The organism is Spirosoma profusum (genome assembly GCF_014699005.1).
GTDB lineage: Bacteria > Bacteroidota > Bacteroidia > Cytophagales > Spirosomataceae > Spirosoma > Spirosoma profusum.
This window is the reverse complement of sequence record NZ_JACWZY010000029.1, coordinates 57,672-115,342: the sequence shown is the minus strand read 5'-3', so window position 1 is coordinate 115,342 and position 57,671 is coordinate 57,672. Positions and strand designations below refer to the sequence as shown.

General features: G+C 48.5%; 41 protein-coding genes (2 of these 41 cut by a window edge). 28 read left to right on the top strand and 13 right to left on the bottom strand.

Annotated elements, in window-relative coordinates; all coding sequences use genetic code 11:
* From hemL to IC229_RS26715, 4 genes are all read right to left on the bottom strand, one after another.
* Positions 1–409 carry the 5' portion of a glutamate-1-semialdehyde 2,1-aminomutase gene (hemL, locus tag IC229_RS26730; RefSeq protein ID WP_190890702.1) on the bottom strand. The gene continues 884 nt to the left of window position 1, outside the view, so the window shows 409 of its 1,293 coding nt (coding positions 1–409); its start codon is at positions 407–409; its stop codon lies beyond the left edge, outside the window.
* Between the two features lie 87 nt (positions 410–496).
* Positions 497–2,296: a tetratricopeptide repeat protein gene (locus IC229_RS26725; protein ID WP_190890701.1), complete on the bottom strand. Its 1,800-nt coding sequence runs from the start codon at positions 2,294–2,296 to the stop codon at positions 497–499.
* A gap of 92 nt (positions 2,297–2,388) precedes the next feature.
* Complete coding sequence (yidC, locus tag IC229_RS26720; RefSeq protein WP_190890699.1) at positions 2,389–4,242, bottom strand: membrane protein insertase YidC; 1,854 nt, start codon at positions 4,240–4,242, stop codon at positions 2,389–2,391.
* A 123-nt stretch (positions 4,243–4,365) separates the two neighbouring features.
* On the bottom strand, positions 4,366–6,063 hold the full coding sequence (locus IC229_RS26715) for a CTP synthase (protein ID WP_190890697.1): 1,698 nt from the start codon (positions 6,061–6,063) through the stop codon (positions 4,366–4,368).
* 651 nt (positions 6,064–6,714) lie between these two features.
* On the opposite strand from IC229_RS26715, the gene IC229_RS26710 reads away from it, so the two are divergent.
* The 3 genes from IC229_RS26710 to hemF all read left to right on the top strand — a co-directional run bounded on the left by IC229_RS26710 (position 6,715) and on the right by hemF (position 9,110).
* Complete coding sequence (locus IC229_RS26710; protein WP_190890695.1) at positions 6,715–7,197, top strand: hypothetical protein; 483 nt, start codon at positions 6,715–6,717, stop codon at positions 7,195–7,197.
* Positions 7,198–7,505: 308 nt separating this feature from the next.
* Positions 7,506–8,132, top strand: a complete 627-nt coding sequence (locus tag IC229_RS26705) for an AlbA family DNA-binding domain-containing protein (RefSeq protein ID WP_190890693.1) — start codon at positions 7,506–7,508, stop codon at positions 8,130–8,132.
* A gap of 57 nt (positions 8,133–8,189) precedes the next feature.
* Positions 8,190–9,110: an oxygen-dependent coproporphyrinogen oxidase gene (hemF, locus tag IC229_RS26700; RefSeq protein WP_190890692.1), complete on the top strand. Its 921-nt coding sequence runs from the start codon at positions 8,190–8,192 to the stop codon at positions 9,108–9,110.
* Positions 9,111–9,114: 4 nt separating this feature from the next.
* Here the strand turns inward: hemF and IC229_RS26695 are convergent, their stop codons facing one another.
* Complete coding sequence (locus tag IC229_RS26695) at positions 9,115–10,221, bottom strand: o-succinylbenzoate synthase (protein ID WP_190890690.1); 1,107 nt, start codon at positions 10,219–10,221, stop codon at positions 9,115–9,117.
* Positions 10,222–10,306: 85 nt separating this feature from the next.
* On the opposite strand from IC229_RS26695, the gene lpxK reads away from it, so the two are divergent.
* Both lpxK and IC229_RS26685 read left to right on the top strand, forming a co-directional pair.
* Complete coding sequence (gene lpxK / locus IC229_RS26690) at positions 10,307–11,362, top strand: tetraacyldisaccharide 4'-kinase (protein ID WP_190890688.1); 1,056 nt, start codon at positions 10,307–10,309, stop codon at positions 11,360–11,362.
* Between the two features lie 117 nt (positions 11,363–11,479).
* On the top strand, positions 11,480–13,501 hold the full coding sequence (locus IC229_RS26685; protein WP_190890686.1) for a putative porin: 2,022 nt from the start codon (positions 11,480–11,482) through the stop codon (positions 13,499–13,501).
* 217 nt (positions 13,502–13,718) lie between these two features.
* Here the strand turns inward: IC229_RS26685 and IC229_RS26680 are convergent, their stop codons facing one another.
* Positions 13,719–14,318: a CAP domain-containing protein gene (locus tag IC229_RS26680; protein ID WP_190890684.1), complete on the bottom strand. Its 600-nt coding sequence runs from the start codon at positions 14,316–14,318 to the stop codon at positions 13,719–13,721.
* Between the two features lie 185 nt (positions 14,319–14,503).
* Complete coding sequence (locus tag IC229_RS26675) at positions 14,504–15,118, bottom strand: trimeric intracellular cation channel family protein (RefSeq protein WP_190890683.1); 615 nt, start codon at positions 15,116–15,118, stop codon at positions 14,504–14,506.
* Positions 15,119–15,298: 180 nt separating this feature from the next.
* Between IC229_RS26675 and IC229_RS26670 the strand changes: the two genes are divergently transcribed.
* From IC229_RS26670 to IC229_RS26655, 4 genes are all read left to right on the top strand, one after another.
* Positions 15,299–15,820: a hypothetical protein gene (locus tag IC229_RS26670; RefSeq protein WP_190890681.1), complete on the top strand. Its 522-nt coding sequence runs from the start codon at positions 15,299–15,301 to the stop codon at positions 15,818–15,820.
* Between the two features lie 206 nt (positions 15,821–16,026).
* Complete coding sequence (locus IC229_RS26665; protein ID WP_190890679.1) at positions 16,027–17,772, top strand: GMC family oxidoreductase; 1,746 nt, start codon at positions 16,027–16,029, stop codon at positions 17,770–17,772.
* Positions 17,773–17,866: 94 nt separating this feature from the next.
* Positions 17,867–18,508 carry a gluconate 2-dehydrogenase subunit 3 family protein gene (locus tag IC229_RS26660; protein ID WP_190890677.1) on the top strand — a complete coding sequence of 214 codons (642 nt, stop codon included), beginning with the start codon at positions 17,867–17,869 and terminating at the stop codon, positions 18,506–18,508.
* Between the two features lie 303 nt (positions 18,509–18,811).
* A complete protein-coding gene (locus IC229_RS26655) occupies positions 18,812–19,462 on the top strand; it encodes an START domain-containing protein (protein ID WP_190890676.1) in 651 nt (216 codons plus the stop codon).
* Between the two features lie 31 nt (positions 19,463–19,493).
* Here the strand turns inward: IC229_RS26655 and IC229_RS26650 are convergent, their stop codons facing one another.
* The 4 genes from IC229_RS26650 to IC229_RS26635 all read right to left on the bottom strand — a co-directional run bounded on the left by IC229_RS26650 (position 19,494) and on the right by IC229_RS26635 (position 23,551).
* Positions 19,494–20,528: an MlaD family protein gene (locus IC229_RS26650; RefSeq protein WP_190890674.1), complete on the bottom strand. Its 1,035-nt coding sequence runs from the start codon at positions 20,526–20,528 to the stop codon at positions 19,494–19,496.
* Positions 20,529–20,733: 205 nt separating this feature from the next.
* A complete protein-coding gene (locus IC229_RS26645; RefSeq protein WP_190890672.1) occupies positions 20,734–21,519 on the bottom strand; it encodes an ABC transporter ATP-binding protein in 786 nt (261 codons plus the stop codon).
* 23 nt (positions 21,520–21,542) lie between these two features.
* Positions 21,543–22,274 (bottom strand): MlaE family ABC transporter permease, encoded by a 732-nt coding sequence (locus tag IC229_RS26640; RefSeq protein WP_394355988.1) that lies wholly within the window; start codon positions 22,272–22,274, stop codon positions 21,543–21,545.
* A 251-nt stretch (positions 22,275–22,525) separates the two neighbouring features.
* Positions 22,526–23,551 carry a sensor histidine kinase gene (locus IC229_RS26635; protein WP_190890669.1) on the bottom strand — a complete coding sequence of 342 codons (1,026 nt, stop codon included), beginning with the start codon at positions 23,549–23,551 and terminating at the stop codon, positions 22,526–22,528.
* A 180-nt stretch (positions 23,552–23,731) separates the two neighbouring features.
* Between IC229_RS26635 and IC229_RS26630 the strand changes: the two genes are divergently transcribed.
* The 18 genes from IC229_RS26630 (at position 23,732) to IC229_RS26545 (ending at position 51,304) form a co-directional block, all read left to right on the top strand.
* Positions 23,732–24,583 (top strand): CvfB family protein, encoded by an 852-nt coding sequence (locus IC229_RS26630; RefSeq protein ID WP_190890667.1) that lies wholly within the window; start codon positions 23,732–23,734, stop codon positions 24,581–24,583.
* A gap of 112 nt (positions 24,584–24,695) precedes the next feature.
* A complete protein-coding gene (locus IC229_RS26625) occupies positions 24,696–26,441 on the top strand; it encodes a GEVED domain-containing protein (protein ID WP_190890666.1) in 1,746 nt (581 codons plus the stop codon).
* A 110-nt stretch (positions 26,442–26,551) separates the two neighbouring features.
* Positions 26,552–27,034 carry a Crp/Fnr family transcriptional regulator gene (locus IC229_RS26620; RefSeq protein ID WP_262893410.1) on the top strand — a complete coding sequence of 161 codons (483 nt, stop codon included), beginning with the start codon at positions 26,552–26,554 and terminating at the stop codon, positions 27,032–27,034.
* Positions 27,035–27,089: 55 nt separating this feature from the next.
* Positions 27,090–27,818: an NADPH-dependent F420 reductase gene (locus IC229_RS26615; RefSeq protein ID WP_317171643.1), complete on the top strand. Its 729-nt coding sequence runs from the start codon at positions 27,090–27,092 to the stop codon at positions 27,816–27,818.
* Between the two features lie 166 nt (positions 27,819–27,984).
* Complete coding sequence (locus IC229_RS26610; protein ID WP_190890661.1) at positions 27,985–31,155, top strand: PD-(D/E)XK nuclease family protein; 3,171 nt, start codon at positions 27,985–27,987, stop codon at positions 31,153–31,155.
* A gap of 79 nt (positions 31,156–31,234) precedes the next feature.
* Positions 31,235–31,564 carry a hypothetical protein gene (locus IC229_RS26605; protein WP_190890659.1) on the top strand — a complete coding sequence of 110 codons (330 nt, stop codon included), beginning with the start codon at positions 31,235–31,237 and terminating at the stop codon, positions 31,562–31,564.
* A gap of 96 nt (positions 31,565–31,660) precedes the next feature.
* Positions 31,661–33,469: a glycoside hydrolase family 9 protein gene (locus IC229_RS26600; RefSeq protein WP_190890657.1), complete on the top strand. Its 1,809-nt coding sequence runs from the start codon at positions 31,661–31,663 to the stop codon at positions 33,467–33,469.
* 354 nt (positions 33,470–33,823) lie between these two features.
* A complete protein-coding gene (locus tag IC229_RS26595) occupies positions 33,824–34,465 on the top strand; it encodes a response regulator transcription factor (protein ID WP_190890656.1) in 642 nt (213 codons plus the stop codon).
* Between the two features lie 31 nt (positions 34,466–34,496).
* Positions 34,497–36,275 (top strand): sensor histidine kinase, encoded by a 1,779-nt coding sequence (locus IC229_RS26590; RefSeq protein WP_190890654.1) that lies wholly within the window; start codon positions 34,497–34,499, stop codon positions 36,273–36,275.
* Between the two features lie 89 nt (positions 36,276–36,364).
* Positions 36,365–39,592 carry a SusC/RagA family TonB-linked outer membrane protein gene (locus IC229_RS26585; RefSeq protein ID WP_190890652.1) on the top strand — a complete coding sequence of 1,076 codons (3,228 nt, stop codon included), beginning with the start codon at positions 36,365–36,367 and terminating at the stop codon, positions 39,590–39,592.
* Positions 39,593–39,682: 90 nt separating this feature from the next.
* Positions 39,683–41,251 (top strand): RagB/SusD family nutrient uptake outer membrane protein, encoded by a 1,569-nt coding sequence (locus IC229_RS26580; protein WP_190890651.1) that lies wholly within the window; start codon positions 39,683–39,685, stop codon positions 41,249–41,251.
* A gap of 18 nt (positions 41,252–41,269) precedes the next feature.
* Positions 41,270–42,364, top strand: a complete 1,095-nt coding sequence (locus tag IC229_RS26575) for an IPT/TIG domain-containing protein (RefSeq protein WP_190890649.1) — start codon at positions 41,270–41,272, stop codon at positions 42,362–42,364.
* Positions 42,365–42,442: 78 nt separating this feature from the next.
* A complete protein-coding gene (locus IC229_RS26570) occupies positions 42,443–43,546 on the top strand; it encodes a glycosyl hydrolase (RefSeq protein WP_190890647.1) in 1,104 nt (367 codons plus the stop codon).
* Positions 43,547–43,928: 382 nt separating this feature from the next.
* A complete protein-coding gene (locus IC229_RS26565) occupies positions 43,929–45,308 on the top strand; it encodes a Kelch repeat-containing protein (RefSeq protein ID WP_223834209.1) in 1,380 nt (459 codons plus the stop codon).
* A gap of 68 nt (positions 45,309–45,376) precedes the next feature.
* Positions 45,377–46,384 carry a DUF4249 domain-containing protein gene (locus IC229_RS26560; RefSeq protein WP_317171641.1) on the top strand — a complete coding sequence of 336 codons (1,008 nt, stop codon included), beginning with the start codon at positions 45,377–45,379 and terminating at the stop codon, positions 46,382–46,384.
* A 51-nt stretch (positions 46,385–46,435) separates the two neighbouring features.
* Entirely contained in the window at positions 46,436–47,749 is a 1,314-nt protein-coding gene (locus IC229_RS26555; protein ID WP_190890644.1) for a Kelch repeat-containing protein, read from the top strand.
* Between the two features lie 74 nt (positions 47,750–47,823).
* Entirely contained in the window at positions 47,824–48,879 is a 1,056-nt protein-coding gene (locus tag IC229_RS26550; RefSeq protein WP_317171640.1) for a DUF4249 domain-containing protein, read from the top strand.
* A gap of 55 nt (positions 48,880–48,934) precedes the next feature.
* On the top strand, positions 48,935–51,304 hold the full coding sequence (locus IC229_RS26545; protein WP_190890641.1) for a TonB-dependent receptor: 2,370 nt from the start codon (positions 48,935–48,937) through the stop codon (positions 51,302–51,304).
* Position 51,305: 1 nt separating this feature from the next.
* On the opposite strand, the gene IC229_RS26540 is transcribed toward IC229_RS26545, so the two are convergent.
* A complete protein-coding gene (locus tag IC229_RS26540; RefSeq protein WP_190890639.1) occupies positions 51,306–52,304 on the bottom strand; it encodes a cation diffusion facilitator family transporter in 999 nt (332 codons plus the stop codon).
* An 84-nt stretch (positions 52,305–52,388) separates the two neighbouring features.
* Positions 52,389–54,545 carry a glycoside hydrolase family 31 protein gene (locus IC229_RS26535; RefSeq protein ID WP_190890637.1) on the bottom strand — a complete coding sequence of 719 codons (2,157 nt, stop codon included), beginning with the start codon at positions 54,543–54,545 and terminating at the stop codon, positions 52,389–52,391.
* Positions 54,546–54,709: 164 nt separating this feature from the next.
* On the opposite strand from IC229_RS26535, the gene IC229_RS26530 reads away from it, so the two are divergent.
* On the top strand, positions 54,710–57,671 hold the 5' portion of the coding sequence (locus tag IC229_RS26530) for a PVC-type heme-binding CxxCH protein (RefSeq protein WP_190890636.1). 869 nt of this gene lie beyond the right edge of the window; only the first 2,962 of its 3,831 coding nucleotides appear in the window; it begins with the start codon at positions 54,710–54,712; its stop codon lies off the right edge, out of view.

The window sequence follows — 57,671 nt, the reverse complement described above, 5'->3', positions numbered from 1 at the left end:
TGATAAGCTTATCGCGCCCGGTGAACCCTCTGGCTACCCGAATTGCCGACATTGTGGCCTCTGTACCAGAGTTTACCATCCTGACTTTATCAACCGATGGCACCATCCACGTAATCAATTCGGCCATCTCGACTTCCTTTCGGGTGGGAGCCCCAAACGAAAACGAATGCTGAATGGCATCCCGAACTGCTTTTTCGACCGGTTCGAAAGCATGCCCCAGAATCATTGGGCCCCAGGAATTGATGAGTTCGATATATTGCCGACCATCTTCATCGTAAAGAAATGGCCCTTTGGCCGACTTGATGAAAAGGGGAGAGCCCCCGACGGCTCGAAACGCCCGAACCGGCGAGTTTACACCTCCCGGAATCAGGGTTTTTGCTTTTTCAAATAATTGTTCGCTTGTAGTCATGTGTCAAAGAGCGAAAGCGTAAAAGCGTGAATACCATCCGACAGGAAATTTTGCGTCAGTTATTCACTTATTCATTCACGCTTTCGCTCATTCAATTTTTACCAGCCGCCCGTCGGTGAATTTAACGATAGGGACGATCTGATTGTCGTTGGTTTGCGTGTAATCGAATCCGGAGAGGAGATAATCGTCGGTGTCGGAACGTAACATGCTTCGGTTACGTAATGAACTTCCGTTCTTGGCTAGCTGACGGCCGAAAAATAGCATCATGTCGTAACCCTGACTTGCAAAAACCGACGGTATAGTGTTACGTTTGGCAACGTATTGCTCCTGGAATGTAACAACAGGTTCCCGCGTTACGTCGATAAAGTCAGGGTAAAGCAGGTATAAATTCCGTTTGGTGAACGTAGCGGTAGCGTCACTGTACATGTCAAAAGCAGTGGAAGTAGCCATAACGGGACCGTTGATTTTCTTGCGGCTCAGGGCATCGAGCAACCGCTGACCATCGGTGTCACTGCTGCTGGCAAAGAAAATATGTCCCAGTGTGGCACCTGCCACCTGCGAACTATTGACTGGACGAGTTGTCGAACCGGGTTGCTGCAACATAGCGTCGGCCATAGCCTGGGCTGTCCCCGATAATTTTCTAAAATCAACAACCTGATAATTTTGCCGTTGCATCTCGGTCTGATAGGCCAGTGCCAGGAGCGAATCTTTTCGGGATGTACCGAAATAAATGGCTACCCGACGGCTACTGAGGTCGTTTGCCACTTTCACTTCCGAACGTATTAAAGAGGCTGCCTGTTTAGCCGCCTGTTGCGCCTGCTGATTTAGCGATGGCTGAGCTAGAAAAGCCATTGGCTGATTGGCTACCAGATCGCTGTTTGTAGCGATAGGATTAAGCAGTAAAATACTGTTTTGGCTGGCGTAAGCTGATGCTATTCGATTCGGTTCAACGTAGAGAGGCCCAATCATGAGGTCAGTCTGGGCAAAGGCTGGGCTGTTAACTAATTCGAGGGTTTTATTCGCGTCGTTCTCGATATCGTAAGCAAACAAATTGACCGTGATGCCTTCCTCCTGTAGCTTAGTCTTGGCCATTTTAATGCCATTGTACAGATCATAGACGTACTGATTTGTCCGTGCTCGTTTCTCTGCGTCGAATTCATCCAGCCGGAACGGAAATAATAGTGCTACGTTATAATAGCCTTTAGCGCGGTTAGCGCGAACAGGAACGGACGTAGCGGAAGCTGATGGTGTAGCCGATACGGGTGCTGTCGAGCGCGTTGAGGCAATGTTAGGTACGCCAAACCGATTTGTAAGTCGGTCAGACAATTCGAGGTCTTCTTTGTCAGTCGCGGTTTGCTGGAGTAAGTCGATGAGTGCCAATCCAACGGCACGGTCGTCGGGGAATTCTTTGTTTAATGCTTTTAGGCGCTTCAGGTCGGTGATACGTCCTATAAATGCCTGTTCCAGCTTAATTCCCTCGGCCCGAATTTTGGCGTCGCTAATAGACTGTAGTGCGGCTACTCCGTCTTCAAGGCGACCCATTTCCATACTGACAGCAGCGAGCAGGTACTGAGCGTCATCTACTTTGTTCCAATCGGAGAAACGGGTCTGCAACTGTTTCAGCATGGCCTGTGCCTGCGGAAAGTTCTTTTGTCGAAATGCGGCCAGAGCGTAGTAATAGTGAGCATATGGGCTGAGCGGCCCATCGCGCTGAATGAGTAGGTTCAGTTCGGTTTTGGCCTTCTCATAGTCGCCGGAACGTACCAGTTGCACGGCAGTTTTGTAGCGTTTCTGGTTGTCGGTTGATGGTTGCGCCATGGTAACCTGCCAGCTCAACAGACCCGTCAGAAAGACCAATCGTATACAACAACCCTTGCTACCACTCATGACTTGTTTGCGTTTTCAGTTTACTGTTATCCGTTTACAGTATTTGCGTCAGCCAACTGTAAACGGATAACAGTAAACTGAAAACAGTGGACTTATTTCTTCTGTTTAGCTCGTTTTTGAGCTTCGTCGGCCTGTTTGCGGGCTTCCTCGGCGGCTGCGAGTTGTTTCTGGAGCAGCGCCTGGAATCCACCGGGTTTCTTGCCCTGACCGGTAGCATTTTTTCGCCGATTTTCGTCCAGGAGCGCTTTGATTTTTTCTTCGTCAACGAAGCGCCGAATCAGTTGTTGCTGGGCGATGGTCACTACGTTCGATACAAAATAATAAAAAGTCAAACCTGCTGGATACGAGTTCAGCACAAACATAAACATTAGCGGGAATACGTAGCTCAACGCTTTCATATTCACCGGTCCTGGCTGGGTAGGCGTGGTCTGATTGTTATAATAGGCGTATGCAATCGACGATATCGTCATCAATACAGTAAACAGACTCAGGTGACCGCCAATAAAGGGAAGCGTCGGGAACGTAAGGAACGCATCGTAGGTCGAAAGGTCACCTGCCCACAGAAATGGTTTCTGCCGGAGTTCAATCAGATTTGGAAATAGCATGAACAGCGCGAACAGAATTGGCATGGTTGCCAGTACCGGCACACAACCACTCAGTGGACTAACGCCTACTTCCTGATACAACTTCATCTGCTCCGACTGCTGTTTAGTCATGTCGTCGCCGACTCGCTCTTTAATGGCTTCGATTTCGGGAGCCAGCACCCGCATCTTAGCCATACTGATGTATGACTTGTAGGTTAACGGTGTTAACAAAAGCTTTACAAAGATGACAAGCACAATAATGAGCAAGCCATAATTCGAAATACCCTTCTCCAGCAGGTTGAAAACAGGCACAAAGAAATACTTGTTGATCGGCTTCAGAATCGAATAACCCAGGTAAACGTTCCGGTCAAATTCGGGCGCTACGTCGCCCAATAACTGAAAATCGTTGGGGCCGTAGTAGAATTTGTATTGACCTTTTCCCGCTTTTACGTCGGCCAGCGGCAGTGTTACGTCGGCAACAGCCGTCTTCACTACGTTGCTGTCAGTCGGATCGACTAAAGTTTTGAAACTGGCTTTGGTGAGTGGCGCATTTTTAGCGACAAAGCCCGACAGGAAATATTTGTGCTTGATGGTGAACCACTGCACAGGTTCGTCAACGGTTGTTTCTTCGTTGCTTTCGCTTTCTTTCAGTCCGTCAAAATTTTCATCGCTCGAAAGGTAGTTGATCGTTGCCGCCCGACGGTTGTTGGCCAGATCATTTTCATATTGGCGCATCTTATCCTCCCAGAAGAACCGGATGTCGCCATTGCCAACGGAGTTTCCTAATCCGTTTAATTTCAAACCGTAATCCAATACGTATCCCTCAGCAGGTAAGGTGTAGGTTTGCTCAACAGATTGACCAGGTGCTACGTCGGCGCGGAACGTAATTTGTTTGGGTTGACCGTTATCCGGGCTATTCTGGCTGGTAGTCTGATAATAAAGTTGGTGCAGGTTAACTTTTCCTCGACTGGTCGGCAATTCGAGCAGCGTTTTACTACTCTCATTATCAATCAGTACCAGTGGTTTCTGATTGTAAGTCTTGTACTTCTTCAGTACAACCTCTTTCACGCGGCCACCCTGCGTGCTGAACGTTACTTTAATGTCTTTGTTTTCGAGAACAATATCGCGGGTTTCACCAGTAGCTGCTGCCGCAAAATCACCAAACTGTGCCTTAGCTGCGGCTGAATCGAGCGGTTGTCCCGCTTTTTCGACAGCGGCTGCGGCCGCCGAAGCCGTGGTTGGTTTGGTAGTCTGAGTTTGTTGAGCCGGTTCCTTTTCGGGCGCGGGTTTCGGTACCAGCAACTGGTAGCCGACCAGCATCGCCAGAATCAGGACAATGCCAATAATTTGATTACGATCCATTTAGTTTTAAGTCGTCGGGTACTAGTCAACAGTCGATAGTCGATAGTAATTCCTTTAAAGATCACTAACGATTATTGACTGACGACTAGCCACTTTTTTTGCAAAATTACGCCAATCCGTCGGTTAATCAACCACTTCGGCTGTTTCTACACCGGCGGTTGCCAGATTGGATGGAGCCGCATTTTTCTGCTGACTATAGGTAAGCGCAGCCCGTACGAACTGTACAAAAAGCGGATGAGGATTCATGACGGTACTCTTCAGCTCCGGGTGAAACTGCACACCTACGAACCAGGGATGCTGACTCTGAGCCAGTTCTACAATTTCTACTAACCCCGTTTCCGGATTCGTACCAGTTGGTCGTAGCCCTGCTTTTTCGAAGGCTTCCAGGTAATCATTGTTAAATTCGTAACGATGCCGGTGGCGTTCACTGATCTGGAGTTTTCCGTAAATCTGGTGCGCCAGCGAATCGCGTTTTAGTTTGCAGGCATAGGCCCCTAGGCGCATGGTACCGCCCTTATCAGTAATGCTTTTCTGCGCTTCCATCATACTAATAACCGGCGTGCCCGTGTGCGGCTCCATTTCGGTTGAGTGTGCTTCAGAAATACCCATTACGTTGCGGGCGTACTCAATCACGGCCATTTGCATACCCAGGCAGATACCCAGGAACGGAATACCCTGCTCACGAACGTAGCGAACAGCATTTATTTTACCTTCAATACCCCGTTCGCCAAAACCAGGTGCCACCAGCACACCATCCAACTGGCTCAAGACTTCCGCGCAATGGTGTTCGTCGACCAGCGTTTCAGACTGTATCCACTCCAATTCTACTTTACATTCGTTGGTAGCCCCAGCATGTATAAACGACTCAGCGATAGACTTATAAGCGTCGTGCAGCTCTACGTATTTGCCAACCAGTCCGATACGTACCACATCGCCGGGATTTTTGAGTCGCGCCAGAAAACTTTTCCAGACATCCAGATCGGCATCTTTGTCGTTGTAAAGGTCCATCATGTAAAGAGCGCGCTGGTCGAGTCGCTCTTTCTGCATCAGCAACGGTACGTCGTAAATGGTTTGGGCATCAATGGCTTCAATAACCGAACTGACCTGTACGTTACAGAACAGGGCAATTTTCTTTCGGATATCCTGCGGAAGTGGGTGTTCCGTACGGCAAACGATGATATCAGGCTGAACACCATTTTCGAGCAGCATACGTACCGAGTGTTGAGTCGGCTTGGTTTTTAGCTCACCCGCCGATTGCAGGTATGGAACCAGTGTCAGGTGAATCACTAGCGTATCGTGTTCGCCCAGTTCAAATTTTAATTGCCGTACTGCTTCAACAAAAGGCAGCGATTCAATGTCGCCCACGCAGCCGCCAATTTCAGTAATAACAATATCGTACTCACCAGTTTCGCCCAGCAGTCTGATATTTCGTTTGATTTCATCAGTGATGTGCGGCACAACCTGCACCGTTTTTCCCAGGAAATCGCCCCGGCGTTCGCGGGTGATGACGTTGTTATAAATACGTCCGGTTGTGATGTTATTCGCCTGTGACGTTGGCCGGTTCAGGAACCGCTCGTAGTGCCCGAGATCGAGATCAGTTTCGGCGCCATCGTCAGTAACGTAACATTCGCCGTGTTCGTAAGGATTGAGCGTGCCAGGATCGATATTAATATACGGGTCGAATTTTTGAATCGTTACCGTAAGTCCTCTGGATTGAAGCAGTTTGGCGAGTGAAGAGGCAATAATGCCTTTGCCAAGTGATGAAGTTACCCCGCCTGTAACAAATATGTATTTTGCGGATTTGGGTCCCGTAGCCGCCATGATTGAAACCTGTTTTGGTCGTTACGGGATGTAAAGATAAGGAGTCGAAAGGAGAAAATTGAGGAGCCCCCTCGGAAAAATCACCAATATTTTCTAATGCCCTACTGCTCAACCGGATACTGCATCGACTTTATCGCTACGTTGCCACCACAGCTCTTTTTGTGGAAATCATTTCGTAAATCTCAGGCCGTATATTCATATGAGAACGTAGCAAAATGGGTTTTTATAAGCATTGTTGGCAAATAGTTGCTGGTGAAATATCAGTAAAAATCGCCTGGCCAACTAAGCAGGAATATAATACGATTTACGGATTTGGTATAGGTATAAATACTGCATCTCACAGAATTATATGATGAAATAATGTTTTACTTTCTATTGCCGGAATAAGGATTTAGTTAGTGGTGTTGATTAATTAATTTGCTCATTGAAATCAAAGATCCTGTGCCATTAAATAACACTTAAGTTAGATATGCTACGTCGCTGGAATTGGCAATAGATATACTTACGGTCTATTGCATAACTGTTGAAAATGATATGTAAGCATCTAATAAGCTTATTTTAATAAAAGTTAAAAAATAAATTTGACTTTTTCGTTGGAACGTCCACTATATTTGTGTCGGAAGGATGTTTTAAACAATAAAGAAATTGAAAATGAAAGCTAAACAAATTCGGTTTTTTTCGCCAGACGAGAACAGCGAAGAAAAGAAAAAAGAGAAAAAGAAATCGGTTAAGCAAGCTCCTGTTACGGGCTATATTTCAACAGGCGGTAAACTTGTTTTTCCTGACAAATCGGCCTCTCAATTGGGCTTCGATCCAGAAAATAACCGTTTTAAAGTAGGTACACAGGATGGAAAGCGTAAAATTAAATCGCTCTATTTAATACCAGCGGGTGGCGAAGAAGGGGAGACGTTTGAACTGGCGAAAGCGGCTAAAAGCCACGCTATTTCATTACCCTTTATTCTACAGAAAGGCGGAATTGATTATGCTAAATCGAAATATAGTTTTACGGTTAAGTCATTTGATTATGATAACGGCGTAACGGGTTACGAACTTAAATTGGCGAGCGATAGTCCCAAACCTGAATATACCGGCAAGCCGCGCGGACGGAAACGTCAAAATCCGATTGGCGAATAAAAAACGTATCAACTAGTACGTACTATACCGATAAAACGACTGGTACGTTAAAAAAGCGGGCTAATTGGCTCGCTTTTTTTATTGCTCAGATAACGTAGCGTACTATTTTTAGTGTAGAAACTGTAGGGAAATTGTGTTAAAAACGCTCTTGTGAAAAGGCTACATTGTTTTCGTAACTTAAGAAAACGAACTAATTGATTTAATAGAATAAAAATGAGCTTACATGCAATTCACTCATTTTTATATTTATTCATATTCATGATTTTGGATGGTTAAAACATAGTTTCATGTACTGAAGTTAGTCCGCTATGACACGTAATCAATTAGATGATCTTATTGCATCAGGAGAAAATAATCGACTTGAATTTAAACGAGAACTATCGTCGGCGTATCGTATTGCGCGAACGCTGGCTGCGTTTGCAAATACAACAGGTGGTACGTTGTTAATTGGCGTGGCCGACGATGGTAAAATTGTAGGTGTGCCGTCAGAATTTCGTGAGGTAAGCAAACTTGAAGACGCAACTGAACGACTAATAGAGCCTGTATTATCGATTAGTTATGAAACCCTATCAGCCGATGGACGGCTGGTGTTGCTGGTCGAAGTGCCCGATAGTGATGAGAAACCACACTACGTTCGCGACGAAGTGGGCAAACGTATGCTCTACGTTCGAGTGAGAGATAAGTCAGTTCCAACCAATAATTTGATTCAGTCGACCAACCAGGCTACCCCTGAACTACTAAAATCGGCAACCGTTCGGGCGTTGATCCAATATCTTCGCAAAAACGATGATATTTCTGCCAGCCGATTTGCCAAACTGGTCAATATTTCAGACTATCGGGCCAGTAAGTTACTTCGGCAATTGTCGGTGCAGGGATTGTTGATCATGATCGATAAAGCGCGTCCGGTGCGTTTCGCATTGCAGGTAACCGTATAGTTACTAATTGGCCAACATTGCTGATAAATCAGCCATTCTTACGACATTTGCGGTGTTATGACCGTTCAAGAGCCCGTTACCCGAGAAACCATTACCGCTTTTTTTAAAGACCTTCAGGACCGTATTTGCCTGGCGCTGACCGAAGCTGATGGCACCGGTAGGTTTCAGGAAGATTTGTGGGAACGTCCGGGTGGGGGCGGGGGACGCTCGCGAATAATGAGTGGCGGTACAATTATTGAGAAAGGAGGAGTTGGTTTTTCGGCCGTTCATGGCGAAGCTACTGAAGCCACGTTACGTGTGCTGAATCTGACCGAACCCGCCGAATTTTATGCGACCGGCGTATCGATTGTATTGCACCCACATAACCCGATGGTCCCCATTATTCACATGAATGTCCGCTATTTTGAGATGAGCAGCGGCCATAACTGGTTTGGTGGAGGAATCGATTTAACACCCCACTACGTAGTGGCCGACGACGCCCGCTGGTTTCATCAATACCTCAAATCCATTTGTGACTTTCACCAGTCGGCATACTACGCAAAGTTTAAAGCCTGGGCCGACGACTATTTTTATATTCCGCATCGGCAGGAAACCCGGGGTGTTGGAGGCATCTTTTTCGATTATCTGCGTCCAGCCGACGATTCTCACAAAGCTTCACTATTTTCATTTGTTCAGGACGTAGGGAATGCTTTTGCCCCCATTTATACTCACTTCATGCGTAATAATCACGAATTGCCGTACGGGGAGCAGGAAAAAAACTGGCAATTACTACGTCGGGGGCGCTACGTCGAATTTAACCTGGTTTGGGATAGAGGCACCCGATTCGGATTGGAAACTAATGGACGTACCGAGTCTATATTGATGAGTATGCCACCTCAGGCCAACTGGCACTATAATTTCACAGTAGCACCTGGCAGCCGGGAAGAACAGACGCTGGAACTCCTCCGAAAGGGCGTAGACTGGGCCGAAGAGCTATAAATGGCTAAGAATGGTCGGAAACTTTCTCGGTTAGTACGTCCAGATTCCAGACCTGCGCCGGATCATAATAAAGAAACCCCTGATTCAGAGAAAGTGGGCTGCCGAAGTTATTAGTATACAATTGGCCAGTACCTAGCCCTTGCGGTAACAGATGCTTATGCTGCGCCGTGTACTGCGCAATGGCATTAAGCCCGATATTCGATTCAAGCGCCGAAGTAATCCACCAGCCAATATTAAGCCGATTCGCGACTTCTATCCACTCGTCGCAGTGGCGCAGGCCACCCAGTAAGGTTGGTTTCAGAATAATGAACTGGGGCTGAATTTTCTTTAGCAACCTGAATTTGTGAACGTACTCCATCTGACCAATCAGTTCTTCATCGAGCGCAATAGGCAGGGGTGTGTGCCGGCACAGTTCTGCCATTAGGTCAGACTGACCGGCGGCTATTGGCTGCTCTATCGAGTGTAAGTCGAACGTAGCGAGTCGTTCGAGTTTGGTCATAGCTTCGTTAGCATGGAAAGCGCCGTTCGCATCTACACGTAGCGTAATCTGCTGGGCAGTAAATCGCTCCCGAATCATACGTAGCAGGTCGCATTCCTGCTCAAAATCGAGCGCACCAATTTTTAGTTTTAACGTAGTGTAACCCGCCTGTAGCTTTTCTTCAATTTGTTGTTTCATGAAGGCAGGATTTCCCATCCAGATTAGCCCATTGATAGGGATGGGGTGGCGGCCTTCAGTGAAATCAGACGGCTGAATAATCCGTTTTCCACCTGACAGAAAGTCAAGCATGGCCGTTTCGAAGCCAAACAGGATGCTTGGAAATTGCGGACTGATTATCTGCGTGAGAATGATGGGCAGGTTCCAGGGAAACAACTCCAGATCCAACGCGTTGAACTCCCGACAGAATTGTGCCAAACACTCCTCAAAATCAGGGCGGTCGTCGTAACTAAGGCCCACCAATGGCCCGCTCTCGCCATAACCCACTACGTGTGGCTGCTCATCATCGCGCAGTCGGATGATGTACGAAGTCTTTTGCGTGAGGGTGCCACGCGACGTACCCGCTTCGAAGCGAAAGTGCAACGTATGTTTCAGGTAGTCGACTTGCAAACTCATTGGGTTAGTAAATTCTTGGCGGGCATTCTGAGCCTAAAAGTACTACATTTGACTTTTCAGAAAAGGCAATGTTACGAAATTATTAGTGAAGTATTTTAAAGGAAAATGGCTGCTGCTGCCAGCCAGTTGGCTATATGGTGGGATAACCGATATCCGTAATTGGCTATACGACAGTCAGTTAATCCGTTCGCTAAGACCGTCTTTGCCGACAATTTCCGTAGGTAATCTTACCGTCGGCGGAACAGGAAAAACGCCTATGATTGAGTTTTTGATTAAACGGTCGTTATCTCCAACCCTGAATGTTCCCAAACGTATCGTTTCCCTGAGCCGGGGATATGGTAGACAGACCAAAGGATTCCGAGTTGCTACCGACGCCGATACGGCAGCCACCATTGGCGATGAGCCTTTACAATTGTATCGCAAGTTTGGTCAGGCTATTCAGGTGACGGTGGGCGAACGGCGGGCCGATGCCATTCTCACGATTCAGGACCGTTTCCCCGAAACAAAGCAAATTCTGCTCGACGATGCGTTTCAGCACCGTGCTGTACAGCCGAAACTGAATATTCTGTTGATGGACTATAATCGGCCTTTTTACGAAGATTACCCATTTCCGGCCGGGCGACTTCGCGAACGACGTAACAGTGCCCGTCGGGCCGATGGTATCGTGGTGACAAAATGCCCAGCCAACCTGTGGGAAACGGAACAGCAACGTATCACCAGCCAAATTCGAACGTATTGCCGACCCGAAACACCCGTTTTTTTTGCTGGCCTACAGTATGAAGATCCCGTTTCGTTTGCAACAAAGCAGACCGTTACGTCCCTGCCGCCGGTCGTGTTGGTGTCGGGGCTGGCCAGGGCTGAACCGCTGGAACAATACGTTCGTCAGACGTATCAATTGATTCACCATGAGCGATTTGCCGACCATTACGCTTATACCCGAAACGACCTGGACAAACTGATTACTGCGTTACCATCGGGAGCGGCCCTGCTGACGACTGAGAAAGACTGGGTGAAACTGGATACTCTATTGACAACCGATGAACGAAGCGCATTACCTCTTTACTTCCTGCCTGTGGCCATGCAATTTTTACCCGGCCAGGATTCAGCGTTTACGCAGTTTTTAGAAAGAGCGAAAGAATGAAAGAGCGAATACCATCCGGCAGCTCACTCTTTCGCTCTTTGAAGTCCTCGTTAAAAATCCTTAAGCCGCGAAACGTAGTATATCGTGTATCCGGGGTTTTGGCGTACTTTTGATCTGATGAAGCAGTGTTTTTTGGTCTTATTTATTAGTGTTGTTCTATCGATGAAGGGCTGGGGACAGCAGCTTCCGGGGGGCTTTCCTGCCGGTTTTGGCGGACGACAGGCACAACCGGGTTCATTCTCAGGTAATACGGGTTCTAGCAATAACGGAATCGATGATTCAACAAAAGTTATCTACGGTCCAAAATCGACCCGATACGTACTCGAAGACGACATTTTCAACAATCGCCGGAAACTTTATACCCTCGACACGACGATGGACGATGTTCATCGATTTACCTACGTTCAACGTAATCAGAATTTATACCAGGATTTGGGTTCGCTCGGTACGCCGATGCGTTCGATATACCTGCCCGTTCCACAGCAGTTAGGCGCACAACCGGGCTATTCGGTCTTTTCGCCCTACGCGTTTCAGACGATGGACGTGAAGTATTTTGATACGAAATCGCCCTTCACCGATATGTATCTCGCGCTGGGTGGGAATGATCAGAATATTCTGCGGTTCGATATGGCGCAGAACATTTCGCCCCGCTGGAACGCCGGTTTTAACGTCCAGCGATTTACGGCTGAAAAACAGTTCGGTACCAGCGGCTCCGCCAACCCATTTAAATTTCTGGCGCAAAACTGGGGCGTATTACTGCACACGAATTATCGCTCGAAAAATGATAAATACACGCTGCTGGCGCATTTTATCAACATGAACCACAGCGTCGACGAGCAGGGGGGGGTGTTGCCTGGGCAGGCTGTGGATGGTTCCACCATTGTGTACAATTACACAGGTGACCCCCGCTTACGTAGTGGTAGTTCGGCGGTACAGGGGCCGCACGGCTGGGAAATCCGAAACGACTGGCACGCCTATCACCAGTACGTGCTTCAAAAAGGGTTTCAGCTCTATCACCGGTTCGATTATCAGACGCACCGGAATTTTTACCAGGATGATACGTTGGCGCTGAACCGATATGCCCGTACTCCCACCGGCGATACGTTGCAATTTTACCCGGATATTCTCGGTGATACGTCACGTATTGAACACAAGGCCCGTTTTCGACTCCTTGAAAATCAGTTCGGTATAAAAGGTGTTGCTCAGTTTAAAGGCGCATCGTTCAACTATCGGGCTTACCTTCGCATCCGGAATTATCGTCAGCAGTCGCGCTATAATATTTCCCGCAGTGCTTACAATGAGTACGAAACACCGAGAACAGAAACGTTTGTGGGCGGATGGGCAGGCTATTATTTCCCCGACAGTTTGTCAAGGTTTACGGCTGAGGCTGAACTTGGAACGCGAGGTAGTTATCGCGTACAGGGTCAGCTTGAGAGTAAATTTCTGACGGCCGGTGGCTCCATTCTGCAAGTTGAGCCAACGTTGTTACAGGAACGTTTTCAAAGTAAAGTGTACTTCTGGAACGGCGTCGATAAAAATTCGAATCCGCTAACACTACGTAACTACTACCACGCTTATGGAAAACTGAATCTTGGTAACAACCGCATTCGCCTGCAACCGCAACTGGATTATTATCTGGTAAAAAACTTCATTTATTTCGATACGGCGGGCGTAGTAACTCAGGAAAAGGCTCCCTTAAGTATCATCAGAACCGGTCTGGGCTACCACTTTCAACTAGGCAAATTTTTGATTGCCGGACAGGGTTTCTATACGGTGCAGTCGGGGCCCGATGTGTTACGTCAGCCGCCCTTTTTCATGAACACCCGCATACAGTTTGAATTTCTGTATGCCAAAGTGCTTTACATTCAGACTGGTGTCGATTTGCATTATAAATCACCCTATTACGCTGATGCCTATATGCCGCTCACACAGCAATTTTACCTACAGAATCGTCAGATGGTGGAAGGATACATATTGGCCGATGTGTACGCCAATTTGCGTATTAACCGGACGCGCCTGTTCGTGAAACTAACCCACGCCAATCAGGGCGTATTCCAGGAGGGTTATTTTGTGGCTCCTGATTATCTACAACTTCGTCGCGGTTTCTCCTTCGGCGTCGACTGGTATCTGTTTGATTAACTGGCAATTTCCCTGTAACGTAACACCTAGCGACCTAGTATTGATTTACGGACATTTTACAATATTTGTTCTGGTTCTAGCTTAGTAGGTCGATCAAGCAGTGATTACGTATCTTTCTTCCAAATGGCCTCATTTATGCTGGTGTACTGCTGGTCAAAAAAAAGCCCTGGCCAATATTGGTCGGGGCTTTTGATTTTGAACATATCCGGGGCAAAGACTACTTCGGCTTGGCGAACAAAGCTACCCAGTAATACTTATAAGTGCTACTGCTGCTGTATCCGTATCCGACGCCTAAATGTTTGAGGTTTGGATTCATTATGTTTTGACAATGCCCTACTGACGCGCGCCAGCCATCTACTACCTGTGCAGACGCGGTATACCCAGCAGCAATGTTCTCAGCATAGGTTGACCAGGCGTAACCTTCGCGTTTTATACGAGTTCCAGGATCTGATCCATCCCTACCCATATGACTGAAGTAGTTTTTGGAAGCCATGTCAACAGCGTGCTTATCAGCTGCTGTGTTTAACTGGTTGTTCAGTGTTAAGGCGGGTACTGCTGGATAGGAGCGGCCTCCACAAGTACAGGGTTTGGCCCGTATCGCATTGATTCTGTTGAGTATTTCTGTCTGCTGCGCACTGGTAGCCGCAGCTGCCCGCGCTCCGGCCAGATTGGGCGTAAAATCCAGACTTCCCTTATCATCTTCCTGATAGATCGAAGACATGATGGGTTCAGGATTTGTATTCATTTCCTTATCCGATTGACAGGCGGCCGTAGCACACAGCAGGACGGCTAACCCAACTAAGTTAATAGGCTTCATATAGGTAAACGTTAAAGGTTAAATCAGATTTTTTTTTACTAAACAGTAAAGCCAATGTGCGTATGAAAGGATTTCCAACGTATCAAAGGTAGGAGCACTTAGTGCGATAGGCTTTCACTATTGTAACATTGACTTGACCTATTGTAACTTGAAGCAAAAACGGTGATTTTTTAGCCTTATACGTATCAGTTTTCAATACGTGGTAACGTCCAGTCTTTCCGAATCGCTATTAACCTAACCAGCGTGATAAGGCATGCCGACAAAATCAGATTAAACGTTGAGTCCAGACCTAAGAATCTGTTCAATTGATATAGTAACGCCCCCGCCAGGCAAGGGGTAACATAAAGCTGCCGATCTAAAATAAGTGGCAAATCGTTCACTAACGTATCCCGAATAACACCCCCGAAAAGGGCAGTGATGATACCAAGCAGAATAGCGGCCCAATCATTTACGCCCACTAAAAGCGCTTTTTGCATCCCCAGAATGGTAAATAAGCCAAGACCGATAGTGTCGAAAATAAGTAAAGGACGTTTGAGGGCTCCACGCCACCATTTGCGGCAAAAAACCGCAAGGCTAACGCTGGTAATAATGACAATTAAATAATTCGGATCTCGTATCCAGGCAATTGGATAAGCTCCCATAATCACATCCCGAATTGTCCCACCTCCGACGGCTGTTAGAAAGCCAATAAAAAGTATGGCAATTATATCATGGTACATTTTCTTACTTAGGGCAGACAGGGCTCCTGAAATAGCAAAGACACTTGTTCCTACTAAATCGATTATGTACCAGATAGACATGGATGTAACAGGCAATTAAGAAGCATGGCGAAAGCGCTTCGTTTCTATGAATCCGCAAAAGTAAATGGGATCGAGTCCTGTTTACTGATACGATGGATAATCAGATAAAATTTTGCTTTCCAGACACGCGCATAACTAGTTTCTTACAACCGTAACTCAATTAAAAAGGTCATGGGAAGCATGACAAAATGTGTACACTTTTTCCGCATCCAGATTCTTTTGTTCGCTGTTTTTGAGTCTCCGATACTGGCTCAGGATAAGCCTTTTCCGTTCCAGGCACGTAATGCTATTTATCTGGAACTGGGCGGGTCTAATCCGTTGTATTCGCTTAATTATGATCGAATAATTGCTACGTCTCCGAAACTGAACTGGTTATTTGGGTATCGGGCAGGAGGTAGCCTGGCCGGAGTAAAATTAATGCAATCAAGAGTTGTTGGTCAACTTTATGCACTTCTGGGCCAACGGAAAAACCATCTGGAGTTAGGCTTAAGCTCATCAGTGGGACGTAACTATGATACGAATTATCCTGGTGCTGGCTCAGCCAATATATTTGTTTCCCCTGTCATTGCTTATCGGCTTCAGGAGCCGAGGGGGCCATCCTGTTTTCGGGTCATAGTAAATCCATTTATTGTTCTCAATAGCCAGGAGAATAGCCGCTCCAGGGGTGTTTTCTTCGGAATAAGTTTTGGCAGGAGCTTCTGAATACGAAGGCAACTATTCACCAATGCGTAAGGGTCAATGTGACTGACTAATTATCAGTATGTTCGTTACTATAATTACGTTTATCATCGTTATAATGGATAGTGAGAGGCCTGCCTGAGATAGGGGTAGTTTTTAAAATATTTTTCTTTTAGACAGAGAATAGCGTTATTTTTCCGCTTGAAACGTATTAACCATTACCTAATTACATGAAGTCATTTCAGATACAAAAACCACCGACGCAATACGATGTCGCCATTGTTGGCTCGGGGGCAGGAGGGGGCATGGCGGCTTATACGCTGGCGAAAGCTGGGGCCAAAGTTGTGCTACTGGAAGCGGGTGGCTATTTCGACCCAGCTGATCCTAAATATATTACCCAACTGAAATGGCCTTGGGAATCGCCAAGACGGGGCGCGGGAACTACCCGTGCGTTCGGCGATTTCGACGCGGCCTGGGGAGGCTGGGACATCGAAGGTGAACCCTATACGAACGCGAGAGGCTCTAACTTCATGTGGTTTCGGTCGCGGATGCTCGGTGGACGTACCAACCACTGGGGACGTATTTCACTACGTTTCGCACCCGATGATTTTCGTCGGAAAAGCATGACAGGCGTGGGCGAAGACTGGCCCATTGGTTACGACGATATCAAGCCATTCTACGACCGCGTCGACAGGCTTATCGGTGTATTCGGCTCTATTGAAAATATGCCTTCCGAACCCGATGGTATCTTTTTACCAGCACCCAAACCTCGTCTGCACGAACTGATGATTCGGAAAGGGGCACGTAGCATCGGCATTCCGGTGATTCCGTCGCGGCTATCGATTCTGACCAAACCCATTAATAATGAGCGCGGTCAGTGCTTTTATTGCAGCCAGTGCGGACGTGCCTGTCAGGCGTATGCCGATTTCTCGTCTTCGTCGGTGCTGGTGAAACCAGCCATGGCAACGGGCAACGTAACGCTCATCAACGGAGCGATGGTGCGCGAAGTCATAACCGACCCTGCAACCGGTCTGGCAACAGGTGTCAGCTACGTTAATACGCAAACGTTGCAGGAAATCACCGTTAAGGCCAAAACCGTAGTGCTGGCTGCCAGTGCTGGCGAAACTGCCCGTTTACTGCTCAACTCCAAATCGAGCCGATTCCAAACGGGTCTTGCTAATAGCAGTGGTGTAGTCGGAAAATACATAAACGACTCAACGGGCGCGTCCCGCTCGGCATTTGTTCCGGCTTTGATGGACCGCAAGCGCTACAACGAAGATGGTGTTGGTGGGATGCACGTATTCACGCCCTGGTGGCTCGATAATAAGAAACTGGATTTCCCACGTGGGTATCACATTGAGTACTGGGGTGGAATGGGTATGCCCGCCTATGGATTTGGCTGGGGTATCGAAGATATGAACGGCATGATTCCAGGTCGTGATGGTAAGCTGAAACCGGGCGGTGGTTACGGTGCCAGTCTGAAAGACGATTACCGGCGCTTCTATGGAGCGTATGTCGGTATGGCCGGTCGTGGTGAACCCGTCCCTCTCGAAAGTAACTACTGCGAAATTGACCCGAACGTAGTGGATAAATACGGGATTCCGGTGCTACGTTTCAACTACAAGTGGTCGGAACACGAAATCAAGCAGGCCAAGCACATGCAGGATACCTTCGAAGAAATTATTCATTCGATGGGCGGTATTGCGCTGGGCAATAAGCCGGATGCATCCAACAATTATGGTCTGGCGCTTCCGGGTCAGATTATTCACGAAGTAGGAACCGCACGGATGGGTAATGATCCCAAAAACTCGGTATTGAACAAATATCAGCAGGCGCACGATGTGAAAAACCTGTTTGTGGTCGATGCGGCACCGTTCCCGTCGCAGGGCGATAAGAACGTAACGTGGACCATTCTGGCGTCTTCCATGCGTACATCCGAGTATTTAATTGACCAGGTTAAACAAAAGAATATTTAACTACTTCATTTTCGGTAGTTCTGGTTGTCGTTTTTCTTTTAAAGGAAGCATAACGACGACCGGCACAATCCGGAACGTGAAGCCTCTACGAACTATGAAACGAAGAGATTCTTTAAAAGCCCTTTCCCTGACCGGTTTTGGCCTGGCCGTAACGCCCGTTGAAGCCGCCGTTCCCGAGCCACCAGAGCCCAAACCGTTAAAAATTCCGGGTGGTCGGCAGAAGTTTGAAGCCGAGCGAGACGCCAAATTGCACGCGGAGAAATTTTTTACTCCCCATGAATTGCAGACTGTTACGGTATTATCAGACATCATCATCCCAGCCGACGAACGATCAGGTAGTGCGTCGCAGGCAGGCGTACCGGCGTTCATCGAATTCATGATGAAAGACCAGCCGCGAAACCAGACACCCATGCGTGGAGGTATTCGCTGGCTCGACAATACGTGTGTGAAACGGTATGGTAAGCAATTCGTTCTGTGCACCAAGGCGCAACAGATTGAGTTGGTGGAACAAATTGCGTATCCAGGTAAGGCCAAACCCGATATGACGCAGGGCGCAGCGTTTTTCAGCATGATGCGTAATATGACTGCTTCGGGCTTTTATACCAGCCAAATGGGCGTTAAAGACCTGGGTTATGTCGGTAATGTACCAAATCAGTGGGATGGCGTTCCGGCCGACGTACTGAAACAGTACGGGCTTGCGTACGAGGAGCGTGAACTGAATCAGAATAAAGGGTAAATAAATGTATGATGTATGCTGTTGACCAGCCATTTATAATTTATACAACCTACTTCATACCTCTCCTAACGTAGCACGGCCCCGAAAGAAACTTCTTTCGGGGCCGTGCTACGTTAGGTACTTCCTCTGAAACGCTCCAAATTCGTCATCGGCTATCAACCACATGAAACTGCCCTGTGTAGGGAGAGTTTTGTGAAATCATATAGTCTGGATACATAGTCAGACTGAGTAATAAATAATGTCCAGTAGAGTAGTGGCTTTCACGGTTGAAGGAAAATATTGTCACACTAAAAAGTAAAATGAATGCGCCGAATCGTATTGCTGATGGTTGCTTTAGTAGGAATAAACAGGATTGGCTGTTCGCAGACTTCGGGTGACTGGAATCTTGAAAAAGACAAGGATGGAATCCGCGTTTATTCTCGGAACTTACTGGGTAATCGTCTGAAGGAGTTACGGGTGCAAACTACCTTCCAGGGCACTTTGTCGTCACTGGTAGCTATGCTTTCAGATATTGAGAATTACCCCAAGTTGATGTACAAGACAAAAACTTCCCGGCTGTTACGTCGCGTTAGTGAGACAGAGATCTATTATTATATTGAAACGGCGTTGCCATGGCCAGTCGAGAATCGGGATATGAACGTTCGATTGACGTTTTCTCAGGACCCGAGTACGCACGTGTTGCGGATTCAGATTAATAAAGTTGCCGATGAGGTACCTCCCCAGCCCCAAACTGTTCGTGTCGTTGATTGGTTAGCTGTCTGGGAAGTACAACCGCAGCCAAACCAGGAGCTAAAAATCGATTATCATTGCCGAGTAAATCCCGGCGGAAGTCTGCCCCCCTGGCTTATCAATCTGACAGCCGCCACTGGCCCTTATGAGTCCTTTAAACAGTTAAGGAAAACGATACAGGCTTCACAATATCAGGGCCGTACGTTTAAATTTTTGATTGAATAATAGCGGCTAAACGCTGTGCCAGCCATGATCGTTATTGATTAACCTTATTCGCTGCTGCCGTACTATCAGCGATGCGCTTGGCTTCTGCTTTCGATTGTTTCTTGAAATAACCACGTAGCAGAAAGTTATTCTGAGCCGCTTTCAAATCTTCATTTAGTAGCGCCGTTCCCCGGTTCAGGTTACGTAACGTAGAACGCAGGTTATTGGCTGTTTCCTGATCCGTCAGCAATACGCCCAACGGACTGTTGGTATTATTTAGTTTTTCGGAAGCTCGCTGGAGGTTGTCCGTCGTCTGATTCAACGTATTGACCGCTCTGTCTGCCGATTTGGCGGTAACCGCAAACTGATTGGCCGACTGGCTTAACCGGTGGAAAATGGTCGTATCGGTCACGAGTTCATTGGCTAATGTTCCTTTCGTGTTCAGCTTAGCCGCAAACTGCGAAACCGAACCGGTTATCCGGGTTGTATTTTCAGAAGCTTTCTCCAGATTCTGCATGGCTCGTTTGAAATTCATGGCCACGAGTGAATCTGTCAAAACGGCCCCCACAGTACCTTTCCCACGCCGAAGATTACCTACCAGCTCTTTGAAATCGTTGGTGACACGTAGCAGGTTATTGTTGTTTTCCTGAAGCGTCGCCATAATTTGATCAGAACTTAGGGCTTCGGTTGTTTTTAACTTGTCGCCGTCTTCAATTTCAGGGTGGTTGTTTGTTCCACCTGTGAGCACAACGATTTTGTTACCAATTAACCCGTCAGAGCCAATAGTAGCGGTAGCATCATTGCGGATGTATTGCTTTGAACTTTCCTCAATGTTCATATCCACCTCTACCTGCTCATTGCTGTAGATGCTGATACGTTTCACTGTGCCAATTTTTACACCTGAAAACCAGACATTGTTACCCGCTTTCAAACCGCCAACATCTTTAAAAAGGGCGATTACCCGGATGCTGCTGGTGAAGCGTTTTTGCTGCCCCCCAAGTACAAATACACCTGCTAGAAATATGACAAGAGCCAGCACAACAAAAATGCCGACGATAACAGAACGTTTAGTTGATTCGGTATTCATAGTTAATTGGTGGTCGGTAGCTGTCTATTGAAACGACGTAGCCAGCGTGCGGACACAAAAAATGCTGATACGTTGTCAATCAATCCATTAAACGTAGCAGCAACTCGAAAGTTTACATAACGTATTAATGAATAATGTAAAATGGTTAATGAATAAGGCTTTACAGGAAAACGCGTGACTATAGATCCATTATTCATTAACCATTTTACCGCACGGGCGGCACCGATTTTTGTTCTGTAAAGTTGTAATTGTAAAACTGCTGAATGCGTTCGTCAGGGTCAGCAAAAACCTCATCGAACGTACCGATACGTTCAAATTTTCCATCCAGTAACATTGCAATGCGGTCGCCGGTCGATTTCGCGCAGGTTAAATCGTGGGTAATGATGATCGACGTAGCACCCAGTCGTTCTCGGACTTCGTTGATCAGGTTGTTAATTTCGATGCTGGTGATAGGGTCTAGACCGGCGGTAGGTTCGTCATAAAGCATAATTTCCGGCTTTAAAATCAGGGTCCGGGCAATGCCGATACGTTTCCGCTGCCCTCCCGACAATTCAGCAGGCATCTGGTTGATAGTCTGCGACAAACCCACATCACTCAACGCTTTTTCAACGGCTTTGTTGATTTCGGCACGACTTAGGTTTCTAATGTTACGTACCAGCGGAAATTCCAGGTTTTCGCGGATACTCATGCTGTCGTAAAGCGCACTACTCTGGAACGAAAAACCTACTTTCTGCCGAAATTCGTCGAGTTCTTTACCCCGTAGCTGTTCAACGTCATGCCCCAGCACAATTACCTTGCCGGCATCGGGTTTAAGTAGCCCAACCATGATTTTGATCAGTACAGATTTTCCAGTTCCCGACCGGCCCAATACCACTACGTTTTCGTTTCGACTCACCTCCAGATTGACGCCCCGCAATACGTGCAAATCACCAAAGGATTTACGCAACCCCTTGATGCTGATAACGGTTTCGTTTGTCTCTTTTGATTTCATGGATAATCAACTGATTGCCTGTTTCAGCGCAGAGCGCCGACAATCTGTAACGCGATGAGTTCTTCGATAAACACTAAAAACATTGCCGTCACCACCGATGCATTGGCCGCTTTTCCGACGCCTTCCGTTCCTTTCGATGAGTGGTAACCTTTATAACAGCCGACCATGCCGATAGTAAAACCAAAAACAATAGATTTCAGTACCGACGAAAAAATGTCCAGGTACGTAATGGCGCCGAAAATTTCCTGGATATAGGACGTAAAGCTGGTCTGCTCGTTAACAGTCACGTTGAGGTAAGCACCCATCAGCGCCACAAACACGGTATACATCGTCAGGAGCGGAATGGTAAACGACGTAGCGATTACACGGCTGACGACCAGAAACTTAAACGGATCGGTGCCCGACACCTCCATCGCATCGATTTGCTCCGTTACGTTCATAGAGCCGATTTCAGCACCGATACTAGAGCCCACTTTACCGGCGGCAATCAGTGCAGTTACAAGCGGCCCTAAGGCTCGTACAATGGCGATGGCAATCAGCGAGGGGAGCCAGGACGTAGCGCCAAACTCCGCCAGCGACGGTCGCGACTGATTGGTAAATACCATACCGGTAATGAAGCCTGTCGTTGAAATCAGCAGCAGAGACCGGTAGCCGACTTCGTAACACTGCCGGACAATTTCCTTGAATTCATAGGGCGGCATGAAAGCTTCCCGGAAAAAACGCCCGACAAAAGCAGCCACATCGGCCATGTTCATAAAAAACTGGTCGAGCGACCGGGTCAATACGCGACGACCTCGGGGTGATTCGGTAGAGTTGGTTGTTGAAGGCGGCATTAATACGGGTTGAGCCAGTACCGGACACCTACCGGGTGGCTATACGTTAATAACTGATTTGGCTGCAAAGGGGTTTTATTCCGCCCAAAATTAAGCTAAATCAGTTTCTATCAGGTACGCATAAATCTGACGATTAGTGGCAAAAGGCTTCGACAGGCTCCGGCTGTCCGGGCCTATACCAGTGGCAACGTAACGCGAAATTCCCGACCATCATCTTCAATGACAGGAACGGATTGTCCCATCATCTGGTACTTACTCAGAATATTGCTGAGGCCGACTCCAGTCGAAAGCGTTCGACTGGCTTTTCGTTGAAGATTATTGCTGACAATCAGTTGATTTTCAGTAGCGCTAAGCTTAATTGTAAGGGGTTGATCCGGCAAAATGATGTTGTGTTTCACCGCATTTTCGATCAGTAACTGAAGCGTCAGGGGTGGCAATTGCTTCGTTTCGGAGCCAGGATAAATGGTCGTTACCAGCGAAAGCGCTTCTCCATGACGGGTTTTCAGCAGGTGATAATACGATTGCAGAAATTCAAGTTCGTTAGCGAGCGGAGTCAGTGGGCTGTCGTTGCTACGTAGCAGGTAGCGATATACCGAACTGAGTTCTTCGGCAAAAGTTTCAGCCAGTTTAGGGTTTTCACCAATGAGCGTAATGAGCGAATTCAGGCTGTTGAAGAGAAAATGCGGATTTACCTGCTGACGTAGCGCGTTCAATTCAGCCTGCATCTGCGCTTTCGTGAGCGTATCGACTTCTCGTTGAGATTTCTGCCAATAACCAAAACTGTCGATGCTCTCATACGTAACGACTACCACCGCCACAATAACAATCGTAAACAACACGGCCAGTCCCAGTCGCGACAGACTGGGTTCGAAACCCGATAAATGAATAAACCAGTAAATAAAAAACAGCACGATAACGTGCAGCGATGAGCTGATGCCGGTGGCCGCAAACCGCCGAAACGCCCGAACCACGTATTGACGCGGGTCAGGGTGCATCTGGTTCACTTTCAAGGCGATGCCGTTGTTGATGTACCAGTTGAAAAACGCATCGATCAACGTAATACCCGTAGCTATCCCAAACGTAGTCCAGCTTTCCCAATACGCTTCCCGAATCAGGAGCCAGTTGAGAACGGCAATGTATAAGGGGAGTACGATGAGTTGTAATAAATGGTCGTACCGGGAATAGACGGGTAATTTCATGGTCAATTAACGTACCGGAAACGTATTGCCAAAGCTACATTAAATCTATGGTCTGGACAATGGATTGCCAAATCGCTTCGTACTACATTACGTTGCCTACTCTTGTTGTTAAGAAACCCGGTATGCTGACCGAAAATACCTAATTTCGCGTTGGCAACCGGAGCGAGATTTTACGACTATATGATCGAAATTGGACGAATTAACACCCTTACCGCACTACGTGAAACCAGCGTAGGATTTTTTCTCGGCGACCTGTCGGACCGGCGCTCCGATGATTACGACAACGACGTACTGCTCCCCAACAAGTACGTTCCTGATACGTTGGAAGTAGACGACGACATCGACGTATTTGTCTATACCGATTCCGAAGATCGACCTATTGCCACTACGTTAACGCCTGCTATTCAGCGAGATGAGTTCAGTAGTTTACAGGTCGTAGCGGTGACCAGCGCCGGCGCATTTCTGGATTGGGGCCTCGAAAAAGATTTGCTGGTGCCCCACCGCGAACAGGCGTACCCAATGGAAGTGGGAAAATGGTACGTTGTATTTATGTATCTGGATGAACGCACGAATCGGCTGGTGGCTTCCAGCAAACTGAATCGCTTTCTTGACCCTGATGTACGCAATTTACAGACTGGCGATGAAGTACAGCTACTGGCCTATGAACGTACTGATCTCGGTATGAACGTCATTATCAATAATCGTTACAAAGGCCTGATTTACAGCAACGAGATTTTCCGGACGCTACGTCCGGGCGACCCGCTTATTGGATACATCAAAAACATTCGCGACGACAATAGAGTGGACGTAAGTCTGCAACGTAGTGGTTTCGAGAATGTGGAACCAAACGCCCAGCGTATTCTCGCTACGTTAAAAGCTGAAAACGGCTTTCTGCCTCTAACCGACAACAGTCCACCCGAAGCCATTTACAAGGCACTGGAAATGAGTAAAAAGACGTTCAAGAAAGCCGTTGGAACGTTGTATAGAGAGCGAAAAATTACGCTGGAAGAGAGCGGCATTCGATTGGTGTAAGTCGCGAACTGTGTTCGGTGAAGTCATGATTTCTATACGAACCGGGTATAGTTATTTTACGCTATACAAACTAATTTTAGTTGTTTTTCCAGACTAATTTTTCCGCCCTAACATGACCGCTCAACTACGTATATTTAGAAAAGATAACTGTACAAATAAACCGTGGAAAAGTAACTCCTCAGTTAGTGAAATCCTCAAAAAGTGGTCATTAGTAGTTGGGTTTTATCTGGCTGCGCAACTAGTTTGCTTTGGACAGTCTAAGAAATTCATTTGTGGAAATGACTCAATCGCTCAGGCATTTGGTAAGACCAACAGTTTGATTTCTTCAGGGGAGGGCAGGTCACTAAACGCAAAGCAGGTACAGGAAGCGCTAGAGGATACGACCACCTATATCGTTCCGGTTGTTTTTATCATTTTTCATAAAGGCGAACCCGTTGGAACCGGCTCTAACATACCCGATTCTGCTGTTCAATATATGCTGGATCTCATCAATGATCGCTATGCGGGCATTGGACTGGATGGTTATCGAGGACAAGACAGTAAAATTCGATTCAAGTTTGCCAAACGTACACAAGCCTGTAATCCGACAACAGGTATCGTTCGGGTAGATGGCCGCAGCGTGCCAGGTTACGAAGCCAATGGCTTTATCAACTATACCATACAGGCTCAACTGGCAGCACTGGTACCAGACTTTATTGATAATTCGGTGCGTAGTGGTGTACTTACCATCAATATCTATCACTATGTACCCGGAGGAGCTTTTGCCTTTTACGGAGGGCCCGTCCATATGATGGCGCCTACACCTGAGGTCTTAACTCCCTATAACTACGTGCCTGCTCACGAAGTCGGCCATAGTTTACAGTTGTATCATACGTATCAGGGTTCGGTTCAACAGGGTAACAGCTACACATGCCCAGGCGATACGTACAATGATTATGTCGAGGATACGCAACCGACTCGGATGCATGACCCTGATACTATTTGTTATCCTGGTGTTGAGGAACTTACAAATTCGTGTACAGGCCTGGCATTTGGAACCCAGATACATAATATGATGTCGTACGGCTGTAATCAGGATCGATTTACACCCGGTCAGATAGCTCGGATGCGGTACTACCTGGCGAACGATTACAAGAGTTTAGGGGCATCGGAAATGTATAAACCAATAACGCCAACTGAAGCCCCGGTTGCTGTGGCGTGTGCGCTGAGCACACCACCGGCTGTATCGACGCTAATTTATGGTATCGCTACGTTCCAGTTCAATACAATTGATAGTCAGGCAGGTCTCTACAGTAGTCGGTATGCTGATTATACCTGTGCCTATCAAACCAAAGCAACGTTAGGGCAAACCTTGTCCATGAGTGTTACCGGCTACGGTACGTTTGGCCGGGTATATATTGATTATAACTCGGATGGCGCCTTTGATGAGTCAACGGAACAGGTCATGGCCTTCACCACCAATAGCCCATCTGAACGACTAACCTTTACTCAGTCTGTGACTATTCCCCAGACAGCCGTAGTCGGTCGGATTCTGCATGTGCGGGTCATTTTCGATAACGGAGACGTGCCTCCGACTGCCTGTAATATACCGGGTAAACTTAATCAGGGTTTCGGCGAAATAGAAGATTATGGACTGCTCTTATCAGCGCCTAATTGTGAGAGTATTCGATCTGGTAACTGGAATGACGCAGCTACCTGGTCATGCGGGCAGGTGCCGCTCGCTCAAAGCGACGTAGTAATTCATGCTGGACATACGGTGTCACTAACCGAGGCCACGCCTAATGCTGTCTGCCGTAAGTTAGTCCTTCATGGAACGCTTTTAAACCAGAACGGCAGTATTTATATCAGTGAGAATTAAATACGTTTCCCCAAATGTCTCTACAGCCACTGATTGATCACTTTGAGAGTTATATTCCTTTAAATGAAAGCGAAAAACAGTTACTGGATGACAGAGTAACTCACCGACAAATGAAACGGAGACAGGCCATTCTGCAGGAGGGCTTTCCCTGCAGGCACTATTCATTTGTCGTTGAAGGCTGCTTTCGCATGTACAAAATAGATAGTAAAGGGACCGAACATAATCTTCAATTTGCGGCTGAAAATGAGTGGATTGCCGACATTGGTAGTTTTCATTCGGGCAGGCCCAGTCAATTGTTTATAGAAGCGATTGAACCCTCCATTATTCTGCAAATCGATAAGGAGGATCTATACTTCCTCTACACCAACATACCCAAGCTTGACCGAATCTTCAAAGTCATTATTGAAAACAAATATGTAGAACTCCAGAACCGGGTTTTGCAAACCATCAGCTCAACGGCACAGGAACGTTATCTGACCTTTCTGGAACAATACCGCAATCTAGCTTTACGTCTTCCAAATACCCAAATTGCCTCATATCTGGGCATTACGCCTGAATTTCTGAGCAAAATCAGGAAAGACATCGCTTCCTGACAGCGCGACCAGAGCGCCGGTCCGACCTTAAACTAGTTTAAGCCTATTTCTTAAGATAGTTTATAGGCTCCCATCGTTCATTCGCCGGACCTTTGCATGGTCAATTAAACATCATCAGACCATGTCAAATACATCAGAATTAAAAGTCGCCATTGTTGGCTTAGGGAATATCGGCCAGGTTCTGGCTACGAATTTAACCAAAGGAAGTCGGCCGGTTATTCTGGCGGCCCGCGATTTGTCAAAAGCTGAAAGTCTGGCTCAAAACTTAGATAGTCTGGCGCAACCGATGGCAATTGAAGTAGCTCTTCAGGAAGCTGACATTATCATTTTAGCGATCTGGTTCGCTTCCATTAAGGAGTTTCTGACTCAATATGCTTCTCAGCTAGAAGGCAAAATCATTATTGACCCTTCCAATCCGATTGCTCCTAACGATAAAGGAGGTTTTGATAAAATAATTGGCGAAACCGAATCCGCTGGTGAAATCAATGCGTCCTTACTTCCGAAAGGAGCAACGCTGGCCAAAGCATTTGGTACGTTAGGCGCTGCTTCACTAGCGAATGCGGCTGGCCAAACACCCGATCAGGTGGTTCTATTTTATGCCACCGACGACCAACGTATTGATTCAGACGTAGAGAAATTAATTGTGGATGCTGGTTTTGAACCACTACGTGTAGGCGGCCTGGATCAGTCTATTCGGCTCGAGGTATTCGGTGAATTACATGAATTTGGCGCCTTGGGAAGAACAGTAACCGCTCAGGAAGTGCAGGACGTAGTAATTGCCTGAAGGACATAATTGAATCAATTTCCGAGATATCGCGAAACGATATCTCGGAAATGTCAATTTGAATAGCCATGAAAAAAGCATATCATTTACACATAGAATTTAACCTATTCGCATAAAAGGCCAGAATATAGGTTATCTTTACTATTTATATTGTGCCTGCCGCCTAATGACTTTTCTTCAGCAAACGGCTCAACGTATTTTCGAGACACACGGTCCCAGCCTGCGCGATGTCTGGGTCATTTTACCGACCCGACGGGCGGTATCTGTGTTTCTGGATGAGCTGGCTGCCCTTTCTGATCGCCCTTTTCTGGCTCCGCACGCGCTGGCTGTCGATGATTTCATTACCCAGGCAGCTGGTGTGCAGCTAATCGATTCTGTTAGCCTGCTGTTTGAGTTATATGAGGTGTTTAAGGAAATTGACCCAGCCGTCGAATTTGAACAATTTATTGGCTGGGCTTCGGTCTTAGTCGCTGATTTTGATCGGATTGATCAATACCTCATCGATCCCGGTGAATTGTTCAGTTACCTAACCGCGGCCAAAGCCCTTGAACGTTGGCAGGTAACTTCGCCGAAACCGATCACCGAAACGCCGGGCACCGCTCGTTATTTCAAACTTTTCGAAAATCTGCATACGGCCTACAACACCCTGCATCGGCGGTTAGCAGAACAGGGGTTAGCCTATCGCGGACTGGCGTATCGGCTTCTGGCCCAGAACGTAGATACGCAGATTCGCGATAACTGGGCCTACGAACGTATTTATTTTGTCGGTTTCAACGCCCTGAGCCGAGCCGAAGAACACATAATCCGTGTGTTGGTCGATGCCCAAAAAGCAGAACTTATCTGGGATGCCGACCAGTACTACGTTCAGGATAAGGGACAGGAGGCCGGTGAATTTATGCGTCGTTACCGCGATTATGGCTGGTTTTCTGCTAAACTGGAAGGAAAGAATAAATTCGATCAACTTTCGAACAACCTGCTACGTATCGAAAAAAACATACGTATTGTGGGTGTTCCGAACGCCAGCATGCAGGCGAAAGTTGCAGGTAAAATTTACAGTGAATGGCAGCGCCAGTCGATAATCGATAGTCATCAGTCTTCAGCAAACTTTCAACCGCTAGCCACTAGTGACTATCGACCATCGACTAAAAAAACCGCCATCGTGCTCGCCGATGAAACGTTGCTGGTGCCGGTGCTGTATGCGCTGGACGAGAACGTAACGGATCTGAACGTAACGATGGGTCTTTCGTTACGTTCGTCGCTATTGTTTACGCTGGTCGATACGTTGTTCGAAATGCAACGTACCGTGCACGAATTTCGGGCGAAAGACGGGCGTGATGTACGGGTGCCGAAGTTTCACCATAGGCACGTAGTGAAGCTGCTGAATCACCCGTTTTTGAAGCAATATGAACGTATCAAAGGTCTCATGTGGCCGGGCGAACGTACCAATGAAGGTGTCGTATTACCGCCAGAACCTTTGTTTCAGTGGATTGCGAAAGACATTGTGCAGCAACAGCGTGTATACCTGAGCGAGAACGAACTCTGGGAATTGGGACAAAATGACCCGCTCATTCGAACGTTGTTTACCCGATGGTCCAATGAAGAGCCAATGCAGGCAATTCAGGCGTTCTATGACCTCATTGAGCTCCTGCGCGATGTGTACCGCACCAGTCAGGATGCCATTGAAATCGAATACCTCTACCTGTTTTTTACCCTGCTCAAGCAACTGGAGTCGACGCTGATACGGGGGCACGAGCATAGGGGTAAGGGCATGGGGCATGGGGTGAACAACAGTGAACCACAATCCTCCGCCCCGAGCCCTCTGCCCCATGCTCAGGTTACAGTACGTAGTCTGCGACAATTTTTGTATGAACTGATACGTCAGACGAGTATTCCGTTTACGAGCGAAGGCAAAAGTCAGTTGCAGATTATGGGGATGCTCGAGACGCGGGCACTCGACTTCGAGCGGGTTATTGTTTTGTCGGTCAATGAAGGCATTCTGCCGCAGGCAAAAAAACTTAATTCGCTGATTCCATTTGATATAGCGACCGAAATAAAGCTGCCAACGTACCGCGAACAGGAAGCTGTGATGGCGTATCATTTCTATCGACTGCTCCAGCGGGCAAATGAGGTTGTGTTACTGTATACCACAGCTACAGATGCCTATGGAAATAGCAAAGGCGAACCCAGCCGTTTTATCCGCCAGATAGAACATGAATTGGTCAATAAGGCGAAAGAGCATTCCAAATGGCTCAAAGAAAAACTGAAAGAGAAGGGTAAGTTTGCTGAAGCTGAGTTAGTGAAAGATGTTCCTATTACGTTAACAAAGCCTACCGTTCGTTTCGGAAATTCGGGTGCTGATAAAATCAAGCCCCTGACCGAACTGAGCGTCCCGAAAACTGAAAGCATTCAAAAACGACTCATTGACTTGTTGACCACGCGAGGGCTTTATCCGTCCTACCTGAATCAATTTGTCAGTTGCTCCATGCGTTTTTATTTCAGCCGGATTGTGAACATCGGTGAGGAAGAGGATATTGAGGAAAAAATGGGTGCAGCCGAGTTCGGAAGCTGGCTGCACAAAGTTATGGAACGGCTCGACCTCGAATACCGGCTCAAGGAGTTACCCATCGACGAATCCATAATCCGCAACCTGCTCAATGAGGAATTTGCCCAGACCATGAAAGGACGGGTTATTGAATCGGGCATGAATTTACTTCTGTACGAGCTGGCGCAGAAACTCATGCTTGATTTTCAGCGGCAGCAAAACCGGTTGGAGGGCCTGACCGTAATCGGAACAGAACAAACACTTGAAGCATTTCTGAATGTGCCTGTGGCTGGTGGTGGGTCGGTTCGGGTACGTATCGCAGGGAAAGTGGACCGCATCGAACGATATGGTGGGCAAATCCGAATTGTCGATTACAAAACAGGCAAGGTTAGTTTGCCTGAAAAAACACCCGCTGACCTGGCTCCAAAACTACTTAGTGATGGGGGTGATGTTTATAGTAAAATGCGCCAGTTATGGCTCTATCGTTATCTGACGTTAAAAAATATCAGCGAGTTTGGCGGATTACCTCGTGACAAATCAAAACGGAACATTTTTCCAACGGCTGGACTTCCGGTAGAAGCAGGTTTTTACTCATTTCGCGATGTAAATGGCGGTTTCAAATCGAATCCCGTTCGGTTCGATGACAATGATGACCCCGAACAATACATTCGCCATTCGGAGGAATTGTTACAGGAATTGATACGTCAATTGCTCGATCCTGAACTCCCGTTTCGCAAAACAGACCAGATTGAACTATGCCAATACTGTGATTTCAAGGGTATTTGTGGACGGTAAAAGGCTTTGCTGTTTTATTTAATGCTAGTAGGGTACAAAATGCCCTGCACTCGATTCATTTTATAGATAGAAACCATCCATGAACGAAGATATCTATTCACCAAACCAAAGCTATAAAATTACTTTAAGCAGTTATGAGATAAAGATGAGTCATTGGGTCGCCCAACCTTACCTAATTAGACTAAGCGACGACGTAACGCTTTTCTCACTGAAGGGCGACCCCTGGTCTGCTTTCACCGTAAAATGGCTGGACGACGTAACGGTAGAAATGGAACTTGCCAGATATCCTGGGCGTACTTCTGCCAGGCTTATTTTACAGCCCGCTATAGATCAAGCCACAGCAACTACGTACACAAGTTCATTTTCAGGGACACTCAGCGAAGTAAGCCGTTGGATACTCGATCTATAATTATAAAAGTCGTAGTAGTCTTACCACTGAACAGTTTAGGAAAAAGCGGCAAATTCAGTGTGCCGCTAAATCGGACACCTCAACGTAGCATACAGTATGATTAATTTATTATCCAAACTGCGTTTCAGTTTGCTTGCCGGTTGGCTCCTGATTATTCATCTTGCCAATGCGCAACGGCTATCTGAAACATCCATCCGTCTAAATCAGCTCGGTTTTTATCCCAACGCGCCTAAAATAGCCGTAGTGGTTAATGAAACAGGTAGCAGTACGGCAGGGCAATCTTTTCAACTGACAAGCCCGAATGGAAAAACGATACTTTTTACGGGAACGCTAAGTGGGCCGCGCCGGAACGCTATCTCAGGAAAAACTACGTTGATAGCTGATTTTTCGGACTTTAAACAAACCGGTACGTTCGTTGTGGTGGTTCCCGGTTTGGGCCAATCGTATCCGTTTCAGATTCGCCCGGCTGTTTACCGTGATCTGGCTGCGGGTTCATTGAAAGGATTTTATTATCAACGTACCGCTACTGAACTGCCCGCCCGTTACGCTGGACAGTGGGCGCGACCAGCTGGCCACCCTGATAAACAGGTGCTAATTCATCCTTCGGCGGCTTCGGCAACTCGTCCGGCAGGTAGTACCATCGCATCACCATTGGGCTGGTACGACGCAGGCGATTACAACAAATACATCGTCAATTCGGGCATTACGATGGGGACGCTGCTCTCGCTGTATGAAGACTTCCCCGACTATTGCAAAACGCTGACCACGAATATTCCCGAAAGTAATAACCGGCTACCTGACCTTCTTGACGAATCGCTCTGGAACCTCCGCTGGATGCTCTCCATGCAGGATCCCGCTGATGGGGGCGTATACCACAAACTGACCAATCCGAAGTTCGATGGAATGGTGATGCCCGACAAAGCGAAACCCGACCGCTACGTTGTGCAAAAAAGCGTAACGGCCGCCCTCGATTTTGCTGCGGTTATGGCGCAGGCAGGTCGGGTGTTTCGCGGGTACAACCGCGAGTTGCCGGGCCTGGCTGATACGTGTGTGAAGGCGGCTGAGCGTGCCTGGAGGTGGGCCAAACAAAATCCCACTACGTTGTACAATCAGGATGCCATGAATCGACAGTTCGATCCCGATGTAAGCACCGGTACCTATGGCGACCGCGATGCGAGCGATGAGTGGATATGGGCGGCTGCCGAACTGTATCTGACCACGAACGATGATACGTATTACACAGCCGTTAATCTCTTCCCCGATGCCAAAACCCCGTTACCATCGTGGCCGCAGGTCCGAACGCTGGCCTACTACTCAATGGCTCGTTTCGCTGATAAACTAACGTCACGCGGTCAGAAAGATCTGCTCACGGTGAAAAAACATTTGCTGGCTCAGGCCGATTCGCTGCTTGCCGGTATTGAACAACAGGCATTTGGAACGGTTATGGGTAAATCGGCGAAAGATTTTATTTGGGGAAGTAGTGCCGTGGCCGCTAACCAGGGCATCGCGTTGCTTCATGCGTACCGGCTCACCAACAACCGACGCTACTTCGACGCAGCGCTCGGCAACTTAGATTATCTGCTGGGACGTAACGCGGTCGGCTATTCATTTGTAACGGGATTTGGTAGCAAAACTCCGCTGCATCCCCACCACCGTCCGTCCGTTGCTGACGGCATTGAAGCACCGGTTCCAGGTTTGCTGTCGGGGGGGACCAACGCGAACGCGTCCCGACAGGATAAGTGCGCGGGCTATACATCCACGGCCGCCGACGAAGTTTTTTTAGATGCCGACTGTTCGTATGCCTCCAATGAGATTGCCATTAACTGGAATGCTCCATTAGTATATCTAGCCACCGCACTGGAAGCTTTACAAACTCGGGTAACCAAAGATCAGAGCCGAAAATAAGTTGTATTCTACAACTTCGTGATAAAGTAAAAACGATGATTTTAATTAGGATTAGCTTTACCAAAACACCTCCTAAAAATCATTATATTACTTTAATAGGTGAGCAGTAAACAGGCTAAATTGATCGTTACGTGGTGTTGTGAATAGTGCAGTAAGAAAGAGCCTTTCCTAGGGTTTCCCCTAAATTTATACGAAATCGGGTTTTCACTATTCCCTAAGCCGTGTACTTAATCCTAATTTTGCTAAACAAAGTTCTATTTATCTAAATTGTTCAACTTTATACTTGAACGGTTAAATTAAACTAGAACATTAACTAGTTTTTGTTGACAGAGTCCATTGTCAACCAAGTAATTCATGATACGAGTATTAATAGCTGATGACCATAATGTCTTTGTTGAAGGCATTGAATCGCTGATTTCCGGCTCTCCGGAGATCGAAGTAGCACAGCGGTGCTACAGCGTATCATCGGTAGTAGAAGAACTAGCACATACGCGAATCGATGTCGTGTTGCTGGACATTTCGTTTCCGCATATTGATGACGGCCTTGGACTGTGTGAGTACATCACGCGCACATACCCAAACACGAACGTAGTGGCCCTGACTATGCACGATGATGCCAGCCTGATCAAGCGGATTGTAAAAAAAGGGGCCAAAGGCTATTTGTTGAAAAATACCACCAAAACCGAGTTGTTGCAGGCAATTCAGACGGTGTATCAGGGAAAACCTTACTTCAATGAGATCATTACGTCGATTTTGCTGCACGATGGGCCGAAGGCGAAGAAATCGGCAGTTGGATTTAAGCCGAATCTCACACCTCGCGAATCGGAAGTACTGATGCTCATGGCGCAGGGATTAACGACCCAGCAAATGGCTACGCAACTGTTCGTCAGTGCCAAAGCCGTTGAGTTTCACCGGAGCAGTTTGCTCATGAAATTCAGCGTACCAAACACGGCATTACTGATTAAAACGGCCATGGAAATGCAATACATTGATTAACAGTATCTTGCTTTACGGACTATCTCGTTATATGCTTCCATATACTACGTTCTTTCTGGTGAAAAAAACAGGCTTACGAGCTACCTTGCTCGTAGTATTGTCTGTTTTGTTCCAGTCGGTAAGCACCGTAGCGCAGACACCGGGCATTGATAGTCTTAAAAAAGAAATCAGACAATTGGTGGTACATAATAGATATGTCCCTGCGGCTAAAACGTATGAGCAGCTAGGCGGACTCTATCATAAACTATACGGCTACAACAAATACACGCTGGATTCGTATTTCAACAGCTTGAAATATTACAGTCTGGATGGTGATTCGGCGGGATATTACAACGCACAGCTGGCGATCGGTGATTACTACTTACATGATTACCTCATGCAGCCGTCGGCGGAGAAGTACCTCAACAAAGCACGCCAGTTTTTTGAGCGAACGCATAATATGCCCAAAGTGATTGAGTGCCGACTGGCTCTGGCGAATATTGCTCAGCAGAAAAATCCTATACCGGCTAATTTGCTGACAGATTTGCGCGAAACAGAACGGATGAGTGAACAAAATAAACAGGAGTTTTCGCAGGCGTATGCGCTGAATTTACTAGCTAATACGTACTTACGGTTTAAAAATCCAGACTCAGCCCAGTATTTCGTTAGTCGAAGCTTAACCATAGCGAAGCGTCTGAACGTCAATTGGTTGATTAGCCTGAATCATTTCTATCAGGGTATTGTCGATCAATTTGGCAATCAGTCAAAAAAGGCCATTGACGCGTATCAGCGAAGTTACAGACTGGCCGAAGCAGAAAAAAACGTAGCCATGCTGCGGGAATTGTCAAAGCATTCCGCCGATGCCTATTCCCATATGGGTGATTACAAAAACGCCTATGAATCATCGCTAAAGACGCTTGACTTTGCGAATCAGTTTTACGAATCCGAACAAACCAAAAGCATCCGGTTGCAGGAGCTGGATAGTCAGATCAAGACGCTGGCGGTTGAAAAACAATTGGCTGAGGAGCAAAGTCAAGGGCAGCGTTTTCTGAATTCGGTACTGGTGGGTGTGCTGTTAATCAGCATTGCGGGCGTAGCAGCTTTGGTGTTCTTACGCCGTCAGCAAAAATTGATTGCCCGCCAGCAGGCCGTCATTGCCCAGCAGCAAATTCGTCAGTTGGAGCTAAAGTCATTACGTGCCATGATTGAAGGGCAGGAGGGTGAGCGGAGCCGGATTGCGCGTGATTTACACGACGGACTGGGTATTCAGCTCTCGCGCATTAAGTTGTTTGTGGAAGCGCATCAGGAGCAATTACCGCTGTCGGTAAAAGAGCCACTAAACCAGTTCCTGGACGAAGCCTGCACCGAAACGCGACTGATTTCAAATGATCTTCGACCCTATGCACTATCGACGTTCGGACTGATTCCAGCCTTAGAAGATTTAGTACAGAAATTAAACCTGGTTAACGAAACAACGCTGGTGCTGGAGCATTACGGCGAATTGCCACCCTTGGGTGAAGAAGCCTCGGCAATGGTGTTCCGGGTGATTCAGGAATTGTTGAATAACGCCCTTAAACATGCCCACGCCCAGACCATTACGGTGCAAATCATGACCAACGACGAGACTGCGTTGATCAGCGTTGATGATGACGGACAGGGCGGTAATTTTTCGGAAGAACCCACAAATGGCAACGGACTTGCCAACATCAAATCACGGATTTCCTACCTCGGGGGCCAGGTGATGTGGCAGAGCGAAGTAGGGAAAGGTACATCGGTCATGATTTCGCTGCCGATGCAGAAACTCATCAAAACAACTACAGTCATCGCTTAATAAACGCATTTCGAGCGCTAATCAGGAGCGTATACACAAACTAGCCTAGTAACCCTATTTCCTAAGTTCACAATTAATTTCTATTGTATATGATCAAACATGTGCTTTCGGGGGCTTTCCTCCTGAGCAGTTGGATAAGTGTCCATGCGCAGGAGCGAGCCATAACCAATGCAGCTATGGGCAAAAATCCGCCTGCATTGGCAACCGTCAAAGCGGCTAAAACCGCTGCCAATGCAGTGTCGGATACGAAAGGGCCGGTCAAAGGGACCGTATCCGACGAAAAAGGAAATACGCTTCCCGGTGCGACTGTCTCGATAAAAGGAACGACGCTCGGTACCACAACTGACGTAAATGGCGGGTTCACGCTCAATATGCCGACCGGGTCGAAAGTGCTGGTCATCTCGTTTATCGGAATGAAGACGCAGGAAGTGGAAATTGGCACCCGTACTACGTTGAACATTACGTTACAGACGGGTGATCAATCACTTGATGAAGTAGTTGTCATCGGTTACGGTACGGCCAAGCGTTCCGACGTTACGTCCTCGATTACCACCGTCAAAGCGGCTGACCTGAAAGATCTTCCGGCGGCTGGTATCGACCAGCTTTTACAGGGCAAAGCGGCTGGGGTAACCGTTACCAGCAACGGCGGTCAGCCCGGCGGTGGCGTATCGGTGCAGGTGCGTGGCGTTACGTCGATCAACAGCAACGACCCGCTGTTTGTAATTGACGGCGTGCCATTTGTACGGGGCAATACGTCCAGCAGTACGGGTTATGCCGGTCTGGGCGGGGGCGATGGACAAACCGGAAACAGTGTTATGGCCATGCTGAATCCCAATGATATTGAGAGTATCGACGTACTGAAAGATGCATCGGCGCAGGCCATTTACGGTTCGCAGGCGGCTAACGGGGTGATTCTGGTCACCACCAAGAAAGGCAAGCAGGGCGAAGGCAAGATCAATTACGAGATGTATACGGGCGTTCAGGAAGTGGCCCGACGGCTGGACCTGATGAATCTTCAGGATTTTGCCCGGTATCAGAACCAAGTCCTGCCCATTATCGGAAATCCGGTGGCCGACGAGTTTAAAAACCCGGATTTGCTGGGTACGGGTACCGACTGGCAGGAAGCCATGTTCCAGCACGGGAAAATCAACAACCACCAACTGAGCTTTTCGGGCGGGAAAGACAAAACGACGTATTACCTCTCCCTGAATTATTTCGACAATAAGGGTATTCTGCTGGGATCGGATTTCAAGCGGTACGCCAGCCGGTTTAGCCTCGACACCCAACTAAAAAACTGGGTCAAAGTAGGGCTGAGCGCCAACGTATCACGTAGCATCCAGAACGTATCATTGGCCGACGCTGCCGAAGGAACCATCTGGTGGGGCGCGTCGACCAGCCCGCTGGTTCCGGTGAAAAACCTTGATGGTACGTGGGGTGGTGGACAGACGGTTGGTGGCGTTCAATACAATAACGCCAACCTGGTCGGAAACAGCCAATTCCGGGGCAATACCAAAACGTCGAACAACGTATTCGGGAGTTTATACGCCGAACTGCAATTAACCAAAGACCTGTCGCTACGTAACGAATTGTCGTATTCGCTGGGTCAGGACAACAACATTGCGTACCAGAAAGCTGGTAACGTGGGTGGTACGTCGTTCCGCAGCAAACTGATTGATTCGCGCTCTGATAGCTACTATTGGTCGCTGACGAATTACCTGGCCTATACCAAAAACCTGCAAAAACACGGTTTCCAGGCGACGGTCGGCCACCAAGTGCAGAACTCGTATTATCAGTCGATTTCGGGTACGAAAGTGGATTTGCAGGCCAACATTTTCGATCTCAATACAGGAAGCGCCGACCAGACGACCTGGGGCTTGAGCGGTGGAAAAGGCCAGTGGGCGATGGAATCGTACTTTGCGCGCGCCAACTACACCTACGACGATCGCTATTCATTGTCGGCTAGTTTCCGGGCGGATGGTTCGTCGAACTTCGGGCCTAATAACCGTTGGGGTTATTTCCCCGGTGTGTCGGCGGGCTGGACGATCTCTAATGAGAAGTTCATGAAAGGATCTGTTTCGAACGTACTGAATTACGCGAAACTGCGGGTTGGCTACGGATTGGTAGGTAACCAGAACTTCCCCGGTGGTGCTCCGAATCCAGCCTATGTTGGTGCGGTACAGTTCTTCTCCGGGCCGGTAGGATTCGGTTCGTCGAACATGATCAACGGGATTCCGAACCCGAATTTGAAGTGGGAATCGGTGAAAACGACCAACGCCGGGATTGACCTGGGCTTCCTGAACGGACGTATCGACGCGACGATTGACGTGTACAAGAAAGTGACGTCCGACATGATCATCTTCCTGACGGGGCCGAACCTGATTGGTGTGGGCGACCAGTGGGACGACCTAAAAGCACCGCTGGGTAACGCCGGTCAGATGACCAATACGGGTATCGATATTGGTCTGACAACGACCAATATCAAAAAAGGAAATTTCAGCTGGAAGACCAACGTCGTATTCACGCAGTTCACCAACAGCTACGATCGGGCGGCTAGCGCAGCTTCGGCGCTGGATGGTAAAGTCTATTACAACAACTACCTCGTTACGCACACGACACCGGGTCGGCCCGTTGGTTCGTTCTGGGGATTGGTCACGGATGGGTTGTTCCGCACACAGGCAGAACTGGACGCTAGTTTACCGCAGTTTGGCTACAAGGTGAATCAGACCGAAACCTGGCTGGGCGATATACGCTTCAAGGACATCAATGGCGATAAGAAAATCGACGCGCAGGATTACACGTACCTGGGCAGCCCGCTACCAAAATTCACCTGGGGCTTCACCAATACGTTGAATTACGGCGATCTGGATTTGTCGATTTTCCTGCAAGGCAGTCAGGGAGGCAAAGCGTTTAACTTCCTGCGCTGGCAGTTGGAAGGGCTGAACAACGCTTATACCAACCAGATGAAAACGGTAACCGATCGGTATACGGAATCAAATACAGACGGTGCGCTGCCCCGGTTCACGAATACCAACAAGAACAACACGGCCATGTCGGATCGCTACGTAGAAGATGCGTCTTACGCTCGCATTCAGAATATTACGTTGGGCTACCGGCTTCCGAAAACGTTGCTGAACAGAGTGAAGATTCAGAATCTGCGTATCTACGGCTCGATTCAGAATCTGAAAACCTTCACCAAGTACTCGGGCTACGATCCTGAAATCGGTGCGTTCAACAACAGCATCAAACTGATGAACGTCGACACGGGCCACTACCCGAACCCCCGTACGTTCACCGTAGGCGCGAATCTGCAATTCTAAAAACTATCCCCAACCCCCTGAAGGGGGCTTTACTTGACTATTCTCAACCTAAGCCCCCTTTAGGGGGTTGGGGGTAAAACCAATAAAAAAATGAAACTCAAGCCACTGTATGCCCTAATGCTGCCGGCGGTGCTGTTGTCTTCCTGCTCGAAAGACTTCATTGACCGGCCTTCGCTGTCGGGCACGACAACCGGAAACTATTACAACAACGCGGACGAAGTTCGAGCCGCGACCAGTACGCTCTACAGCGGGTTGCCTTGGCGTAACTACGAAAGCCGGGCGCAGGATGCAATCGGCGACGTCATGGGCGGTAACATGTTCACCTATACCGACGTCGAGTACCTGAACTTCACCGTCTCGTCGGCTTCCGACCGGATCGGTGCGGCCTGGGGTGCGTTCTACAAGATCATTGGCTACTCCAACGTCATGATCAAAACGTTCGAAGAGAAGAAAGCAGCCGGTGGTGGTGCAGCTTACCTGGACCCCGCCATTGCCGAATGCCATTTTATTCGGGGTATGCTCTATTTCTACATCGCCCGCACGTGGGGAGCCGCTCCGATCATTACCGATCCTGGCGCAACGGCCCTCTCGGGTGATTTCAACATCCCGCGTTACCTGCAAAAAGACGTACTGCGGTTTGCGCTCGAAGAGCTAAAAATGGCCGAAACCGGTTTACCTGATTCGGACGTACCAGGGCGGGTGACCAAGTCCGCAGCCAGAGCGCTGATGGCGAAAATGTACCTTTACAGCAAAGATTACGCGAACGCCAAAGCCAAAGCGGAGGAAGTAATCAATTCCGGTAAATACCGGTTGGTTGACGATTACACGGGCATGTTCACCAAAATGAGCATGAATAACAACGCCGAGGCAATTTTCTCGATCCAGCACCAGTTTGCGCAGGACCCCTGGGGAACGGGCAACATCAAAAACCCGGATCGCGGGGCGGGTGCGCTACGTACTGCCGAAGCTGATGCCTGGGAAATGTACGTACCGTCGCTGGACATGTTGAAAGAATACGAGTTTGGTGATTTGCGCCGGAAATGGTCAGTTATGGAGCATGGCTGGACGAACCTGAACTGGAAACCCCAACGTGCCAATGCACCGAAATACAATGCGTTCATGGCCAGTGGATTCAAATACGATACGTTGCAGCCAACAGCGGATGGCGGAAGTTTAAGCCCAACCCGCGGTAATCTGGTCAAGTACTTTGCCGGACCGGGTAAGAGTTTCGGGGGTGAGCCGGTACTGGGCCAGAACTCGGGCAACAACGTAGTACTGCTACGTTACGCCGACGTCCTGCTGATTTATGCCGAAGCAGTGTTGGCAGGTGGCGCATCGACCGCTGATGCCAAAGCACTCGACGCACTGAATCAGGTAAGACGCCGGGCCGGTCTGACAGCAAAAACGTCAATTACCAACGACGACATTCTGCACGAACGCCGGGTCGAGTTTGCCTTCGAAGGTGATTATTGGTACGACATTCAGCGGCAGGGTTTCGCGAAAGCAAAAGCGATCATTGAGAAGCAAAACCGGGGAACCGTGACGGGTGCTACGTACCTGACCAATTTCACTGAAGACAAGATGTTTCTGCCGATTCCGGCTGGTGAAATTGTGCAGGACCCTGAATTGGGCAAAGATCCTGTTCCATACTATAACTAATTTCTTCTGAGTAAGCTGATGAAATTCAACAAGATAAACCGAATAGCAGGGGTAGCCCTTCTGGCCGTTGTTGCCGGTTTGGGAATGAGCTCCTGCACAAAAGATACCGACGGTAGTCCGCAGATTCCAGCGGGTAACCCCGTTGCGACGAAGATTATGCCGGACTCAGCTGCCGGGGGTGCCATCGTTACGTTGACCGGTACAGGACTGGGCGACATACGTACCATCGTCTTCGAAAAACAGAACGTAGCAGCCGGTTTTCAGCCAACCCTGAATACGGACAACGTACTAATTTTCCGGGTGCCAACCGACGTATTAGGTGGAAAACAAACCATTACGTTCACCAACAGTGCGGGTAATACGTTAACAGTCCCGTTTAAGGCGCTGGCCTACCCGACGGTTTCGGACGTATCGAATTACAACTTCACCAAAGGGACAGTTATCACGATCACCGGTAACAACTTTGATGACGTAACGGCCGTAGCGATTGCCGACTCCGTAAAAGGGATTTCAGACGCGGCTACGGTGGTGTCGAAATCAAAAACGCAGTTGGTTGTCCAGATGCCGACTACTACGCTTACCCGCGGTACGTTAAGCATCACAAATGGTACGGGGCGGATGCGGACCAGGCAGGAATTTGTGAATGTCGACAAGGCGTATCAGATCTTTACGGATGCGTACGGGACTGGTTTTCAGGACGGTTCCTGGGGTGATGCGGCTGCTGTTTCCAGCAAAGAGTTTAAATCAGGAGCGGCTTCGATTGGCAAAAACTACCAGAAAGGAAACTGGCATTTGGCCGCGTTCGCCAACTGGTCGGCGTCGGCCATTCCGTACTCGGCGGATTATACCTACGTAACGGGCTGGATCAAAGGCGCTTCGGCTGATTACACGCTGTATCTGACTACAGATGCCAACAAAGCCGGTTTTGGCGAATTTGTAGAAGCAAATAAGATTGACGTGAAAGCGGGTGTCTGGAATTACTTCAAAATTAAGTTGTCGGACATGGATTTCTGGTTGGCCGGTAAAACGCTGAAGCAAGTTGGCTTCCGTATCAAAGGCCCTGATAAACAAGATGAAACGTTCTATTTTGATGACGTAATGCTGGTGAAGTAACGACACAAAAAACTGTAAAAGACATTCCCGTAAGCGGTGGCTCTACGGGAATGTCTTTTACGGAGATTACTTATTTCTATGACTTTGTTTCTACCCACAAGACGCAGGCCGTTTGTGTTTTTGCTTGCGTTATTCGTAGTGAGCAGCCTATCCGCTTGCCGGGCGTCTGAATCAGTGGTTTCGGCCGATACCGTGCAGAAGCCGGACAACCGGTTGCTTCCCGCAAAACCCACCAGCCAACTTGTTGATGCACGTGCTACGTTGTCGACAAAGGGATTGTTTTCGTATTTAATCTGCCAATACGGTCAAAAATTAATATCGGGGCAACAGGATGATGTGGAATACGTACTGGAAAAAACCGGCAAAGAACCCGCTGTTGGCGCCTTCGATTTAATGGATTATTCGCCTAGCCGCGTTCCGTTTGGCAGTAAGCCGATACGTACCAGCGAGGCTTGTATTCAGTGGGCGAAGAAAGGGGAGGGCCGGGGTATTGTTAGCCTTTGCTGGCACTGGAACGCTCCCACCGATCTGATCAATAAGGCACCCGATAAACTCTGGTGGAGCGGTTTTTATACCAAGGCTACTACGTTCGATCTGGCCGCTGCACTGTCCGACAAAAACGGCGAGCGGTACAAATTTCTGCTACGTGACATTGACGCCATTGCAGAACAACTCAAAAAGTTTCAAGACGCCGACGTACCGGTACTCTGGCGGCCGTTGCACGAAGCATCAGGCGGCTGGTTCTGGTGGGGAGCCAAAGGGCATGCGCCTTTCAAAGAACTCTGGCAAATTCTGCACGATCGGTTGATGAACCATCATCAATTGCATAACCTGATCTGGGTGTATACCGGCACCGATACTGTCAACCCGGATTGGTATCCCGGGGATCAGTACGTCGATATCGTTGGTTTGGATATTTATACGGAGCCGACTGCTACGTTAAATGGTAACTGGACGAATGCACAGACAACGTTCAACGGCAAAAAACTGGTAACGCTTTCAGAAGTGGGCCATCTGCCCAGGCCGGATAATGTGCGCACATTAAATACGTGGTGGTCCTGGTTTACCGTCTGGAATGGCTCGGACTGGATCAAAAAACAACCACTTGATTTATTGAAATCGGTATACACACATACCGACATAATAACACGAGATGAACTACCCGACTGGCGTAATCGCTAAATTTACATAAATAGTGTTGACGTGCAGAGACGCTGACCGATCTATGAATCGACCGTCCGGAAGAGTAGATTAACAAGTTGGCCGGCCTGGGCGAAAAGTTTAGATCAACGAATTCATTCTATCGAAAACGCCCGTCGTAATACCAAAGTAGCTAAACTGTTTGTGAGAAAAAGAAAAAACGCCTTCAATTCGCTTAGAAGAAGGCGTTTTTTGCTGGTTTGAATACAACCTGAATTGAAAAAAGCAATGATGGATGCTACTTACAAAGCAGCAAGTGGGTCAAAATTGGTAAATAAAAAGAAATAATACAACTATTTCGATAAAATAAAAAGATTATAAATTAGTCTTATTTCCGGTTGGCACTTTAAATTGCGGGACCGTTATGAAAAGGTTCCTATCCATTTCTATCTGTAAAGTTTGCTGGGTCGCCTTCCTGGGCGGCCTTTTCGCCAGTTGCCAGCCTCAAGCGCCCGAACCTGCAAAAATTGTCAACACCCGAACCGTTTTGCCCTCCCAGGCCGCTTTAGTATCAGTACAACCAACGGGAGCAACATCGGCCGAAATTGTTCTAAAACTTACATCTGCTATTAAAGCCACTGATTGGCAATTTACCGCGCAAACGGCATCGGGTTCTCTGTTGACGTTAACCGCTGGTGACGTAAAGGATTATGACCCCTTTAGCCTGAATGTGTTTTCGCTGTCTGGGCTGGCGGTAGGGCAAACTTATACGTTACGTTTAGGCTTTCGGTATAATCAGAAGGATACGCTAACCCTGGAGCGACGCTACGTACACGCTGCCTATAATCCGTGGCGACGACTGGCCCATTTGCCATTCGATAGTGGCGATTTTATGGGTTCGATCATTAATAATTCATCCGAAGATCGGTTGGGGACTTCGGTACGTGTGACTCGTTACGTAGACGCCAACACCTGGCAATCGGCTGTTTTCTACAACCCGCAAAATCAATGGTACCCTACGGATGCCACGGAGTTTGGTAGCAAGCAAAATCAGTGGATTTCGACGCCACCAATCAACCTCCCTCCCCGCCACGGACTAATTGAATACATTTTGTACTGGCATAATAAAGACCGCCATTATTTCTATGGTATGGGCTATCAAACGGATGATTTGATTCCTGGTAAGTTGTTCTATAACAGAGATTTATACGCCATTCTGACGGTATATCCCAGTGTTGTTTTTCCGTATTACCAGGGCGAAGACGGGGAAGTGGTTTATTTTACGACGACCGAATGGGCGTTTTTTCTGACGAATAACGGCTCCCCGGCCATGCGGGGTATATATGCGCAGTTCGACCAGGAAGCGCGCGCTCCCTTGCCTGAAAAACCGGGAATATTGGCAACGTTCAGCCTAGGCGAAATGGGCTACGTCGTGAATCAGGTACCGGGTAGGCAGCCGCATTTATTTGCTTATGATTCCCAAAAAGATAGCTGGACGCGCAAGGCTGATTTCCCCGGTGTGCAACGGTCGCGGGGTGTTGGTTTTTCGGTGAAAGGAAAAGGCTATTTTGGCCTGGGTACGGCGACGAATCAACAGGGATTGCGGGATATATGGCAGTATGATCCTGCTACCGACAAGTGGCAATATTTAACCGACTACCCAGGTCAGGGAAATCGCTATCTGGTAGTATGGAGTGGTCCCAATCGGGCGTATTTAGGCTGGGGATACGAAAGTCAGACCGTTGTGGGTTCGGCGGGATATCGACAGGTTGGTTGTACGGATTTCTGGGAATTTGTACCATGAAAAAGGTTGTGACACAGAGATACACGGAGAAGACACGGAGATACACAGAGGTTTTATTAATTTTCTCTGTGTATTTCTGTTTCACATCCCTTTTCTCGTGTGTAGATGAAGTGCAGCTTCCCATCCGGCAGGTACAGGCCCGTTTGGTCGTGGATGGGTTAATTACAGATGAACCTCCGCCATATTCGATTAAACTTACATTGTCAGGCGCGTATTCGTCAGGTAGTGGATTTCCTGAAGAATTAATTATTAATGGGGCTGTCGTTACCATCACAGATAATAACGACCGAACGGTACAACTCGAACAAGATCCCTTATTACCCTCTTATTATTGGGTTCGGGACCCGGCCTTCCGTGGTCAGGTAGGGCATCGCTATACACTAAACGTTGTATTACCCGACGGAACCGTTTTCGTGTCTGCTCCTGAACTGTTGAGGGCTGTAGCTCCACTGGAACAAATTCAGGCAGAATATCGATTGGCAAACGGATATTCGGGGCAGCCTGATCTCTACAACATTCTGATTAACACACACGACCCTGCTATGTTAGGCGATTATTACCGCTGGTCGACTTATAGCTACGTACCGCGCTGGACTGGAACGGACCCGCGACATTCTACCTGTACACTCTGTTCCTGTTGGGTGCCTTATTATAGTCAGCTCACCAGCGTATTGTCCGATGCGTTGATCAATGGCAATCGCATTAGCCGTCGGTCTGTATTTGATTCACCCGTGTATGCCGTTGGAAAACAATACGTTGAAGTACGGCAGTATTCGCTGAGCCGGGCCGCTTACCAGTACTGGACCTTATTTGAGGAGCAACGTAGCAGAACGGGGTCGCTGTTCGATCCCCAACCTGCTTCGATTGAAGGAAATGTCCATTTGCAGGCCGATACGACCGTGTTGGCGTTGGGTTATTTTGGGGCGTCAGCCGTTAGTAGGCAACGACTGGTGATTCCAGGGGATACCATTCAATACGACAGATTCTTAAACCGACTCAATAAAGCCTTTATTCCGTCTGGCACATGCCCGAGTACCTTTACTGAGTTTATTCTGGCACCTCCAGCGAGCTGGTAAACGGGATGATACGTAGTGAGTACAGTTGAGGCTCAGAAGAACAAATCAGTTATGAGAAATACTACTCTTCAATACGTTCGGAAACCTGATTGGCTGCTTCTACTGGCGAGTATGGTCTGGGTATTTAGTTGCCAAACGGCCGAGCCGGTAGCAACCATAGCTCCCGATCCGACCACCATTATTTCGCCTACGTTAGTTAGTGCCCAGGCCCTTGGAAATGATCAGGCTGAGTTCGTGGTTAAGGCTGGCTTTGAGTTTGATCCCTCCAGTTGGCGGCTCAACCTCCTGGATGCCAATAAGCGATCAATGGCCCTTAACGCAGGAACAGTAGGTCGGCTGGATTTATTTACGCTGATGCCCTACCGGATCACCGGACTAATTTCAGGTCAGACGTACCGGCTTCGTTTTGTAACCCGTAATGCCGGGGGCGATTCTGTGCATGTAGAGCGAGATTACGTCCACCGCCCCGACGGACCGCGCTGGACTCGACTGGCTCATGCGCCGGTTGCGGGGGGCGATTTTGCCGGTAGCGCCATGAGTACGGATAACGTACCGGGTTCCGATGCTTCACAACTGTCGATTTGGCAGTTAAAGAGTGACAACAGCTATCAAGCCCTGAGTTACTCCGTTGGCAGTAATAGCTGGTATGCTTATAAACTGACTACCTCCTCAACCTTGGGAACACACGGTATTGTACGCTTCAGTTTGCAGGCGGTAAAAGGCGTTGTCTATTCAATGTCCGGATTAGGTTTTGTCACGAATGAGTCATTACCCGGTCAGCGGCAGTATCTTAAAAACATGGTAACTCCAGATTTTGCCGGGCCAGATGGTGAAGTACGTTGGTTTACAACGCTGACCAAAGCCTATCAACTCGTTGAGGGTGGCCATTCGCAGGTATGGGTTCGGATGGGAACCTGGGATCAGTACCGTACCGCTGACCTGCCCGAACCAACCGGAACTCTGGCTACCTTTCGCATAGGAACAACTGGCTACGTAGTCAATCAGCGGTCGGGGCAAGCGGCTCATCTATGGGCGTTCGACACGGAACGAGAACAGTGGAGCCGAAAAGCGGATTTTCCGGGCGCGATACGTAGTCGTGGTATTGGTTTTCAGGCGGATGAGAAAGGCTTTTTTGGTTTAGGAATAACGCCCAATGAAGAAACACTACGTGACGTATGGCAGTACAATCCCGCGACCGACAAATGGCAATACGTTACGGATTATCCTGGAGCAGGCAGCACTTACCTCGTTGTGAGTCAGATCCCTGGCCACACTTTTCTGGGATGGGGCTACGAACAGCAACCAACAGCCGCGGGTGGTATTCGGTTGGTAGGATGTACTGACTTTTGGGAGTTTAAACCATGAAAAAGATTATAACACAGAGGTACGCGGTGAAGACACGGAGATGCACAGAGAAAATTATTTTTAATTACTTCTCTGTGCATCTCCGTGTCTTCACCGCGTACCTCTGTGTCGCAGCTCTTTTCTCCTGCGTCGACGAAGTACAGCTTCCCATTCGCCAGACCGAACGACGGTTAGTCGTGGAAGGCCTCATTACCGATGGCCCGTTTCCGTGGGTACGTCTTACCTACACAGGATATTATAATTCATCCAATCCAGCCCCACCCGAACTAGTCATCAACGATGCTTTAGTCCAGATTCGGGACGAAGAAGGACGTAGCGTGCGACTGGTTCCCGACCCCTTTGCTCCAGCTTATTACGGCCTTCGCGATAGTAGTTTTGTAGGGAAGGTGGGCCGGTCTTATACGCTATCTGTTACGTTGCCCGATGGTAGTCGGTATGAGTCCCGGCCCGAACGACTTAATCCTGTTCCGCCACTCGAGCCGCTCCGGGCGCGGTATAGGCGTGGACTATCGGAACTGGGCCAACCTGATTTATACGATATTCTGGTTGATACCCAGGACCCCTCAGCTTTGGGGAATTACTACCGCTGGTCGTCGCTGGCTTACGTACCCCGCTGGACCGAGTTCGATCCCAGACACCCACCCTTTAATCCATTTGGGCCAATTTGTGGTACCTGTTCGTGCTGGGTACCATCCTACGGTCCGCCTACAGACGTATTATCGGACGCGCTTATTAACGGAAATCGCATTAGTGGCCGGATTGTATACAGTGTGCCAATTATGGCTGTTAGCGCATATTACGTACAGATACGTCAGTATTCCTTGACGCGGGCCGCTTATCAGTACTGGAATCTGTTTGAGCAGCAACGCACACGCACGGGCTCTCTGTTCGATCCACAACCCGCATCCATTGAAGGAAATGTGCGGGCCGTCAGCGACACGACTAAATTGGCATTGGGTTTCTTCGGCGCTTCGGCAATGAGCCAGCAGCGGCTGACAATCCCCGGCGATACAATCAATTATGACCGGTTTTTGATAAATGGAAAACGGTTTATTCCGCCCACCGGCGATTGTTATACCAATTTTTCGCAGCCTATTCTGGTACCCCCACAGGGATGGCCCCCGCGATGAAGCATTAATAAAGTGTTGATACATACTAAGTTCAATTGTTATTCCGATTTGTCCTATGCGTCATCTTTTCGTTCGAATTGTCCTGCTTAGTATACTGCTGCTGTCTAGCACCGGTTTGTTTGCGCAAATTCGGTTTCGGATTTACGGGCAGGTGACCGACGGGGTGACGAAGAAACCATTGGCCAACGTATCGATCTACGATAAAAAACAGGGTGTTGGTTTAACATCCGACAGCCTGGGTAATTTCAGTGTACAGGTATTGCCTGGTCCCTATAACCTGACGTTCTCCGCAGTGGGCTATTACGCCCGTAGTCGGTATTTAGAAGTTGGCCGTGGGAATATTCGCATGGAAGTGGCGCTCAACCCCGATACGCGTGAACTGGACGCCGTTAATGTATTGGGTCGCGCACCTGATGCGAACGTATCGGCTACGCAGATGGGCGTCGTACGTATCGACATGAAAAACCTACGTAACATTCCGGTCGTGTTCGGCGAAGTGGATATTCTGAAAGCTCTGACGTTGCAGCCAGGAGTAAGCACAGTAGGCGAGGGCGCTGGCGGTTTCAACGTGCGTGGGGGACGTACCGACCAGAATCTGGTGCTGCTCGATGGCGCTCCTTTGTTCAATACCAGTCATATGCTGGGGTTGCTGAGTAATCTGAATGCCGATGCCATTCAGGACGTAACACTGTATAAAGGTGGTATTCCGGCTTCTTACGGAGGGCGGCTTTCGTCGTTGCTGCTGATGAATACCAAATCCGGCGAAACCGACAGACTGCATATTACTGGCGGAATTGGCCTGTTAACCAGCCGGTTACTGGTCCAGGGGCCAGTAACAAGAAATAAGAAACTCACCTTTCTGGCGGGCGGACGTATTGCTTATCCGTCATTTATGCTTGGCCTTTTTCCAGAACCAACCAACAAAGACCGCGCCTTTTTCTATGATCTGAATGCCCGGCTAACGTATCGAATCAATGAAAATAGTCAGCTATCAGCTACGGCCTATCGAAGCTATGATACGTTCAAATTTCCGCAGGATACGCTCTACACGACTCAATCGACGATAGCAACTGCCCGCTGGAGCCAGCGATTGAACCCGCATCTGTCGTTCAATCTGACGGCCACCCAAAGCGATTATCAGTTTTTTCTGGATGGACTTAGCCTCGCCAATACGTATCGGTACCGTTCTACGATTAGTCAGCGCGACGGTCGACTTGACTGGCTATATAGCCCATCATCAAAACATCGGCTTGAATTTGGCGGGTCGTTAACGGGATATAGCCTGCTCCCCAGCGCCATCGCGCCAACAGGCGGTAATTCGAATATTATTTCCATTACATTACCGACCGAACAGGCTCGCGAGTGGGCAGGGTATCTGTCGGAAGAATGGACGCCGACGCGGGTGCTGTCGGTGCAGGTTGGCGTACGGTATGCGCAGTTTACCAACGTTGGTCCGGGCGTAGCGTATCAATACGCAGAAGGCCGGCCCCGCACCCGCGAAAGCATTACGGATACGCTACGTTATGGTAGCGGCCAAACCGTGGCTCAGTATGGCGGCTGGGAACCCCGCGCCACTGTTCGGGCCAACATTACGCCGAATAGTTCATTGAAAATCAGTTATAATCGCACGCGTCAGTACCTGCATCTGATTTCGAATACGACGGCCATCTCGCCAGTCGATTTCTGGAAAGTGAGCAATGCGCTGGTGCCTCCGCAGGTAGCCGATCAGTTTGCGGTTGGCTACTTCCATAATTTCAACGAAAATCAATATGAAACTTCCATCGAGGTGTATCATAAGACCCTGGAAAACTTGGTTGAATACCGGAATGGCGCTACGTTACTGCTGAATCCGGCGCTGGATGCAGATTTATTAAAAGCGCAGGGGCGCGCGTATGGCCTGGAAGTGAGCGTTCAGAAAACCCGGGGACTGCTAACCGGATTAGTGTCGTATACGTACTCGCGAACGCTGGCGCGGGTGCCCAGCCCATTTCCAAACGTGCAAATCAACGGGGGCGACTGGTATCCGTCCACCTTCGACCGACCGCATAACCTGACCATCGCTACTCAGTGGAAATGGAGCCGAGGCTGGACGTTCGGGACTAATTTCGTTTATACCAGCGGTCGCCCCACTACGTATCCCGATGGAACGTATCGACTCAACGGTGCCAAAGTGCTGGATTACTCGCAACGTAACGCCGACCGAATTCCTGATTATCATCGGCTGGACGTATCATTCACCAAAGATGGCCGTCGGACACTGGAACAGCGGCATTATAGCAGCTGGTCGATTTCGTTCTATAACGTGTACGCGCACAAAAATCCGTATTCAATTTATTTTCAGCGCGTTAACACGACGACCAAAAGCTATCAACTATCGGTATTTGGCACGATTATTCCGTCGATAAGCTGGAATTTTACGTTCTAAACTATACCGCCAGAGGTACGTAGTGCTTCTGGTTGAGGGGCAGATTCTCGGCTGTCCAGGCTACGTCCTGCACAAACGCAAACGCCCGAACAGGACAGTCGGCAACGCGGCAATAGTGGCAGCACTCTTTCTGACAAGGGTCGGTATGCACAAAAATCTCAACCTCCGCCTGAAAACCTTCTTTGAGCGTGTCTTCAAAATGATGGACTTCGTCGTGGACTTTGTTGAGCTTCCAGTAATAGGGCAGGGTCAAATGGCAATCGATGTGTAAGTCGGCACCGTATTTCTGGACTCGCAGATTATGTACATCAATCCAGTTGTTGTCTTTTTGGGTGTTCAGGATATTCACCACCTTATGAAGTGTCGGTACGTCGGCTTCGTCCATCAGTCTGGCCACCGACTGGCGCGTGATTTTGAAGCCGTTGTAAATAATTACGAAGGAAAGTACCAGCGACAACGTACTATCGATCCAGTGCAGGCCCGTCAGCCAGACCAGTGCTACGCCAATCATGACTACTACGCTACTGAACGTATCAGTGAGCAGATGTTTGCCATCGGCAATGAGAGCCGCTGAATCCGTTTGATTCCCTGAACGTATCAGCATACGACCCACGAATGCGTTGGCTGCTGCCGTCAGACCTACCAGCGCAAAACCCCAATCCAGATTAGTTAGTATTTTGGGTTCAAAAAAACTTAAGATGGCTTGCCAGACGATGACCAATCCCGCCGAGAGAATCATGGCGCCCTCGAAACCTGAAGAAAGAAATTCGATTTTCCCGTGGCCGTATGGGTGGTTCTGGTCGGCGGGTTGGTCCGCTAAATAGATACTGTAAAACGCAAATCCACTGGCAATCACATTCACAATCGACTCAACGGCATCCGAGAGAATCGACGTGGAATACGTTAAAAAATAAGCCGTGAATTTGAGAATCAGCAGGACGAAGCTTAGCCCCAGCGAGATGCCCATCCAGCGGTATTTCGTTTGTTGACTGGAATTCATCGAAGCCTGATGAAATAGCGTTAGGGACTACAAAGATATGGATTTAAGCCGGGATTGTGGCTTTCGTGGATAGCCGGTGCGCACCTATTTTGTCATAAATTCCCAGGTAATAGTACTGTAATGAAACCCATTGTTTCGGGTCGGATTCCAGCTTCCGGTCAACGTACCGGCCTGATTCTTTCTTACTTCCAATTGCGTCCAGGTATACGTACCATTTTCATAATCGAACGTTTCTCCGTCATCATCATAAATCGCCCAATTGGCCTCTGTTTTTCCGTAATGACGTACTGTTAACGCTAATTTCTCTCCCTTTTTGGGCGTATGCAGTACCGGCGGAATCATCGGAATAATACCGCCTTCTTTAACGAATAAAGGAATTTTAGAAAGCCCGGGTGTGATTTCGATAATCGCAGCTTCACCAACGAAATTTCCTGTATAGAAATCATACCATTTGCCGGATGGCAGCAACACCTTACGGCTCTTCTCACCGGCAAACAAAGGCGCTACCAGCAAATAATCGCCGACCATGAACTGGTCGTTCAGGTCTTTTCGGACGGCCATTGCATAGGGATTGTCGGTCGAATGTAACGTAGCAGCCGTAGCCTTACTATCGAACGTAAAGCCATCAACCAACTGCATGGCCCGGATGGGCGGTTTGCCTTCGAAATGGTACTGCGCGAACGTAGTATACAGATAGGGAAGCAGTTGCATACGTAGCAGCATGACGTCTTTTACGTCCTGTGCTACGTCGGGGAACGTCCACGGTTTCGTGCCGTCGGCCCAGGCGTTGAGCATCGCCATTGGTGAAAAACAGACGGTTTGCATCCGACGAAGCCATTCTTCGGAAGTCTTGGAAGATCGTGCTTCTGGCGTCCACAATACGCCAATGAAACTGCTGGTAATGAGGGCGGTTATAAAATCGCGATGGTCGTAATAGTCATTGTAAATCACATACGGCATAGCTGAAGCCCCGGCATTTGACCCCCGAACCAGCCCGTAGGTACGTTGATTTCGTTGCCGAAACCAGCCATCGGTCATTTTCTGAAATTGCAGTCCGTAAATCTGCCGCATCTGTTCGGAAGGGATACCCGACGGGAACGTAGCAACATCGGGCCAGAGCCAGTTATCGTAGCCGTCAACTTCGTCCACTTTATAACCCGAAATGCCGACTGACAGGTGTTGTTTAGAAAACAGGTCTTTGTATAGATCCCGAGCTTGAGCCATCGTGAAATCCGGCACACGCCCCACCCAGACCATGTGCGAGCCGGTGTATGGCAGCACACGTTTGAACATGGGCGAATGCGATGATACGTAGGGGTTTATCCAAAGATTAGCCCGGATATTTTTCTGCAACAATTTATCGAGAAACTGCTGAGGATGAGGGAATCGCGTGCTATCCCAGACAAAACTATTCGGATAGGAATGCGACTGCCAGCCGGGTTCCAGTCCCACAAAACTTAACGGATAGCCTTTCGCTTCGAACTCGGCCGCTTCCTGAAGCACTTTCTCGTCTGAAAATAGCGTTGGTGTTCGGTGGGTAAAACCTAATCCCCATTTTGGTGGCAACGTACCGCCCCCGCAATACAGATTATACCGTTGTACAACTTCCATCGGCGTTGCCCCGGCAAAAATGTAAACCTCCGTTCCTGACGCCGGAATAATCACCTCTACAGCATCGGAATACGGCTGGGCGCTCCAATCACGCTGGGTATTGCGATCTTTTTCGGGCGGCATTTCCTGACTATCCGTTCGAACGCCCGTTCCGGCATACACCGTTACGTAACGAGCTGAATTAATCAGGACACCGTAGCCGAGCGTTGATATGTAGAACGGAACCGGTGCGTGGGTACGTCCATTGTCTTTGCCGTTGTAATGATCGACGTGCAGCGTTTTAATCGTTCCCCGCTGCTGTACGGCTTTGAAATTCAGTCCTAATCCGAACAATTGCTCACCTTTTTTCAGCGGGAAACGCAGGTACGTTTTATTGTCTGTTTGCTGATGAACGCTTTCGTTCAAATCAGTTGGAAACGAACGTTCGCCCAATTTTTTCAGGCCATCCAGCCGAGGTTTTATGCCAGCTACCGACAGCGGAGAAATGGTTTCGGCTTTTCCTGCTACGCCCTTCCAGACACCCGACGCCACCAATGTCCATTGGAAAGCCATCTGCTGGGCAAATCCGGTAATCGGAAACGTACCACCAATAATGACGAACGTGAGGATGCGGGTAATACATGAAGTCATATCGGTGGGTAGATTTTCTGTCAAAAGAGCATTGCAGGATATAGCAGAAAGCAGTTTTTGATAAAACTTAATCGTGAAGTTGCAGACTTTATAACGCTCATGAGTAAAGTATAAGCCTCTTCCTGCTTCTTTTAGCCACTACGTATCACTAACTTTTGCCAATTATGAGGCTCGCCGTTCTGTTTTTGGGGCTTGTTTTTCTTTCGATTATCTATAGCGTTCATCCAACTGCTGAGATGTCCGGGGCGGAATTGTCACTGGCGGATAAACCGTTGATAATTAAAGAAAATAAAGCTGCGCAGACGATAGCCGTTTATCGATCAGGGCAAACAACACCGATTCTGACGCAGGTGGCGAAAGCCGATTTTCGCCCTTTCCTGCACCCGATTGTTGCCCCCGATGGTAAAGGTGTGTTGACTGAATATAGCCCCGGCCATCACAAACACCAGACGGGTTTATACTGGGGTTTCACCCGTGTCAATGGTCGCGATTATTTCCACCACCCGCAGGGCGATTATTGGCGTAAAGTGTCGGCAAAGGTAGTTGAAAGTAAAGGTACAACCGTGAAATGGCAGACCGTTTACGACCTGATTGACTCAACCGGTAAAGCCGTTTTGACCGAAACTCAGAACTGGTCGATGCGGGAACGTAACGGTCAATACCTGCTCGATCTAGAGTGGAACGGTGATGCGCATACCGACGTAACGATTGGTAAATACGACTACGGCGGCTTGTTTTTGCGAATGCCCTGGAAGGAGGGTATTCCTGGCGAGGTGGTAAATGCAGCCCGGCAACGTAACGAAAAAGCCGAAGGACAGTCGGCGCCATGGGTAGACGTAGGTATGCAGGTTGAAGGACGTAGCGATTGGGCGCACGTCGCCATTTTCGACCATCCGCAGAATCGCAATTATCCGACACCCTGGCGCGTAGATTCTCAGTTAGGTATCGGACCCGCGCGTGCACGAAAAGGTGACTGGTCCATCAAAAAAGGAAACACGGAAATTCTGAAACACCAGATCGTGGTGTATACGGGCAAACTTAACGACGTAGCACTGACGAAACTATATGGCGAGTTTACCGGAAACAAATCAGATTACTCAACGTCAGTACTGTGGGGAGTTGCCCAGCGTGAAGGCCGTGAAGCCAAATTTCTGACTCCGGCTGAAGCTGTAACTGCCATGACCGTAGCGAAGGGTTATCAAGCCAACGTCTGGGCATCGGAACCAATGATGACCCAACCGATGGCCTTTTGCTGGGACGACCGGGGGCGACTCTGGATCGCCGAAAACCGTGATTACGAATCGCGTGGAAAAGGATTTTCCAATGCGGGCGACAGCCGGATTCTGATTCTGGAAGATACCAATCACGATGGAGTAGCTGATACGCGCAAAGTATTTATGGAAGGACTCGCTTTTCCGGCAGCAATCGCCGTGGGTATGGGTGGCGTGTTTGTAGGCGCTCCGCCAAACCTGCTGTTCATCCCCGATAAAAACGGCGACGACAAAGCCGACATAGAGGATATTGAAGTACGACTAACCGGTTGGGGCATTCGCGACCGTCACGAAACACTCAACAGTCTGCATTGGGGACCAGATGGCTGGCTCTATGGTTGTCAGGGTTTTGCGACGCCTTCGAAAGTAGGTAAACCAACCGGGAAGGGGCGATTATACCGCCATAAAGACCCATTTCCTGAAGATCTTTTGCAAGGAGAAGGAACAGATATTAATGGGGGCATCTGGCGGTATCATCCTACCAAAGATCGCTTCGAAGTGGTGGCGCATGGGTTCAGCAATCCGTGGGGAATCGACTATGATGCGAAGGGGCAAATTTTTATTACGGCCTGCGTGATTCCACACCTCTGGCACATTATTCCCGGCGGGATTTACCACCGGCAGGGTGGTCAGCATTTCAATCCATACGTCTATAACGACATCAAAACCATTGCCGATCATAGCCACCGTTCGGCGCATGGTGGCGCCCGGATTTACCAGTCCGATGCGTTTCCGAAAGAACAAATGGGCCGGATTTTTATGGCCAATATCCACGAACACGGCATCCTGACCGACGTACTGGAATCCAAAGGGTCAGGTTTTGTGGGTCATCACAGCGAAGATTTCCTGATGGCGAATAACGCCCAATGGGTAGGTTTCAGCCTTGAAATCGGTCCCGATGGTGGACTTTACGCACTCGACTGGCACGATGCCGACATCTGCGGTTCCGACGTACTGAATCAGGAAACAGGTCGGATTTTTCGCGTTATGCCCACCAAGTCACAAGCCAGGAATTGGCCGGATCGATACGCGGATTTGAGCAAATTAACCGACGAGCAACTGGCTTCTCTGCAAACAAGCCCGAGCGACTGGCACGCGCGTAGAGCCAGAGTTATTCTTCAGGGGCGGGCCAACATTGGAAAATTGAACGTAGCAGCCGTAACTAGTCTCCGTTCACTCTTCGACGTAGCGTCCACTCCAGACCATCGGCTGCGTGCTATGTGGGCGTTACACATCACAGGAAACCTGTCGACAGAACAACTTAAATCGGCTTTGTCGGATAAAGACGCTTACGTTCGGGCCTGGGCGATTCAGTTGTTGTGCGAAGACAAAAGCCCTTCGCCGGATGTACTGGCTCAGTTCGCTACGTTGGCGCGGCAGGATAAATCACCAGTGGTGCGACTCTATCTGGCTTCGGCCATGCAACGGCTGGGCAATGATACACGCTGGAAATTAGCCGAAGGATTACTGACGCATGCCGAGGATGCAACTGATCATAATCTGCCAAAACTAATCTGGTTTGGTCTGGAGCCGCTGGTGAAGGAAAATACGACCCGCGCCCTTGACTTAGCCACGAAAAGCCAGATTCCGATGGTCACACAGTTTATCGCTCGTCGGGTTGTCGATGCACAGGCTGTTGATGTACTGGTATCAGCGATTGGCAAGATGCCTAAGAATCGCTTGAATCTGTTAGAAGGGATGCGTGATGCCCTGGAAGGTCGTTATGATGTATCAACTCCGGCAAACTGGAAATCGGTATACGCTACACTGAAAACGGATAACGTAACAGCTAAACTGGCTACCGAAATAAGCGGTCAATTTGGCGGTACGGAGATGGCGGCTAAATCACTGTCCT

Coding starts and splice junctions, on each gene's coding strand:
- IC229_RS26725 (WP_190890701.1), bottom strand. CDS start 2,296: ATGAGTGGTAGCAAGGGTTGTTGTATACGATTGGTCTTTCTGACGGGT.
- yidC (WP_190890699.1), bottom strand. CDS start 4,242: ATGGATCGTAATCAAATTATTGGCATTGTCCTGATTCTGGCGATGCTG.
- IC229_RS26715 (WP_190890697.1), bottom strand. CDS start 6,063: ATGGCGGCTACGGGACCCAAATCCGCAAAATACATATTTGTTACAGGC.
- IC229_RS26710 (WP_190890695.1), top strand. CDS start 6,715: ATGAAAGCTAAACAAATTCGGTTTTTTTCGCCAGACGAGAACAGCGAA.
- IC229_RS26705 (WP_190890693.1), top strand. CDS start 7,506: ATGACACGTAATCAATTAGATGATCTTATTGCATCAGGAGAAAATAAT.
- hemF (WP_190890692.1), top strand. CDS start 8,190: ATGACCGTTCAAGAGCCCGTTACCCGAGAAACCATTACCGCTTTTTTT.
- IC229_RS26695 (WP_190890690.1), bottom strand. CDS start 10,221: ATGAGTTTGCAAGTCGACTACCTGAAACATACGTTGCACTTTCGCTTC.
- IC229_RS26685 (WP_190890686.1), top strand. CDS start 11,480: ATGAAGCAGTGTTTTTTGGTCTTATTTATTAGTGTTGTTCTATCGATG.
- IC229_RS26680 (WP_190890684.1), bottom strand. CDS start 14,318: ATGAAGCCTATTAACTTAGTTGGGTTAGCCGTCCTGCTGTGTGCTACG.
- IC229_RS26675 (WP_190890683.1), bottom strand. CDS start 15,118: ATGTCTATCTGGTACATAATCGATTTAGTAGGAACAAGTGTCTTTGCT.
- IC229_RS26670 (WP_190890681.1), top strand. CDS start 15,299: ATGACAAAATGTGTACACTTTTTCCGCATCCAGATTCTTTTGTTCGCT.
- IC229_RS26665 (WP_190890679.1), top strand. CDS start 16,027: ATGAAGTCATTTCAGATACAAAAACCACCGACGCAATACGATGTCGCC.
- IC229_RS26660 (WP_190890677.1), top strand. CDS start 17,867: ATGAAACGAAGAGATTCTTTAAAAGCCCTTTCCCTGACCGGTTTTGGC.
- IC229_RS26655 (WP_190890676.1), top strand. CDS start 18,812: ATGCGCCGAATCGTATTGCTGATGGTTGCTTTAGTAGGAATAAACAGG.
- IC229_RS26650 (WP_190890674.1), bottom strand. CDS start 20,528: ATGAATACCGAATCAACTAAACGTTCTGTTATCGTCGGCATTTTTGTT.
- IC229_RS26645 (WP_190890672.1), bottom strand. CDS start 21,519: ATGAAATCAAAAGAGACAAACGAAACCGTTATCAGCATCAAGGGGTTG.
- IC229_RS26640 (WP_394355988.1), bottom strand. CDS start 22,274: ATGAACATGGCCGATGTGGCTGCTTTTGTCGGGCGTTTTTTCCGGGAA.
- IC229_RS26635 (WP_190890669.1), bottom strand. CDS start 23,551: ATGAAATTACCCGTCTATTCCCGGTACGACCATTTATTACAACTCATC.
- IC229_RS26630 (WP_190890667.1), top strand. CDS start 23,732: ATGATCGAAATTGGACGAATTAACACCCTTACCGCACTACGTGAAACC.
- IC229_RS26625 (WP_190890666.1), top strand. CDS start 24,696: ATGACCGCTCAACTACGTATATTTAGAAAAGATAACTGTACAAATAAA.
- IC229_RS26620 (WP_262893410.1), top strand. CDS start 26,552: ATGAAACGGAGACAGGCCATTCTGCAGGAGGGCTTTCCCTGCAGGCAC.
- IC229_RS26610 (WP_190890661.1), top strand. CDS start 27,985: ATGACTTTTCTTCAGCAAACGGCTCAACGTATTTTCGAGACACACGGT.
- IC229_RS26605 (WP_190890659.1), top strand. CDS start 31,235: ATGAACGAAGATATCTATTCACCAAACCAAAGCTATAAAATTACTTTA.
- IC229_RS26600 (WP_190890657.1), top strand. CDS start 31,661: ATGATTAATTTATTATCCAAACTGCGTTTCAGTTTGCTTGCCGGTTGG.
- IC229_RS26595 (WP_190890656.1), top strand. CDS start 33,824: ATGATACGAGTATTAATAGCTGATGACCATAATGTCTTTGTTGAAGGC.
- IC229_RS26590 (WP_190890654.1), top strand. CDS start 34,497: ATGCTTCCATATACTACGTTCTTTCTGGTGAAAAAAACAGGCTTACGA.
- IC229_RS26585 (WP_190890652.1), top strand. CDS start 36,365: ATGATCAAACATGTGCTTTCGGGGGCTTTCCTCCTGAGCAGTTGGATA.
- IC229_RS26580 (WP_190890651.1), top strand. CDS start 39,683: ATGAAACTCAAGCCACTGTATGCCCTAATGCTGCCGGCGGTGCTGTTG.
- IC229_RS26575 (WP_190890649.1), top strand. CDS start 41,270: ATGAAATTCAACAAGATAAACCGAATAGCAGGGGTAGCCCTTCTGGCC.
- IC229_RS26570 (WP_190890647.1), top strand. CDS start 42,443: ATGACTTTGTTTCTACCCACAAGACGCAGGCCGTTTGTGTTTTTGCTT.
- IC229_RS26565 (WP_223834209.1), top strand. CDS start 43,929: ATGAAAAGGTTCCTATCCATTTCTATCTGTAAAGTTTGCTGGGTCGCC.
- IC229_RS26555 (WP_190890644.1), top strand. CDS start 46,436: ATGAGAAATACTACTCTTCAATACGTTCGGAAACCTGATTGGCTGCTT.
- IC229_RS26545 (WP_190890641.1), top strand. CDS start 48,935: ATGCGTCATCTTTTCGTTCGAATTGTCCTGCTTAGTATACTGCTGCTG.
- IC229_RS26540 (WP_190890639.1), bottom strand. CDS start 52,304: ATGAATTCCAGTCAACAAACGAAATACCGCTGGATGGGCATCTCGCTG.
- IC229_RS26535 (WP_190890637.1), bottom strand. CDS start 54,545: ATGACTTCATGTATTACCCGCATCCTCACGTTCGTCATTATTGGTGGT.